Origin of the sequence: Microbacterium sp. WCS2018Hpa-9 (genome assembly GCF_031843745.1) — a bacterium.
Lineage (GTDB): Bacteria > Actinomycetota > Actinomycetes > Actinomycetales > Microbacteriaceae > Microbacterium.
Genome location: NZ_JAVTIY010000004.1, coordinates 338,031 through 395,701 on the forward strand (window position 1 = coordinate 338,031; position 57,671 = coordinate 395,701).

The 57,671-nt window shown below is 69.1% G+C and carries 44 protein-coding genes and 1 pseudogene (2 of these 45 cut by a window edge); 15 read left to right on the top strand and 30 right to left on the bottom strand.

The features are described from left to right. Positions 1-331 carry the final stretch of an acyltransferase family protein gene (locus tag RQG82_RS10945; RefSeq protein ID WP_311259111.1) on the top strand. It extends 695 nt beyond the left edge of the window, so the window shows 331 of its 1,026 coding nt (coding positions 696-1,026); its start codon lies beyond the left edge, outside the window; the stop codon is at positions 329-331. A 40-nt stretch (positions 332-371) separates the two neighbouring features. Here RQG82_RS10945 and RQG82_RS10950 read toward each other — a convergent pair whose 3' ends face one another. The 7 genes from RQG82_RS10950 to RQG82_RS10980 all read right to left on the bottom strand — a co-directional run bounded on the left by RQG82_RS10950 (position 372) and on the right by RQG82_RS10980 (position 10,103). Beyond that, positions 372-1,718, bottom strand: coding sequence for an oligosaccharide flippase family protein (locus tag RQG82_RS10950; protein WP_311259112.1), 1,347 nt, complete (start codon positions 1,716-1,718; stop codon positions 372-374). Beyond that, positions 1,715-2,803 carry a glycosyltransferase gene (locus RQG82_RS10955; RefSeq protein ID WP_311259113.1) on the bottom strand — a complete coding sequence of 363 codons (1,089 nt, stop codon included), beginning with the start codon at positions 2,801-2,803 and terminating at the stop codon, positions 1,715-1,717. The genes RQG82_RS10950 and RQG82_RS10955 overlap by 4 nt, the downstream gene beginning before the upstream one ends. Positions 2,804-2,829: 26 nt before the next feature. Then, on the bottom strand, positions 2,830-6,492 hold the full coding sequence (locus RQG82_RS10960; protein WP_311259114.1) for a PKD domain-containing protein: 3,663 nt from the start codon (positions 6,490-6,492) through the stop codon (positions 2,830-2,832). A gap of 176 nt (positions 6,493-6,668) precedes the next feature. Next, positions 6,669-7,337 carry a hypothetical protein gene (locus RQG82_RS10965; protein WP_311259115.1) on the bottom strand — a complete coding sequence of 223 codons (669 nt, stop codon included), beginning with the start codon at positions 7,335-7,337 and terminating at the stop codon, positions 6,669-6,671. After that, on the bottom strand, positions 7,334-8,329 hold the full coding sequence (locus tag RQG82_RS10970; RefSeq protein ID WP_311259116.1) for a glycosyltransferase family 2 protein: 996 nt from the start codon (positions 8,327-8,329) through the stop codon (positions 7,334-7,336). Before RQG82_RS10970 ends, RQG82_RS10965 begins: the two co-directional genes overlap by 4 nt. A gap of 1 nt (position 8,330) precedes the next feature. Next, positions 8,331-9,059 carry a CDP-alcohol phosphatidyltransferase family protein gene (locus RQG82_RS10975; protein WP_311259117.1) on the bottom strand — a complete coding sequence of 243 codons (729 nt, stop codon included), beginning with the start codon at positions 9,057-9,059 and terminating at the stop codon, positions 8,331-8,333. Between the two features lie 63 nt (positions 9,060-9,122). Next, the gene (locus RQG82_RS10980) at positions 9,123-10,103 is read right to left on the bottom strand and encodes a glycosyltransferase family A protein (RefSeq protein WP_311259118.1); all 981 of its coding nucleotides are present in this window, start codon (positions 10,101-10,103) and stop codon (positions 9,123-9,125) included. Between the two features lie 202 nt (positions 10,104-10,305). Between RQG82_RS10980 and RQG82_RS10985 the strand changes: the two genes are divergently transcribed. Further along, positions 10,306-12,459 (top strand): glycosyltransferase, encoded by a 2,154-nt coding sequence (locus RQG82_RS10985; protein ID WP_311259119.1) that lies wholly within the window; start codon positions 10,306-10,308, stop codon positions 12,457-12,459. A 12-nt stretch (positions 12,460-12,471) separates the two neighbouring features. Here RQG82_RS10985 and RQG82_RS10990 read toward each other — a convergent pair whose 3' ends face one another. Continuing rightward, positions 12,472-13,677: a glycosyltransferase gene (locus RQG82_RS10990; protein WP_396653606.1), complete on the bottom strand. Its 1,206-nt coding sequence runs from the start codon at positions 13,675-13,677 to the stop codon at positions 12,472-12,474. A 135-nt stretch (positions 13,678-13,812) separates the two neighbouring features. On the opposite strand from RQG82_RS10990, the gene RQG82_RS10995 reads away from it, so the two are divergent. Continuing rightward, positions 13,813-14,274 (top strand): adenylyltransferase/cytidyltransferase family protein, encoded by a 462-nt coding sequence (locus RQG82_RS10995; RefSeq protein ID WP_311259121.1) that lies wholly within the window; start codon positions 13,813-13,815, stop codon positions 14,272-14,274. A gap of 30 nt (positions 14,275-14,304) precedes the next feature. Here the strand turns inward: RQG82_RS10995 and RQG82_RS11000 are convergent, their stop codons facing one another. Further along, positions 14,305-14,697 (bottom strand): SIP domain-containing protein, encoded by a 393-nt coding sequence (locus RQG82_RS11000; RefSeq protein ID WP_311259122.1) that lies wholly within the window; start codon positions 14,695-14,697, stop codon positions 14,305-14,307. An 87-nt stretch (positions 14,698-14,784) separates the two neighbouring features. Here RQG82_RS11000 and RQG82_RS11005 point away from each other — a divergent pair, with 87 nt between their 5' ends. From RQG82_RS11005 to RQG82_RS11015, 3 genes are read left to right on the top strand one after another with little or no spacing between them, the layout of a single operon-like run. Continuing rightward, positions 14,785-15,048 carry a glutaredoxin domain-containing protein gene (locus tag RQG82_RS11005; RefSeq protein ID WP_311259123.1) on the top strand — a complete coding sequence of 88 codons (264 nt, stop codon included), beginning with the start codon at positions 14,785-14,787 and terminating at the stop codon, positions 15,046-15,048. A 38-nt stretch (positions 15,049-15,086) separates the two neighbouring features. Beyond that, on the top strand, positions 15,087-16,466 hold the full coding sequence (locus tag RQG82_RS11010; protein WP_311259124.1) for an MFS transporter: 1,380 nt from the start codon (positions 15,087-15,089) through the stop codon (positions 16,464-16,466). A gap of 46 nt (positions 16,467-16,512) precedes the next feature. Then, complete coding sequence (locus RQG82_RS11015; RefSeq protein WP_311259125.1) at positions 16,513-18,267, top strand: aldehyde dehydrogenase family protein; 1,755 nt, start codon at positions 16,513-16,515, stop codon at positions 18,265-18,267. 24 nt (positions 18,268-18,291) lie between these two features. Here the strand turns inward: RQG82_RS11015 and pip are convergent, their stop codons facing one another. Beyond that, complete coding sequence (pip, locus tag RQG82_RS11020; RefSeq protein WP_311259160.1) at positions 18,292-19,254, bottom strand: prolyl aminopeptidase; 963 nt, start codon at positions 19,252-19,254, stop codon at positions 18,292-18,294. Between the two features lie 2 nt (positions 19,255-19,256). Further along, on the bottom strand, positions 19,257-20,138 hold the full coding sequence (locus RQG82_RS11025) for a neutral zinc metallopeptidase (RefSeq protein WP_311259126.1): 882 nt from the start codon (positions 20,136-20,138) through the stop codon (positions 19,257-19,259). A gap of 51 nt (positions 20,139-20,189) precedes the next feature. Here RQG82_RS11025 and RQG82_RS11030 point away from each other — a divergent pair. Continuing rightward, positions 20,190-21,178: pseudogene (locus tag RQG82_RS11030) on the top strand (malate dehydrogenase). A gap of 52 nt (positions 21,179-21,230) precedes the next feature. Next, positions 21,231-21,704: a recombinase family protein gene (locus RQG82_RS11035; RefSeq protein ID WP_311259127.1), complete on the top strand. Its 474-nt coding sequence runs from the start codon at positions 21,231-21,233 to the stop codon at positions 21,702-21,704. Positions 21,705-21,721: 17 nt separating this feature from the next. Here the strand turns inward: RQG82_RS11035 and RQG82_RS11040 are convergent, their stop codons facing one another. Next, on the bottom strand, positions 21,722-22,297 hold the full coding sequence (locus RQG82_RS11040; RefSeq protein ID WP_311259128.1) for a hypothetical protein: 576 nt from the start codon (positions 22,295-22,297) through the stop codon (positions 21,722-21,724). A 160-nt stretch (positions 22,298-22,457) separates the two neighbouring features. Between RQG82_RS11040 and RQG82_RS11045 the strand changes: the two genes are divergently transcribed. Beyond that, complete coding sequence (locus tag RQG82_RS11045) at positions 22,458-23,774, top strand: hypothetical protein (protein ID WP_311259129.1); 1,317 nt, start codon at positions 22,458-22,460, stop codon at positions 23,772-23,774. Continuing rightward, the gene (locus RQG82_RS11050) at positions 23,771-24,280 is read left to right on the top strand and encodes a hypothetical protein (protein WP_311259130.1); all 510 of its coding nucleotides are present in this window, start codon (positions 23,771-23,773) and stop codon (positions 24,278-24,280) included. The genes RQG82_RS11045 and RQG82_RS11050 overlap by 4 nt, the downstream gene beginning before the upstream one ends. Positions 24,281-24,367: 87 nt before the next feature. Here the strand turns inward: RQG82_RS11050 and eccCa are convergent, their stop codons facing one another. The 8 genes from eccCa to RQG82_RS11090 all read right to left on the bottom strand — a co-directional run bounded on the left by eccCa (position 24,368) and on the right by RQG82_RS11090 (position 35,011). Then, on the bottom strand, positions 24,368-28,345 hold the full coding sequence (eccCa, locus tag RQG82_RS11055) for a type VII secretion protein EccCa (protein WP_311259131.1): 3,978 nt from the start codon (positions 28,343-28,345) through the stop codon (positions 24,368-24,370). Further along, positions 28,342-29,583, bottom strand: coding sequence for an RDD family protein (locus tag RQG82_RS11060; protein ID WP_311259132.1), 1,242 nt, complete (start codon positions 29,581-29,583; stop codon positions 28,342-28,344). The genes eccCa and RQG82_RS11060 overlap by 4 nt, the downstream gene beginning before the upstream one ends. Next, complete coding sequence (locus RQG82_RS11065; RefSeq protein ID WP_311259133.1) at positions 29,583-30,956, bottom strand: hypothetical protein; 1,374 nt, start codon at positions 30,954-30,956, stop codon at positions 29,583-29,585. The genes RQG82_RS11060 and RQG82_RS11065 overlap by 1 nt, the downstream gene beginning before the upstream one ends. Before the next feature lie 78 nt (positions 30,957-31,034). Then, entirely contained in the window at positions 31,035-32,498 is a 1,464-nt protein-coding gene (locus RQG82_RS11070; RefSeq protein ID WP_311259134.1) for a hypothetical protein, read from the bottom strand. Continuing rightward, a complete protein-coding gene (locus tag RQG82_RS11075; protein ID WP_311259135.1) occupies positions 32,482-33,831 on the bottom strand; it encodes a S8 family serine peptidase in 1,350 nt (449 codons plus the stop codon). Before RQG82_RS11075 ends, RQG82_RS11070 begins: the two co-directional genes overlap by 17 nt. A gap of 23 nt (positions 33,832-33,854) precedes the next feature. Then, positions 33,855-34,253 (bottom strand): hypothetical protein, encoded by a 399-nt coding sequence (locus tag RQG82_RS11080; protein WP_311259136.1) that lies wholly within the window; start codon positions 34,251-34,253, stop codon positions 33,855-33,857. Positions 34,254-34,373: 120 nt separating this feature from the next. Continuing rightward, positions 34,374-34,655, bottom strand: a complete 282-nt coding sequence (locus tag RQG82_RS11085) for a WXG100 family type VII secretion target (protein ID WP_079113895.1) — start codon at positions 34,653-34,655, stop codon at positions 34,374-34,376. 41 nt (positions 34,656-34,696) lie between these two features. Further along, positions 34,697-35,011: a WXG100 family type VII secretion target gene (locus RQG82_RS11090; RefSeq protein WP_311259137.1), complete on the bottom strand. Its 315-nt coding sequence runs from the start codon at positions 35,009-35,011 to the stop codon at positions 34,697-34,699. 375 nt (positions 35,012-35,386) lie between these two features. Here RQG82_RS11090 and eccD point away from each other — a divergent pair, with 375 nt between their 5' ends. Genes eccD through RQG82_RS11105 form a run of 3 tightly spaced genes read left to right on the top strand, consistent with a single transcriptional unit; the run spans position 35,387 to position 39,456 of the window. Next, positions 35,387-36,721, top strand: a complete 1,335-nt coding sequence (gene eccD, locus RQG82_RS11095; RefSeq protein ID WP_311259138.1) for a type VII secretion integral membrane protein EccD — start codon at positions 35,387-35,389, stop codon at positions 36,719-36,721. Between the two features lie 3 nt (positions 36,722-36,724). Continuing rightward, positions 36,725-38,077: a type VII secretion protein EccB gene (gene eccB, locus RQG82_RS11100; protein ID WP_311259139.1), complete on the top strand. Its 1,353-nt coding sequence runs from the start codon at positions 36,725-36,727 to the stop codon at positions 38,075-38,077. Next, complete coding sequence (locus RQG82_RS11105; protein ID WP_311259140.1) at positions 38,077-39,456, top strand: S8 family serine peptidase; 1,380 nt, start codon at positions 38,077-38,079, stop codon at positions 39,454-39,456. The genes eccB and RQG82_RS11105 overlap by 1 nt, the downstream gene beginning before the upstream one ends. 88 nt (positions 39,457-39,544) lie before the next feature. On the opposite strand, the gene RQG82_RS11110 is transcribed toward RQG82_RS11105, so the two are convergent. The 10 genes from RQG82_RS11110 to RQG82_RS11155 all read right to left on the bottom strand — a co-directional run bounded on the left by RQG82_RS11110 (position 39,545) and on the right by RQG82_RS11155 (position 56,565). Beyond that, entirely contained in the window at positions 39,545-40,396 is an 852-nt protein-coding gene (locus RQG82_RS11110) for a hypothetical protein (protein WP_311259141.1), read from the bottom strand. Beyond that, positions 40,393-41,187, bottom strand: coding sequence for a protein phosphatase 2C domain-containing protein (locus RQG82_RS11115; protein WP_311259142.1), 795 nt, complete (start codon positions 41,185-41,187; stop codon positions 40,393-40,395). The genes RQG82_RS11110 and RQG82_RS11115 overlap by 4 nt, the downstream gene beginning before the upstream one ends. A gap of 32 nt (positions 41,188-41,219) precedes the next feature. After that, a complete protein-coding gene (locus RQG82_RS11120; protein ID WP_311259143.1) occupies positions 41,220-42,995 on the bottom strand; it encodes a DUF5684 domain-containing protein in 1,776 nt (591 codons plus the stop codon). Beyond that, complete coding sequence (locus RQG82_RS11125; RefSeq protein WP_311259144.1) at positions 42,992-45,544, bottom strand: transglutaminase domain-containing protein; 2,553 nt, start codon at positions 45,542-45,544, stop codon at positions 42,992-42,994. Before RQG82_RS11125 ends, RQG82_RS11120 begins: the two co-directional genes overlap by 4 nt. Beyond that, positions 45,541-46,911 (bottom strand): DUF58 domain-containing protein, encoded by a 1,371-nt coding sequence (locus RQG82_RS11130; protein ID WP_311259145.1) that lies wholly within the window; start codon positions 46,909-46,911, stop codon positions 45,541-45,543. The genes RQG82_RS11125 and RQG82_RS11130 overlap by 4 nt, the downstream gene beginning before the upstream one ends. Then, entirely contained in the window at positions 46,908-47,873 is a 966-nt protein-coding gene (locus RQG82_RS11135; RefSeq protein WP_396653607.1) for an AAA family ATPase, read from the bottom strand. The genes RQG82_RS11130 and RQG82_RS11135 overlap by 4 nt, the downstream gene beginning before the upstream one ends. Positions 47,874-47,972: 99 nt before the next feature. After that, positions 47,973-53,954, bottom strand: a complete 5,982-nt coding sequence (locus RQG82_RS11140) for an Ig-like domain-containing protein (protein ID WP_311259147.1) — start codon at positions 53,952-53,954, stop codon at positions 47,973-47,975. Then, positions 53,954-55,084 carry a serine/threonine-protein kinase gene (locus RQG82_RS11145; RefSeq protein ID WP_311259148.1) on the bottom strand — a complete coding sequence of 377 codons (1,131 nt, stop codon included), beginning with the start codon at positions 55,082-55,084 and terminating at the stop codon, positions 53,954-53,956. The genes RQG82_RS11140 and RQG82_RS11145 overlap by 1 nt, the downstream gene beginning before the upstream one ends. Positions 55,085-55,217: 133 nt before the next feature. Beyond that, positions 55,218-55,784 (bottom strand): DNA-3-methyladenine glycosylase I, encoded by a 567-nt coding sequence (locus RQG82_RS11150; protein ID WP_311259149.1) that lies wholly within the window; start codon positions 55,782-55,784, stop codon positions 55,218-55,220. Positions 55,785-55,860: 76 nt separating this feature from the next. Beyond that, positions 55,861-56,565, bottom strand: a complete 705-nt coding sequence (locus RQG82_RS11155) for a GntR family transcriptional regulator (RefSeq protein WP_311259150.1) — start codon at positions 56,563-56,565, stop codon at positions 55,861-55,863. A 111-nt stretch (positions 56,566-56,676) separates the two neighbouring features. Between RQG82_RS11155 and RQG82_RS11160 the strand changes: the two genes are divergently transcribed. Beyond that, positions 56,677-57,444, top strand: coding sequence for a GntR family transcriptional regulator (locus tag RQG82_RS11160; RefSeq protein ID WP_311259151.1), 768 nt, complete (start codon positions 56,677-56,679; stop codon positions 57,442-57,444). Next, positions 57,444-57,671: the beginning of a GntR family transcriptional regulator gene (locus RQG82_RS11165; protein ID WP_311259152.1), read on the top strand. 447 nt of this gene lie beyond the right edge of the window; only the first 228 of its 675 coding nucleotides appear in the window; it begins with the start codon at positions 57,444-57,446; its stop codon lies off the right edge, out of view. Before RQG82_RS11160 ends, RQG82_RS11165 begins: the two co-directional genes overlap by 1 nt.

Genomic DNA, 57,671 nt, shown 5'->3' on the forward strand with positions numbered 1-57,671 from the left:
GTGCTGCGTCGTCGGCGTGTTCGCCGGTGTCGCGGTGAGTCGGGTCCTTGCCCGCATCCCCGGTCCGCGATATCTCGGCACGCGCACTCTGCCGGTGTATCTCACCCACACGACGATCATCCTCATCGTGGTGTGGGTGCTGTCGAAGATCGTTCCGCTTCCCGACCTGGCTGTCCTGGGCGTCGTGCTGCCTCCGGTGCTCGCCGCCGTCGCCATCGCGGCCTCGCTCGGCCTCAGCCGCGCGTTCGCGCGCAACCGGGTGCTGCGCTATGCGTACGAGCAGCCCCGCTGGTTCGCCTCTGCCGCTGACCGCGGAGTCGGCGCCCGCTGAGAGCGGACTCGCCGGCCGCACTGACCGATCGAGCGAGGCGTCAGCGAACCGCGGCGTCGGCTTCGGCTTCGGCTTCGGCCGGAACCTGGGCCTCGAGGCGTCGCCGGCGCACGTCCAGGCGCACGTAGATCAGATTCGGGATGACCTGGCACACAGCCACCGCGAACGAGACGGCAATGAGATTGCCCGCGGCGCCGAGCACCGGGATGAGGAGCCACGACCCACCCAGCGCGATCGGGATCATGATGATCGTCGGCAGAACCTGGAAGCGAAGACCCGCGAGATCGGTCATGTACATTCCGACCGGGTACTTGGCCGACTGAAGCGTCACGAACACGACGAAGGTGATGATCAGCGGCCATGTCAGCTCGAGCGCACCATCGGAGATGGTCGAGGCGAGCCAGGGTGCGATCGCGGCCATCGATCCCGCGATCGCGAGACCTCCGCCGAGGAACCAGAAGGTGGGAACCCACGGGCTCTCGACGCGACCCGCCGCGCGCGCCCGGGCGAATATCGGCCACAGCGCCACGCCTGCTGCAGAGATGGTCTGCAGGGCGATTCCGAAGATCTGATATCCGAGGTTGTATTCCGCCAGTTCGGAGACGCCGCCGAGATGACTGACCATGATGCGCCCTGTCTGCATCGCGATCGGCAGGGCGAGAAGCTGCACGAGCATCGGCCAGGCCATGTTGATCACGGAGACGCCCGGCGCCTTGCGTACGTGCAGCACCTCGCGGGCCAGGGTTCCCAGCTGCGGGGATATCAGTCGCGCAGCGATCGCGAGCGCGATCATCGCGACCACCGTGGAAGCGAGGTAGGCCGCGACCGCGAGGTACTGGTCGGCCTGCACTCCGAAGATGACGCAGGCGCCGATCAGCACGAAGATGAGCGGAGCGGTGATCACCTGCGTCGCGATCTGGGTGGTGTTGCGCCCCAGCCCGATGAGGATGCGGGGCCCGAGCGTCAGCGGGAGGCTGATGCCGAAGAGCGCGAGGCAAGCCCCCGCCACGAGGTTGCCCTCGGGCATGAGCCCCTCTCCGAGGATGACCGGCCACGCGTCGAGAAGCGTGAGCAGGAAGGCGACGGCGACGATGACTGCGGCCGCGATGAGCAGCAGTCGGACGGTGCTGAGCAGCGCACGGCGCATCTTCGGATCACGGCGAGGGTCCTCGGATTCCGCGACGGCGTTGATGACGACTGCGGCCAGGCCGAGGTCTGCGAACGGCAGCAGAGTCGGGAGGCTCGCCAGCAGACCGTACTGCGCGTACGCCTCGATTCCGAATTTCTGGATGATCATCCGGCTCGTGATGAGGCCGACGAGCCCGGTGAGCCCCATGACCCCGACCTTCACGACCGCAGCAGATCCGACGTTGCGCCACATGCTCATGCGTCGACCTCCGCGGTGACGATCCAGCGCTCGGCCTCGGCGCGTCCATCCTTCGTCGGGAGGTCCGCGATCACATCGGCCGGCGCGCGACGGCTTCTCAGCGATGCGATGAGCGCGACACTGAAGGCCTCGACATCGGCCGGTTCCTCGACGACCTCATGTCCGTGCTCGTCGAGCCACGGAGCGAGGCCGGACTCCGACGATGTGACCACGAGACATCCGTTCCCGAGAGCCTCCACGATCGGCAGGCCGACCTGCTCGCGCCACCGGGGCCGAGGCTGAGAGAGCAGGGCCAGCACCTTCGTCGCACGCAGCGACTCGAAGATCAGTGTTCGCGGGGGATCGATCTCGACACGCACGGCAGGATCACGAGCGGCGAGCTCCTTCGCCTCCGTGGTGCCCTCTCCTTTGCCGATGAGAACCAGACGCGCCTCTGGGCACGCCATCTTGACCGACGGCCAGACCCTGAGCAGGTGCGGGAAGCCCTTGCGCTCGGAGAACTCTCCGAGGAAGGTCACCACCGGTTCGCGCACCTGCACATCGTCGGCGCCGTCCTCGGCCACCGGCAGAGCCGGGAAGAGACGCTGAACGGCACGTCCGCCGCCGAGAAGGCGCGCATACAGGTCCTGTGCCTGAGAGGTTCCGAAGGCCACGCGATCGAGCGACGCCCATACCGGCCGCACGAGCAGATGCTGCGCCCGCAGCTTGAGACGGGCTCGAAGCGGGAGCACCCGGATCCCGTCCCGCGGATCCTTGTTCTCGATCGCGTATGTGACCACGGCGAGCTCCGTCCGACGGATACCGGAGCGGAGTCGAGCTCCCCAGATCGCAGCGAGCGATCGTGGAGCCGCTCTCACCAAGAGCGGCTCCGCGACTTCGAGGACTCCGACGTCATGACGCAGGGTGAACCAGAAGGCTCCCAAGACCCCCGCTCTACGGGCTCCGACCCGAGCCGCCAGGGCTGCATCGAAGTCGTAGCGACGCTCAGCGTAGAGGACGGTGGTTGCTGCATCCGACCGCACGATCCGTTCGAAGTGGGCCGTGCGAGCCACGTCATACAGTTGTACGTGCGTGACGGGTCGCATGGCCTGCTTCTCGAGCCCTTCGGTCGTCACTGCGCTGCGGTCGGGTCCTTGACGGTGATCGAATCGAACGATACTCCACCGCCGGTGGGCGTGCTCGGCAGGTAGGTGAATACCGATACCGCGCCGGGCACCTGCAGTGCGGCGAGAGCGTTGGTACCCTCTCGCTGCCATGCTGCCGGCTCGGTCTCGGACTGCTTCCACACCTTCGCCTTGACGGTCGTCGGGTTGGTCCCCGTGACCTCCATGCTCAGCACATACTTCTCGCCCGGCACGATGGTGATCGGCACCTGGAGGGTCGGAGCGATCGCGGTCGCGCCGTCCTGGAGAAGATACAGCTTGACCCCGCCGTCCGCCTGCAGCCGCAGCCGGGCGATGTAGTTCGTCGTGCCGACGCGTCGTCCCGTGACCGCGACGTACTGTCCCTCTACGAGCGAGTCGACGCTGAACACCGCGTCGATCCGGGTGTTCGCGCTGCTGACTCCGTTGAGATCGGCGTACAGGGTGTTCGCTGCGGATGCGGGGAGAGCGATCTTGCCCAGCCCGCCCGTGACAGAGAACCGACTGGCGGTTCCGCGGAGCGTCCACGCCCCGCCGAGATCCGCCGTGCCCCAGGCGTTCGCCACGGTCCGGTCGAAGGTGTCGGAGGCGATGAGTCCGACGACCGCCTTCGCGACCGTGACCTGAGCCGTCTTCTCCGCCGTCGCCCCGTCGTCGTCCGTCACCGTCAGGGTCACCGTGTAGGTGCCGGCCGTCGCATATGTGTGCGTGGCCGTCGCCGTCGACGCGGTTGCGCCGTCACCGAAGTTCCAGGCGTAGCCGGCGATGGTCCCGTCGGGATCCGTCGATGTGCTGCCGTCGACCGCGATGGACAGCGAGTCGATCGCCGGCGCCGCGAACTGCGCCGTCGGCGCCTGATTCGGGATCGGCGCGACGGTCACCTCGGTGGTGGCCTGCGCCGTGGCCCCGTCGTCGTCCGTCACCGTGAGCTTCACGGTGTACGTGCCGGCGGCGGCGTAGGTCTTCGAGACCGCGGCTCCGGTTCCGGACGTGCCGTCGCCGAAGTCCCAGCTGTACGACGCGATCGTGCCGTCGGTGTCCGTGCCCCCGCCGTTGAACGCGACATCGAGACCGTTCACCACGGGTGCGTCGATCGCGGCCGTCGGAGCGACATTCGGAAGCGTGCCGGTCGTGCCCACGGTGTAGTGGGACGAGACCCGCTGTGCGGACAGCACCTCGTTGTACACGGCCACCTCGTCGAGAGAGCCCTCGAACTGCACGCTCGACGGAGCGCCCGGCCATCCGCTCAGGTTGTCGTTGCCGACCCTCCAGTAGCCCTGGTACGACTGCCCGGAAGTCGTGTCCGCCCGCTCGGCCTTCAGGTCGCCGTCGACGTAGAGCTTCATGCCGTCCGCGCCGAGGCTTGCGACCACGTGGTGCCATTCTCCGTCGCGGTAGGACTGCGACGTGTTGACGGTGCGGGTGTCACCCGGGTAGACGCCGAAGTACAGCTGACCCGAGTTGTTCATGTACACCTGTCGGTCGTACGAACCGGAGTTGCCGGTCTGTGCGTTGCCGAAGCCGATGATCTTTCCACCGCTCGTCGACGTCGTGCGGAACCACGCCTCGACCGTGAACGTGTTCGACCCCTGCTCGGCCACTGTGGAGTATCCGTTGCCGTTGTTCTGGTTCGCGAAGCTGCTCGTGTTGAAGGCGATCGCCTTGTCGGTGTCGCCCGAGATCGCGCCGGTCTGGCCGCGCGTCATCCGTCCCACGAGGTTCAGGTTCGATCCCCCGACGAGGTCGGCAGAGACGCCGCTGTCCTCGCCGAGGCGCCACAGGTGCGCGATGTCGTCGCCCGCCACGTTCTGCAGGTACGGCGATGCGGTGCCCGCAGCCACGGTCGCGCCGACCCAATCGGACTTGAACGTGTTGCCGTACGGGTCGCTCACCACGGCTCGCAGCTGGTGTGCGGAGCCGGGGGCGAGACCGGTGATGCTCGCGGTGAGGTTCTGGTACTGCCAGAACGGGGTGTCGAGTGCGAACTCCTTGACGAGCCCTGCCGCGTTCTCCGAGTCGAGGTAGAGACGGTACGTCAGGTCCGTGTCGTCGCGGTCGAAGATCGTCGGAAACGAAGCCCTGAGGACACCGGGGATCGACGAGTTCACCTTCGGGGCCCACCAGGCGCTGAACGTCTGGCCGTTGTCGTGCGCCTGACGCTCCTGCTCCTGCGACGGGCGCGGGCCCTGCTTGTTCGGCGCGTTCGACTTCACCGTGTAGCGGACCAGGCCCTGCTGGGACCCGCCGTTCACGGAGGTGAACTCGCCGCCGTAGACGACGTACTGCTCGTTGCCGTCGACCGACCAGACGGCCTGGTTCTTCCCGGTGTACGTGCCGGAGGGCGTGTACGGGAACCAGTACGTCAGCTGCGGGTGGGCGGTGCCGGGGTGGTCGGGGTAGCCGTACGGGTCGGCGGTGTTGGTGCCGGCGATCTCCTTGCTCCACGCAGTGGAGTGGTAGAACGTCCAGCCGCCCTGGTCGACCTGCGAGAAGCCGCCGGAGTTGCCGCAGTAGTGGCTGTGCGACGCGGTGTATACGAGTTCGCCCACCGAGGCGATGTCGTAGCTGTCGCCGTGGCAGTCCTCGATCCAGTTGAGGTTGCCGTTCGCCCAGTCGATGGAGAACGCACCCTCGATGGTGCCGGCAGAGCCCCAGTGGCCGCCGGTGCCGTACGCGTATTCACTGTCGGAGGTGAGAGAGAAGATCCACGCGTTGCCGCCAGCGTTGCGCACCGCGCTGTTCGCGTTGAGGGTGAGCGCCTTCGAGCCATCCGCGGTGTCGAACATCGCGATGCCGTAGCCCTGCGAGTTGCCGTCACGCCCGTTCGAGGTCGTGTACGCCGTGCCTCCCGCGCCGTTCGCGAAGGCGGCTCGCGTGAAGTTTCCGGCCGCCATGAGCTTGGTGCCTTCGTTGTTCACAGCCAGCGCGAGCACCTGATTGTCGGGGATCGTCGGCTGGCGGACGCCGTCTGCGTCATTGAAGCGGGTCCGGAAGCCGGCGACGATGTTGCCGTTGGTGAGTCGGATCGCGCCGAGGCGCGCACTGCTCTCGCCGTTGACGGCGCTGAAGTATCCACCGACGTAGGCGATGGTGTTCGTCAGGGCGACCGAGGAGGCCGGCCCGTTCAGATCGGGCGTCTTCGACAGCGGCGCGAGCTGGCCCGTGGCCAGGTCGAAGACCGCGATTCGGTTGCGCGTCTGCCCGCTCACCTGCGTGAAGTTGCCGACCACGACGAGCTTGGAGCCGTCGGGTGTGACGGCGACGTCCTTGACGGCCGCGTTGAAGGTGGGCGCGAATGGGAGCAGCTCACCTGTGGCCACGTTGAAGGCCAGGAAGTTGCCGCGCGGCTGCTCGTTGACACCGGGCGCCGCGCCTGCGGGCCGCGCCGTGGTGAACTCGCCGACGGCGAAGCCGGTGTTGCCCGAGACCTCGACGCTCCAGATGACGCCGTTGCCGATCTGAACGGTCGGCAGCGCGTCGGCCGACACGGGCTCCGGCCAGTCCTCTCTGGGAAGCTGATCCTCCCATGAGGCGGCGTTCGCGGCGACTGGGACCACTGCGAGCAGCGTCCCGATGAAGGCCGCGACGACCACAGCTGCCAATGACTTCCAGAACGGCGTGTTCGCACGCATGGACATATCCCCAATTGCCATGAGGCCGCTGAGCGGCCAATCCCCAGTAAGAAGCACACCGTTCCCCAACGGTGTAGCTCCTTGATACTAAGGCCAGGGGGCCCTCTTGTAAAGAACAAATATATCGGCGTATGCGCGAGGCCCCGTCGAGATCTCGGCGGGGCCTCGATCGGATGTCAGGAGACGGCGCCCTCGAAGAGCACGACCGGGAGGTCGACGGAGAGATCGACTTCGACGACCACCTGGCCGCGCGCGGCCTCGGGGACGCTGAAGGCGTACACCCCCTTCGCGGTCTCGCCGGCCGGGATCTGCAGCGGCAGGTCTTCCCGCGGGCGGACGAGGATGTTCGCCGGCGTGCGCTCGGGGCCGTAGTAGACGTTGACGATCATCGTGTCGGTGAGCGCCTCAGAGTCGGACAGGTTCGCGACGTCGACCGTGATCTGGAGTGCGGGTCCTTCGACCTCACCCGGCACCGATGCCTGTCCTGAGATGGCGACGATGGAAGCGAGCGAGACGCGCACCCCTTCCGCGGGCTGGGCAGGCTGATCCAGGCCGACGGGAGCCGCGGTGACGCGAGGCTCCGCTGCCGGAGGAGCGTCCTCACCCTCCTCCTCGGGCGGAGTCGTGGACGACTCGGCAGGCGACGGCGACCCCGAGGGTGCAGGGGAAGCCGATCCGCTCGCCGTGGGGCTCGGGCCGTCCCCCTCGGTCTCGGGTGCTCCGGTGCCCCATCCGTTCGCGATGCCGACGGCGATGATCACGACGATCGCCAGGGCCGCGGCACCGCCGATCCACCACCAACGACGGCTCCTGGGCAGGCCCTGGGAACTCTCTTCGTCCGTCACGATTCTCCCTGCCCGTCATCCACCGCGGTGACGTCGCTGTTCGAACTGTACCGGCGGCCGTCCTGTTCCGGGCTGAGCGGACGCAGGCTGCGCCGATTCGTTACGGACAGCCGGCGCCCGTCTCTCACTCCGCGATATGCCGCGCGCAGCGGTCTCCATGGCGAGAGGAACTGGCGGCGACCGCCGCGGAGGAGAACCTCCCGCGCCGACGCCCAGGCACCTCGCCGCCACCGCTGCACACCCTCGTCGTCCAGGTGCTTGACCGCGAACATCAACCGGTTCCGGATGTTGTAGTAGTAATAGGTCTCGGACTTCGCGCGCTCCATCGGGCCTCGGCCCTGTGTACCGCCCTCATCGTGCACGGCGGAGACCTCACCGACGACCTGCAGCGTTCCGCCCGCGGCGACGACCCGACGCGAGTAGTCGACGTCCTCCCAGTACAGGAAGTAGTCCTCGTCGAAACCCCCAGTCCTGCGCCAGAGCTCGTCGGGGACGAGCAGGCAGGCCCCGGACACCCATTCCCAGCGCTGCTCGCCGGGGCGCGTGCCGCGACGTCGCACGCCCATCGTCTTCCCGTCCGAGAGGTAGACGTCCGCTCCGTCGAACCACACCCTCCCCGACCCGTCGACCACACGGGGGGCGAGCGCGGCCATCCGCGACTCTTCCGCGCGCTCCTGCAGAGTGCGGACGGCATCCGCAGTGATGGTGGCGTCGGGATTGAGCAGCAGGAGGTCCTCGGCACCCAGCTCCAAGGCGCGTGCCGCTCCCAGGTTCATGCCGCCGCCGAAGCCGAGGTTCGCCTCGGTCTCCACCAAGGTCCACCCCGCTTCGTCCGCGAGTGCGCGGACCGTGGCGCGTTCGGCTGCGGACGACATGTTGTCGACGACGACGACGTGCGCCGGTCTCACGTCGTCGACCGTGCGTACGAGGTTCTGCGCCAACAGCGCCGATGAGGCGTAGTTGACGACGACGATCGCCAGGGGCGCGGTCATGTCAGAGGGTCTTCATCTCTCGGAACCAGCGAACGGACGCCAGGGCGAGGAACGCCAGGGCGGCCGCGGCGAGGAGCGCATAGACGACGATGAATCCGGTGGTCCAGCCCCACAGCACGAACACGAGACAGACGACGCCGAAGTCCGTGGGCAGCAGGATCGTCGAGCGCAGAAGCGTGCCTCCGCCGCGGGAGTGCGTGGATGCCGCGCTGCGCGACGCCTTGAGCAGATCGTTCAGCAGCATCCCGAAGAACGTGACGGTGGAGATCGCCGAGAACGCGAGCGGCACCAGCAGCCAAGCGGTGTCGCGCAGCGGGGTGTGCATCCACAGCCCGACGAGCACAGCGAGGTGGAGCACCGAGAGCTTGGCCGCATCGACGAAGTGGTCGAGCCACTCCCCCGCGGCGCTGCCTCCACCGCGCAGGCGGGCGACCTGGCCGTCGGCCGAGTCCCATGCGTACCCGCAGAGGAGCAGCGCCGCGATCAGGAGACCGGACCACCAGGACGGCGGCAGTGCGATGATCAACGCGATCCCGACGAACGTGTGCACCGCGCTGATCGCGGTCACCTGGTTCGGAGTCCACCCGCGTATGTACGCGAAGGCGGCGAAGACGCGGCCGATGCGGCGATTGACGTACACGGAGTACGCGGGCGCACCCCTCGCGTGGCCCTTCTGCGCTGACTTCAGAGTCGCGAACGCCTCGCGATAAGTCACCGTCTGCCCCTGCATCCGCCCCACACTCCCTGTGTCCGCGGGATCTCTCGATCTCCGCATCCGTGCCGACCCCCGGCTTTATCGGATCCCGCCCCCACCGTATAGGTCTCGGGTGCGATTCCACGCACCCGAGAAGCCGCCCCGTCCTCGCGCGCGCTCCCTCGCGCCGGTGGCACCGAGTGCATCAGACCTCGTGACGGCGCCCGCCGCGCCGCGCGCGACTCCGCCGATCCACCGCACCGAGCCCGCGGCGAGCGCCCTCGCCCGGACCACGGCCCTCTCTGCAGGGGAGTCGGCCAGCGCGAGCGCCACCCGCACTCCCGCGTTGGCCATCCCCCGCGCGCGATCGACCGCGTGCGCGCGGGTCCGGCGCTCGACCGGAAGGTGATCGAGCACGGCCGCCTCAGCGCACCACACCATGTGCGCACCGGCGGCGTGGAGCTGCGAGGTGAAGAGCGAGTCCTCTCCGCCGGTGCGACCGAACCGCGGATCGAACCGGATGCCGGACGCCTCGACGAACCGGAGATCGAGGAGCAGGTTGTTCGTGGCCGCTCGGGTGATGCGGTGTCCCGTGATCAGGCCGGACCGGTGAGCCCTCGCGAAGAATCCACCGGCGATGATCCACGGGTCGAGCGATTCCTCCGCGACGGTGCGCACAGGACCCGCCACCACGGTCGCCTCGAAGTCCCTTCGCGCAGCGAGGAGGTGGGCGAGCCAGTGCGCGTCGGCCGGGGTCTCATCATCGTCGATGAAGACGACGATGTCGTGTCCGTTCGCCTCGTCGAGCGCGCGATTGCGCACGGCGACCACTCCACGCTCGGGTTCGACGACGTAGCGCACAGCCATCGCCGACGATCGCGCCGTCTGCTCGGCGCTCGCTGTCGAGTCGTTGTCCACGACGATCACCGCGACCTCGCCGAGCAGTCCGTCGGCCCTGGCGGCGTCGATGACCGTCGGAAGCGCGTCGAGGAGTCGGGCGAGATCGCGTTGCCTCCGAAAGGTCGGGATGCAGAGAGCGAGTGACACCCCGTCCTCGTCGCGTCCGGCGCCGTTCCCCATCCGATTCCCCCATCCGGTGCCGCGCGTAAGCGAAGAAACTCTCGCAGACAACCTGTATGACTTAGTATTCAACAGGTTCGCACGCCTGAGGAGTCGGCGAGCCCAGAGGCACTGACGTAGGGGGAGCGGGATGGATTCGGAAGTTCGTTCGGATGCGCCGCGGCGCCCACGCGTTCTCATCGGCGGTTACGCCTGCGGCCCCGTGTCTGAGCCTGAGGCCCGCGCCGGCTGGGAGCTTGCGCGCGCCGCGACCCGCGACCACGACGTGTGGGTGATCACCCGGCACCGGTTCCGCGACGCCATCGAGACCGCCCTCGCTGACGACCCCGCGCTCGCCGAGCGACTGCATGTGACCTACCTCGACCTGTCGCCGAAGGTCATGAGATTCAAGCGGCACTCATGGGACCTCTACTGGTACTACGCCGCATGGCAGCGCGCTCTGGGGCGCACGGCTCGACGCCTGCACCGGGAGATCCGCTTCGACGTCGCCCACCACGTGTCCTTCGCGAACGACTGGATGCCGTGCGGCTTGACCGCGCTCAACGGCGTTCCGCTGGTCTGGGGTCCGGTCGGCGGTGCGAGCACTCCCCCCGCACTGAAGCTCTCCCGCTGGCTGGGACTGCGCGGGACGGCGACGGAGATCGTGCGCGGTTCCTTCACGGCGGTCGTGCGCCGGTTCGTCGGCGATCGCGTCGCGCGTCGCGCAGCACTGGTGGTCGCCCAGAACCAGCAGGGTGCAGACCACTTCTCTCGGCTGTCCGACGTCGTCGTGGAACCGAACGCGACCCTCGACGGGCTGCCCCCGCGGGCCGACGACATCACACCGCGGCGGGCCGTCTTCGCCGGCCGACTCATCGCCCTCAAGGGCGCGGCGATGGCGATCGATGCGATAGCCCGCACCGATGACTGGACGCTCGACCTCTACGGGGACGGCTACGAAGAGAAGCGGCTCCGCGCCCGCGTGCACCGTCTCGGACTCGACGACCGCGTCCGCTTTCTCGGCCATCGGCCACGCGACGAGGTGCTCGACGCCATCGCTCACGCAGAGGTCTTCCTCTTCCCGTCGATGCGCGACCAGGCGGGGTGGGTCGTCGCAGAGGCCAGCACGATCGGCTGCCCCGTGGTGTGCCTCCCGCTCGGCGGTCCGCCGGCGCTGGCCGGCACGAACGGACACGTCGCGTCGCTCGAAGGCGATGTCGTGGGCAACCTCGCCGCGAAACTCCGCGAGGCGGCCGCCGAGGGCGGCAGCCCGACCGACCGCTGGTCGATCTCGCGCCTTCCCGGTCTCGTCTCGGAGTGGTACCGACGCGCCATCGAGTCTCAGGAGTCCCCGTCGCGGCCCCCTCGTGGCACCCGTCGGATGCGCATCCTCGCGTCGTATCGACTCCCCAAGAGCACGACGAACCCCTACATCACGCAGCTGTTCCGCTCACTGAACGAGCAGGCGGACGTCACCCCCTACAGCCCCCGAGCGGCGCTGTTCGGTCGATACGACGTCGTGCACCTGCACTGGCCCGAACTGCTCGTCGGCGGCCACAACTGGCGCGGCCGGACCGTGCGACGCACGGTGACGTCGCTGCTCCTGCTGCGCTGGCGACTCACCCGCGTGCCCCTCGTCCGCACGGTGCACAACCTCGAGCGACCGACGAACATCAACGCCTTCGACCATCGCGTCCTCGAGCGGATCGATCGCCTGACGACGTTCGATATCCGCCTGAATGAGCAGACTCCCCCTCGCGAGGGCATTCCAGGGACGACGATCGAACACGGTCACTATCGTGACTGGTTCGCCCCGTTCGCCGGCGGCGCGGCCACCCCCGGGCGCATCGGGTACGTCGGCCTGATCCGCCGCTACAAGGGCGTCGAGGACCTCGTCGGCGCCTTCAGGGGCATCGAGGATCCGACCGCGTCCCTGCATGTCGCCGGCAAGCCCTCGACCGACGACCTCGTCGAGGCCCTGCAGGAGGCCGCAGGAGGAGATCGCCGGGTCACGATGGACCCTCGATTCCTCGATGACGAGGAGCTCGTCCACGCGATGACCGATGCGGAGCTCATCGTCCTGCCTTACCGCCACATGCACAACAGCGGAACCGCACTCGCCGCGCTCTCCGTCGACCGACCGGTGCTCGTGCCGGACAACGAGGTCAACCGGGCGCTGGCCGCGGAGGTCGGCTCCGGATGGGTGCTGCTGTTCGACGGCGCCCTCACCGCCGAGACCCTGAGCAACGCGCTCGGGTCTGCCGCGTCGCGCACGACGAGACCCGACCTCTCCGCACGCGAATGGTCTGTCTCCCGAGACAAGCACCTCGCCGCCTTCCGTCGCGCCATCGCTCTCGCGCACGGCTCGACCGACTAGGAGACGCGAGGCTCAGAGCTCGCCGGGCTTCATCGCCTCGGCGTCGATCGCCCGGATGATGCGCAGCGTCGCGGTGTCGGGCTTCGGCTCGCCCGTCGTCGTATCCGCCTTCGCCCGCCGATGCGGCGCGTAGACGACCAGCGAGTGGAAGAGGAAACGAGCGAAGAACGCGACGATGAGCGACAGCCCCGTCGCGAGAACGCTCGAGATGTGCCAGGTCTCGACCATCAGTGCCATCACCGGGATCCGCAGCGCGGCCTCGACGTTGTTGAACGTGAACGACGCGGCGAAGCGACCGCCCAGCCCGCGCGCATCGGTGCGCATATCGGCGAAGACGAACCGCTCCTGCAGGATGAAGTTGCCGATGATGGTGACCTCGGCGCCGATGATCGCCGCCCAGATATAGGGAACGCCTGCCAGCGTCAGCAGCCACATGATGCCGAGGTTGGCGACCGCTCCGATCACACCGATCATCGCGAACAGCGACATCTTGCCGAATCGCAGTCTGGCGAGGTGCGCGACGAAGGTCGCCCCCTGACGCAGGCTCGCCTTGGAGGTTCCGTGGCGGCGCTCGCCGAACTCCATCGGCACTTCGGCGATACGCAGATCGGTGCGAGCGAGGATCTCGAGGAGGATCTTGAAGCCCTGCGGCTTGAGGGCGGAGAGGTCGAGGCGCGTGCGGTCGACCAGGAAGAAGCCGGTCATCGGATCGGTGCTGTGGGCGAGACGGATCGGGAACATCGCGCGCGTCAGCCAGGTGGCCGACCGCGACACTCCGAACCGCACGGCAGTGCCGAGACCGCTCATGTCGCCTCCGCCGATGTAGCGCGAGGCGGCCACGACATCGGCATCGCCGTCGTCGTGCCGGCGCAGCAGAGCAGGAAGCAGTTCGGGCGGATGCTGCAGATCGCCGTCCATGACGATGCAGAGATCGGATGCTGCGGCCTCGAGCCCCACGACGACCGCTCCCCCGAGCCCGCCGGTGTTGTCGGTGCGGTGGATGACCCTGACCGGCAGCGGAGCGTCGGCGGCCACGCGCTCGATCTCGGCGGCCGTGCTGTCGGTGCTGTCGTCGACGAAGAGGATCTCCGCGTCGTACGCGGCGAGCGCGACGGCGGTGCGGGCCACGAGTTCAGCGACGTTCTCACGCTCGTTGAAGGTCGGCACGATGACGGTGACCGATGTCCCCACTGTGCGCCCCCTCCCCTGTGCCAGCATCACTGCGGACTCCATAGTTCCATGTGTTCCTATGCATGGGGAAACGGCGACCTGCTAGAGTGACCTGATGCGGCTGTGGGAGTCGCTGGGCGGATGGGGATCCGCCTCTGGGGAATTTACTGATCTGGGGAGATCATGGGGACGCGCATCGGCTATGCCGTGGGTGCTTTCGACCTGTTTCACGTCGGGCATCTCAACCTTCTTCGTCACGCCAAGCAGCACTGCGACGTTCTCGTCGCCGGTGTCGTCAGCGATGAGATGCTGCGGCAGGTGAAGGGCATCGAGCCCGTCATCCCGACCGCTGAGCGGGCGGAGATCGTCCGTCACATCTCGTTCGTCGACGACGTCTACGTCGAGACCACTCCGTCGAAGATGGATTCGTGGCGCGAGGTGCAGTTCACGCACTTCTTCAAGGGCGACGACTGGCGCGGCACCGATAAGGGCCTGCGGCTCGAACGCGAGTTCTCCGAGGTGGGTGTCGAGGTCGTGTACTTCCCGTACACGGCGCACACGTCGAGTTCGTCGCTTCGCCGTGCGCTCGATGCGATCAGCGCAGGCGCCACCATCGGCGGCGCTCAGGTTCTCGCGGCCCGCTGAATCGCGCCCGCTGACCCCGCGCCCGCGGTGTCAGTTGGCGACGCCGAGCAGGCTGCGCGCCATCCGCGCCACGTGCGGCGGTGTGTGCGCGCCGAGCCACACCGTCCACTGCAGCGCGGGCTCCGCGCACGTCCACTCGACGCACCAGGAGTGCACGGCGTTCGCGAGGCGCTCGCCCTTCGCATGCTGACGGATGCCGTCGCCGCGCAGCAGCCAGCGCACCGACACACCTTCGGGCACGTCGATGTGGCGGAATTGGATGCGCGCCGCCGCCTCGAGAAGGATGACCCCTTCGGCATCCCAGGGCAGTCGCGCTGCGATCGCGGCGATGGCGCCGGCGTCGGTCGAGTCACCGGCGATGAGCACGACCCCCTCGATGTTCTCCCAGTCGGGGTCTTCGAGATGCTCGCAGGCGTTGGTCATGGCACCCACTATAGGTAAGGGTACCCTTAGTAGGCAAGGGTCGATCGTCTCGGCGCCCGCCCAGCCAGACGGCTCTACGCTGGATACATGACTTCTCCTGCAGACTCCGCCCTCACCGTGTTCGGCGCCGACTGGTGCCGCGACTGCATCCGCACCAAGAAGCAGCTCGACTCCCTCGGCGTGGAGTACACCTACGTCGACCTCGTCGTCGACCCGTCGGCAGCCGACATCGCGAAGGAGATCTCGGGCCGCACGAACATCCCCGTCGTGCTCTACCCCGACTCCTCGCACCACGTCGAGCCGTCGAACGCCGACGTCGAGTCGAAGCTCCGGGAGCTCTCGCTCATCTGACCTGAAGCGGGCTCTTCGCGCACCGATACACTGGCGCGATGAGCACCGCGGCTCGGCCCGAATCAGCATCCGTCCGCCTGTCCGTCCGCACGGTCGCCCTCTACGCGATCGGCTCGCTCGGCACAGGCGGGTATGCGACCCTCCCCGGGTTGGTGCTGACGTACTTCCTCACCGACAACCTCGGTGTCGCCGCGCTCACCGCCGGCCTCATCGTCACCGGCGCGAAGGTCTGGGACGTGATCATCGACCCGGTGATCGGCGCGGCTTCCGACCGCCAGTACGCGAGGACGGGCTCGCGTCGAGGTTTCATGGTCGCAGGCGCCCTCACCCTTCCGGTGTTCTTCGCGCTCACCTTCGCGGTCCCCCCGTCATGGGGGCCTGCCGCCGGCGCCGTCTGCGTGCTCCTCGCGTTCCTCGCCACCGCGACGTCCTTCAGCCTGTTCCAGGTGCCGTACGTCGCTCTGCCCGCCGAACTGACCTCGGGTTACGACGAGCGCACCCGACTGCTCGGCTGGCGCGTCGTCGTGCTCACCGCAGCCATCCTGCTCTTCGGCGCCGGCGGCCCCGAGCTGAGGGGCGCCACCGCCGACCCCGTCACGGGATACCTGCTGATGGGCGTGGTCGCAGGCGTGGTCATCGGCGTCGGCATGCTCATCGCGTCGCGGACGGCGGATGCCGCCGCCCGTCGCATGGCCGCGGACGAACGCCCGATGGCGGTCGCTCCGACGGGACTCCGCGAGCAGTATGCCGCCGGCGTGCGCACTCTTCGGCGCAGTCAGCCGTTCCGCGCCCTCCTCGGCACGTTCCTGCTGCAGGCGCTCGCCACCGGGACGATGCTCGCCGGTGCGCAGTACGTCGCCACGTGGGTGCTGCGCTCGGAAGACGCCGTCACACTCGTCTTTCTGGCGCTCGTCGGGCCCGCCCTGCTCGCGACCCCGGGCTGGACGGTCGTCGCCCGCCACCTGGGCAAGGAGCGGGCGTTCGCCCTCGCGAGCATCATCTTCCTGATCGCCGCCGCCTCGCTCGTCGTGGCGGTCTGGACGCCGGGCGCCTGGATGTACGGCTCGATCGCGGTGGCGGGCATCGCCTACGCCGGGCTGCAGTCACTGCCGATGGCGATGCTGCCCGATGTCATCTCGCACGACGAGCGCCGCACCGGAAGAGGCCAGGCCGGCACCTTCACGGGCGTCTGGACGGCAGGAGAGACCGTCGGGTTCGCGCTCGGAGCGAGCGCGGTCTCGCTCACGCTGGCCGCGACGGGATACGTCTCGAGCGTCGCCGGCACGACCGCGCAGCAGCCGGACGCCGCGATCACGGGCATCGTGCTCGCGTTCAGCATCCTGCCCGCCCTGCTGATGGCGGCGAGCCTGCTCACGCTTCACCGCTACCGCCTGCGCCGCGCCGACATCGACACCTGACCGGAGTGCGCGACATAAGCTGGGACCCCGCCCGAAGGAGACGCCGATGACTTCTGCGACAACCCCCGCCGCTTCGACGAAGACCCCGGAGCTCGGAGAGGCCGAACGCGATCGCCTCGACACCGCGATCGACGATCTTCAGGCCGGCACCCGCACGTGGTCTGCCCTGACCCTCGCCCAGCGGGTCACCCTCCTGCAAGCCGTGCGGTCGAGCGTCGCCGCCGCTGCGGAGGACTGGGCCGACACCGCAGCCGCGTCGAAGGGCCTCGACGGCCGGCATCCGCTGCGCGGAGAGGAATGGCTCAGCGGGCCCTACAGCGTGCTCGGCGCCCTCGATGCCTACATCGAGACGCTCTCGCGCCTCGCGAACGGCACCAACCCGCTGGACGGGATCACGATCGACCGGGCTCCCGGCGGACGCACCCGCGTGCACGCCTTTCCCCTTACCGGCATCGACCGGTTCCTGCTCTCGGGCTACACAGGCGAGGTCTGGCTCGAACCCGGTGTCACTCCGAACAGCGCGCGCGCCGCGGCGGGGCTCGCCCAGCGCACCCCGTCGGACTCGGGGGGCGTGGGGCTCGTGCTCGGCGCCGGCAACATCACCTCGATTCCCGTGCTCGACGTGCTCTATGAACTGCTCGCACACAATCGCACGGCGCTGCTCAAGGTCAATCCGACGCAGGACGCGCTCGTGCCCGTCTACAAGAGAGCACTCGCGCCGCTGATAGGTCCTGGACTGCTGCGCATCACGCGAGGCGGACCCGAGGTCGGCGCCTACCTGACCGGCCACCCCGACCTCGTTCACGTGCACATCACGGGGTCGGCCGCGACCTTCGACGCCATCGTGTGGGGCACGGGCGCTGCGGCCACGCGTCGACGCCGCGAGAACCGTCCGCTGCTGAAGAAGCCCATCACCGCCGAGCTCGGCGGGGTGTCGCCCATCATCATCGTTCCCGGTGAATGGACTGACGCCGATCTCACGTATCAGGCCGAGCACGTGGCGACCATGCGCCTGCAGAACAGCGGGCACAACTGCATCGCCGGGCAGGTCGTCATCATGTCGTCCGACTGGGCGCAGGCCGACGACTTCCGCGCCGCTCTGCGCCGCGCCTACGCGAACGCTCCGGAGCGGCCCATCTGGTACCCCGGATCCCCCTCTCGGATGCACCTCGCGACCGATGCGTACCCCGACGCCCTCGTGCTCGGCGATCGACTGCTGGTCGAGGTCTCCGATGGCGACGATGCGACGGCACTGCAGAGCACCGAGTACTTCGCTCCGGTGCTGGGTGTCGTCTCGGTGGCCGGCACCGGCCAGGAGTTCCTCGACGCGGCCGTGGCCTATGCGAACGAGCGACTGCAGGGCACGCTCGGCGCGAACCTGCTGATCGACCCGGCGACCGAGAAGGCTCTCGGAGCGGGATTCGATCGCTCCATCGCCGCCCTTCACTACGGCTCGATCGCGATCAACGGCTGGACCGCCTTCGGCTTCATCACCCCGACCATGACCTGGGGAGCGTTCCCCGGCAGCACGATCGCCGACGTCGGCAGCGGCATCGGCGTCGTCCACAACGCACTCCTGCTCGATCGCGTCGAGCGCTCGGTGATCCGCGGCCCCTTCAGGCCGTTCCCGCGTTCTCTTCCGGTCGTCAACGGCGGCGGACGCCTCACCATCCTGCCCAAGCCCCCGTGGTTCGTCTCGTCCCGGACGGGTGCAGCGGTGAGCGAGGGCCTGACGCGATTCCGTGCGAACGGCGGCACGATCGGACTGCTGAAGACCCTGACCGCGGCACTGCGCGCCTGACGCGCGCTCGGTCGCGGCGCGGGATCAGCGGGCGAAGCGGTCGGTCGCGGCGCGCAGCGCCTGCTGGATGCCGGGCTCGGCCGCCGAGTGCCCGGCATCGTCGACGACGACGAACTCGGCCTCCGGCCAGGCGGTGTGCAGGTCCCACGCGGTCATCATCGGCGTGCACACGTCGTGGCGCCCCTGCACGATGACGGTCGGGATGTGACGGATGCCGTCGACACCGGCGATCAGCTGCCCCTCGGTCCACCATCCGCGGTTCACGAAGAAGTGGTTCTCGATGCGGGCGAAGGCGGTGGCCGTCTGCGGGTCGGACATCGCCTCGATCTGCGCGGCATCCGGCCGCAGCGTGACCGTCGAGGCCTCCCACCGCGACCAGGCGACCGCCGCCGGTTCGTGCACGGCCGGGTCGGGGTCGAACAGACGCCTGTGATACGCCTCGATCATGTGCGAGCGCTCGAGCACCGGGATGGGAGCGATGAACTCCTCCCAGAGGTCGGGGAACAGAGCGGCGGCGCCGCCCTCGTAGAACCACTCCAGCTCTGCGCGGCGGAGCGTGAAGATGCCCCTCAGGATCAGCTCGCTGACCGCATCCGGATGCGCCTGTGCATAGGCCAGCGCGAGCGCGCTCCCCCAGGATCCGCCGAACACCTGCCACCGGTCGATGCCGAGGTTGCGACGAAGCAGCTCGAGGTCGGCGATCAGGTGCGCGGTGGTGACGAAGCGGAGGTCGGCATCGGGCGCGCTCGCGTGCGGGGTGCTTCGCCCGCACCCGCGCTGATCGAGCAGCACGATCCGGTAGGCCTCCGGGTCGAAGAATCGGCGCTGCCAGGGCGACGTGCCGCTGCCGGGGCCACCGTGCAGGAACACCACGGGCTTTCCCTCGGGGTTGCCGCTGACCTCCCAGTAGACACGGTGCCCGTCGCCCACGAGCATCTCGCCGGTCTCGTACGGTTCGAGGGGCGGATACAGCGCGTCGAGGTTCATGGTCACAGGTCTCCTGCAGCCGCGGTGAGCGGCTCGGCGCACACATCGAGACCGTTCTGGTAGCCGTTCGCGAACCAGTACTTGCGCTGCTCGCTCGTGCCGTGCGTGAAGCTCTCGGGGTTCACCGAACCGGACGACTGCTCCTGGATGTTGTCGTCGCCGACCGTGTTCGCGGCGTTCAGCGCGTCTGTGATCTCCGCCTCGGTCGGCTCCAGCAGGTACGGGACTCCGTCGGGGTCTTTCTCCTTCGTCATCTGCCCGATCCAGGCACCCGCGTAGCAGTCGGCCTGCAGTTCGATGCGCACGCCGTTGCTGTCGGGGCCGGTGCCGTTGTTCGGATACTGATCCATCACGCCGGTGATGTACTGGATGTGGTGCCCCCACTCGTGACCCACGATGTAGAGCTGAGCGAGATCGCCGGCGGATGCCCCGAACTGCTGCTGCATGAGGTCGAAGAACGTGGGATCGATGAAGACCGTCTCATCGGGCGGGCAGTAGAACGGACCGACGGCGTTCGACGCGGTGCCGCACGAGGTCGAGGTGGCTCCGTCGACGATGATCAGCTGCGGCGGGCGGTACCCCTCTACGTGGTCCTCCCAGTAGCCGTCGAGCGCGAGCTGCGAGGCTGCCACTCGGCAGTCGACGTTCTCGTTGGCGTCCTCGCCGGTGAGGCAGTTCTCGATCACGCTGCCGCCTTCGGGCTCGGTTCCGCCACCCGTCGCACCGCCGCCCAGCAGGCCGGTCAGATCGATGCCCAGCAGTGGTCCGGCGATCAGGGCGATGATGCCGAGCAGGCCGACACCGCCCGCTCCGGCGACGACGGCGCCGCGACCACGACGGCGGGCGGTGTTGCCGGAGACATCGGCATCGGGGTTGAAGGTCATGCCACCAGGGTACTCTGCACGGCGGCCTCTTCACGGTCGTAGGCTCGAGTCATGACCACCACCATCACGCTCACGGGTGCGGGCGGACAGATCGGCTACGCACTGCTGTTCCGAATCGCCGCCGGGGACCTGCTCGGCCCCGATGAGAAGGTGCGACTGCGGCTGCTGGAGATCCCGCAGGGGCTGGGTGCCGCCGAGGGAGCGGCACTCGAGCTGCAGGACGGCGCGTTCGGTCTGCTCGAGCACGTCGAGGTGACGGACGACCCCGCCGTCGGCTTCGACGGGTGCGACCTCGCGCTGCTCGTCGGCGCGCGTCCGCGCGGCCCCGGAATGGAGCGCGGAGACCTGCTCGCGGCCAACGCGGGAATCTTCGGCCCCCAGGGCGCCGCGATCGCGGCCACGCCTCGTCCGGGGTGCGCGTCACGGTGGTGGGCAACCCGGCGAACACGAATGCGCTGATCGCCGCGGCCTCGGCAGACGGCATCCCTGCAGAGAGATTCACCGCGCTCACCCGACTCGACGAGAACCGTGCCAGGGCACAGCTGGCGCAGACGCTCGCGGTGCCGGTCGACACGATTCGTCGTGTGCCCATCTGGGGCAACCACTCGGCGACGCAGTTCCCCGACGTGTCGTATGCGACCGTGGGGGGTAAGCCGGTCGCGGACGCCCTCGAAGCCATCGTCGGCGATGTGCCCACGTGGCTCGATGAGACGTTCATCCCTCGTGTCGCGAAGCGAGGGGCGGAGATCATCCAGGTGCGCGGCTCGTCTTCCGTGGCCTCCGCCGCGAACGCCACGATCGAGCACGTGCGCGACTGGGTGCACGGCACCGACGACTGGACCTCGGCCGGAGTCGTCTCGCACGGCGAGTACGGCGTTCCGACCGGTCTGATCTCGTCGTTCCCGGTGCGGTCGGTCGACGGAGAGTGGCAGATCGTCGAAGGGCTCGAAGTCAGCGATTGGGCGCGTGCGCGCATCGACGCCTCCGTGGCCGAGCTCGTCGAGGAACGAGAAGCGGTACGGGCGCTCGGGATGCTCTGAAAGGTCACCGCGCGGGCTCCGAGCAGGGCAGAATGGATGCCGGAGGTGCGCGATGAGCGAGACGATCGATCCCATGAAGGCGACGGCATCCGTCGACGAGGCGCTGACGAGTCCGCTGCATCTGCCGCACGCGGCCGCGGAATGCCCCAAGTGCTTCACCGAACTGCAGCAGAATCGCGACTTCTGGCTCGCGCGCCCCGACGGGTCACGCCTGGTCGGACTCGTGGTCTCTCGCGAGGGCATGCCCTCGGTGGTCGAGCAGCGCGATGACCTCACCCGGTTCGGGGTGCCGATCGAAGGGTTCCGTCACCCCGCTCCCGACATCCTCGAGAGCTGGAGCGATCGACTGTCGCGCCTCATCGGCACATTGAAGACCGGCGACGTCCTCGTCGTGGCGAACATCAACGCTCTGGGTCGAGACGCCGAAGAGGGCGCCAGCACAGCCAAGGAACTGCGTCGCCACGGCATCATCGTCAAGGTGCTGAGCCACGACGCACGTCACCTCGCCGACGCGACCGCTCGCTGACCGGAGACCTCTCCGAGCTACTGCGAGTCGCCGACGCTGCAGGTGACGGTTCCCGAATCGGACGACTCTTCGGCGACGATGTCGCCGTCGCGGATGATCTGACACCGGACGGTGCCGACCTCGTCGGCAGTCACGGTCATCTCTGTCGCTGCCTGCCGAGTGCCGAACATCGCCTGCCACTCGCCGGCGGTCGAGGTGGCCGAGCGCTCCTGCACGTCGTCCGCATACGCGATCGTGAAGGCGCTGTCACTCGATGCGCGCAGCTCGACCTGGGATACGGCTCCGAACGACGCACCGGACAGCGCGAGGGTGAATCCGATGCCGGCGACCACGATCGCGGCTGCTCCGAGGACGATGCCGACGAGCGAGCCCGCCCTCTTCTGCGGACGCCGGAGCGCCAGGACGCCGAGCACGGCCGCGACCACGCCGGCGACCAGCGCGAGCACAAGCAGCGCGAACACGAACACCGCGGCCATCGGCAGTCGGATCACGGCGAGCACGGCCAGTACACCGGCCACGATGCCCCAGATGAGCGGGGCGTTGCCGCCCGACCCCTGACGTGCGCCGACCGCCGGCTCGTTCGTGGATTGCATGCGTACCCCCCGCGGTGTCGTCAATCAGAGCTTCGGGATCCAGCGTACCCACTCCTGCGCTCTCCGCCGATCGTCCCGTTGTCATTGCCGCGGAAGGCGCAGCTACCTAAGCTGGAAGAGATGTGCCGGACGGCACCACACACGAGACCGGGGGGACGCTGTGGCGTCATACGACGAACTTTCAGGAATCATCGGGCCGCTGAAGCGCGCCGCGATCGACGCATATATGGCCGACGAGGGGTTCTCGCCCGATCTCGGCAACGACGGCCTCTACTCCTACTGGGGCTGGCTGCCCAACAGCTATCACCGACCCGATGCGAACGGCGAGGGCGGCGGAGACATCATCGGGTTCGGCAGCTCGATCTCGTTCGACGGCATCCGCAGCCGCGTCGACAGCGCGGTGTCGCCCTGGCTCGACCCCACTCTCCCCGACGGCTCTGGGGCCTCCGGGCCGCTGACGACGACGCGCTCGGCCGCCTCGACGCTGGGAGCCTCGGGCACCGGCGGCGGCTTCGAGGACGACGGCGTCATCGAGCGCAGCAGCAGCACCATCAACCTCACGGTGCTCACGAACATCTCTGGCGCGTTCACCACGCCGTTCCTGGCCAAGTACCACGACGAGTTCCTCAACGTCGCCCACCGCATCGGCGTCGCGACCGCGATGCTCGAGATGAACTACTCGGTGCAGTCTCAGATCTGGACGGCGGCGGGCAATGACGTCGCGTCGATCTGCGACAGCGCGAAGGACTCTCTCGCGTCCTACGCCGAGACGACCGCTCAGGAGATGCTGAAGTACGGACTGACCGTGGTGACGGTCGCGGCCGGCGCCGTCGCCTCCATCGCGACGGCGGGTGCCGCAGCGCCTCTCGTCGCCGGCATGGTCACGCTCGCCGGAACCGCGACGATCGCGATCCAGGCGATCGACGCGTCAGCGACCCTCAGCGGCAGCAGCTACTCCGAGCTGATGGAGTCGTTCGAGGCCGCTCTCGAGGCGGTCAATGCCGCGATCTCGACTCAGGAGACTGAGCTACGGACCATGATGAACGGCGCCAGCGTCCAGATCTACGAGAACTCCGCGTCGTTCGATCTCGATCTCGTCGAATTCGGCGACCCGGAGGGCACCTCCGAGATGATCGACATCCAGCAGTATCGCGCCGACACGGTCTCGCAGAACATGCAGAACGTGATCGACTCGCTCACCGCCGCGCAGACCTCCCTCGGCAGTCCTCCTGCGTCGAACCCGACGCCGCGCAACGGCGCGATCGGCGCCGGCGCGAGCGGCACGCACACGGCCGCGAGCTCGCTGCACCAGCTCACAGCCGACTGCCTCGCCAGCACGATCCAGGAGTACACCCTGGGCCGCGAGCTGTTCAACGCGACGATCGCCGCGTATTTCGCCAACGATCAGGCGACGAAGTCCGACCTCGACCGGATATCGAACAGCGAATCGCTCAGCGACCTGATGGGTGGATCATGACCGACACGAATGCAAGCACCGACACCGGCGTCCTGAAGAGCCGCCACCTCGGACCCATCGAGCTGGTCGGCGGCGTGGGCGGTGCGGTGATGGAGACCACCATCACGATCGCCGAACGGCCGATCGAGGTGCGGATCGAGATCGACCACCCGACCCGGTTCTCGGAGTCGGTCGTCGCGAGCATCGACTTCGCCTTCGACGGCTTCGCACGCACCGACGAGCTGTCACGCCAGGTGATCGGCGAGGCGCTGCGACGGTCGGCCAGCTCCGCCCCGGCGAAGCTGCTCGAACGCTGGGGGCTGCACACCGGCACGGAGGATCCCGACCCTGAGGCCTTCCTCCGCCGTCTCCACCCCGTGCGCACGACGATCATGCCCGACGGCGGCCGTGAGAACCTCGAGCGCGTGATCATGATCTACGCGTTCGACGATCCCGGCGTCGCCGGGCTCCTCACGGTGCGCTTCCGTCAGGGAACCTGGCCGGAGGTCGACCCCGGCCTGCGATGACCGCGCGCACACCTCGCGTGTCATGAAGAAGCCCGCCGCGGATCCCCGCGGCGGGCTTCTTCATGCTCGGGAGCCGTGCATCATTGATCACTGATACGTCGGCGGCACCCACATCAGCTGCGCGGAGACAACTCCGCGGTCGCGGCTCACGATCTGCGCGCGGCCGGGGATCGACGGGATCGCCTTGACCTTTCCGATCAGCTGCCCCTCTTCGGGGCTTCCGGAGAGCAGGATGCCGGTCGCGCCGAGGTCCGTCATCCTCTGGATGATCGGGTCGTACGCCGCCCTGCTCGCGCCACCCGTGCGTCGGGTGAGGATCACGTGCAGCCCGAGGTCGGTCGCCTGCGCGAGCAGTGGAGCGAGCACTGCGGCCGGGTTGCCCTGGGATGTCGACACGAGGTCGTAGTCGTCGATCAGCACGAAGCCCTCCGCGCCCTTCCACCAGGAACGGGACCGAAGCTGCTCAGAGGTCACGTCGGGACCGGGAATGCGCGTCTGGAAGAACTGCGCGAGCTCGGCCAGACCGCCCTCGGCCATCTCGTGCGCGGTGAGGTAAGCGCCCAGGTACTCCTTCGGGATCTCGCCGAGCAGCGCGCGTCGGTAGTCGACCACGAAGATCTTCGCCTCCGTCGGACTGTACAGACGCATGATCTCGTGCACGACGCCCCGCAGCATCGACGACTTGCCCGAATCGGCATCGCCGTAGAGGTAGAGCAGGGGCTCGGCGACGGGGTCGATCGAGAAGGGTGCGAGGTCGGCTTCGTCGATGCCGAGCAGGATCTCGCGCGGCTCGGAGCCGTCGGCGGATGCCGCCGCGGCGACCGCCCGCAGATCTGCATGCCCGATGCGCGAGGGAAGCAGCCGCAGCTTGGGGCCGGCGGGCCCGTGCCACGCGTCGGCGACCCGTTTCACCAGGCCGTCGATGCCCGACGCGAGCGACGACCCGTCGGCGACACCGTCGATGCGCGGCAGCGCGGTCAGCATCTGGAGGCCGTTCTCGTTGAGGCCTCGCCCGGGCGTCGAAGTGACGTTCTCAGCCGCCTTGCGGTTCACCTCGGAGTCGGTCGGGTCGCCGAGTCGGAGCTCGATGCGGGTTCCGATGAGGTCCTTGATGTTCGCGCGGACCTCCATCCATCGCGACGCTGTGATCACCACGTGCACGCCATAGGTGAGGCCGCGTGCCGCGATCGCCTGGATCTGGGGTTCGAGCATCTCGAACTCGGTGCGCAGCGTGCCCCAGCCGTCGACGACGAGGAAGATGTCTCCATAGCCGTCGTCCACGAGACCCTGGGCGCGTCGCTGTCGGAACGTGTCGATGGAGTCGATGCCGTTCTGGCGGAAGTACACCTCGCGGGCGTTGAGGAGGCTCGTGACCTCGGCGACGGTGCGGCGGACGACGTCTGGTTCGGATCGGGTCGCGACTCCGCTGACGTGCGTGAAGCCCTGGAGTCCGGTGAAGCTGCCACCGCCGAAGTCGATGACGAAGAACTGCACCTCCTGCGGAGTGTGCGTCAGTGCGAGCGCCGCCAGCGCCGTGCGCGCAAGCGTGCTCTTGCCGCTCAGCGGAGCCCCGACGATCGCCATGTGGCCCGCGGCGCCGCCGAGCGAGACGGCCAGCGTCTCGCGGCGCTGCTCGAGCGGCACGTCGACGATGCCCAGAGGGATCGTCAGGGCGCCGGCTCCACGCCAGCGCGGCGAGATGAGGCCGAGCGCCGGGTCCTCGACGAGGTCGCCGAACAGCTGATCGAGCGTCGCCGGCGTCTCGAGCGGCGGAAGCCACACCTGATGGGCGGCCGGACCGCGTCCGCTCATGAGCTCGACGGCGATCTCGAACGTGTTGCGCTTCTCTTCCGGTTCGGCGTCGACGACGACCTCGGGCTCATCGACCGGAGTCTCGGCCCGCCAGACGGGCGCGGCGGTGAACAGCTCGACAGCGGTCGATCCCGTCGACGGAGCCGCGCCGGACTCCGCCCGCCGACGACGGCGCGGCGGCGGGCCCGAGACATACGCCGCGCGGAACTGCGTCATCGTCTCGGTGTCGGACTTCAGGATGCCGGCACCGGGCTGGGTGGGCAGGTGGTAGGCGTCTGGCACTCCGAGCACCGTGCGGGACTCGGCCGCGGAGAACGTGCGCAGGCCGATCCGATACGACAGGTGAGTGTCGAGACCGCGGAGCTTGCCCTCTTCGAGCCGCTGCGACGAGAGCAGCAGATGCACCTGCAGCGAACGACCGAGGCGGCCGATGTTGACGAAGGTGTCGGCGAACTCCGGCTTGGCCGAGAGCAGCTCTGAGAACTCGTCGGCGACGATCAGGAGGGCGGGCAGCGGAGCGAGGTCCGTGCGGCCACCCCGACGTGCCTTCTCGTAGTCTGCGACGTTCGCGAACGGCCCCGTCGCGCGCAGCAGCTCCTGCCGGCGCACCATCTCGCCCTGCAGCGCGTCCTGCATACGGTCGACGAGCGAGATCTCCTCGCCGAGGTTGGTGATGATCGCCGAGACGTGGGGCATCTCGGCCATGCCGGCGAACGTCGCGCCACCCTTGAAGTCGACGAGGACGAAGTTGAGCTGCTCGGGCGAGTGCGTCATCGCGAGGGCGAGGACCAGGGTGCGCAGCACCTCGGACTTGCCCGATCCGGTCGCACCGATGATGAGACCGTGCGGTCCCATACCCTGCTGCGCGGACTCCTTGATGTCGAGGATCAGAGGGCTGCCGTCCTCGGTCTGGCCGATGGGCACGCGCAGGCGATCTCGTTCGAGCCGCGGCTTCCATGCGGTGTCGAGATCGAGGTCCCGCACATCGGGGAGCCCGAGCAGCTCGACGAGCTCGGCTTGACCTGTCGTGCTCTTCTTCCCCGACACCGTGGTGCCGCCGGAGTAGAGCGAGATGAGACGTCGAGCCGTCGCCTCCGCTTCGACGATGCTGATCGCGTCGGCGTGGAAGCGACTGCCGATGAAGTGCATGCTGAGCAGCTCGGCCTGTGCGCCCTCGGCGCCGGGTTCGAAGGCGATCCGCAGAGCGTTCGGGTCGTCGAGGTCGCCCCAGTGCGCGGGGAGGTCGATGACCGTGACGCCCTGCACTCCGTCGCCGCTGACGAGCACGTCGTTGATCGACGAGCTCACGCCGTCGGTGAGGATCACGATATGGGGAGCCTTCGATGCGGTCGAGCCGTCACGGCCGAATCGAGCACGCTCGCGCACCTCCGCCGGCAGCATGTCCTCGAGTTCGGACAGCTGCGAGCCGATCATGCGCGCGGCCCCCAAGCCGTCGCGCACCGTGCGCGAGTGAGTGTGCGGCATCCATTTCGCCCACTCCCACTGCGCAAGCACAGACGGATCTGCCGCGATGACGATCTGCACGGCCTCGGGGTCGTGCATCGTCGCGACGTGCAGCAGCATCGCCCTTGCCAGCGCGCGCGACTCGTCTTCATCGCCGGTGATCTCGAGACGGGCGTAGTCGCGCAACGTGACGCCGAGCGGCAGATCCTTCTGGATCTCGTGCGTGAGCATGAATCGGTGCGCCGCCGAGGCGGCCACGGGGTCGAGCTGAGCGAGAGGCGGGAGCTCGGGGGCTTCGAGAGTGACGCAGAGCGGCTGATCGCTCGTGCCGACGCGCACGGACAGGAAATCGGGGTCGTTGGATCCGCGCTCCCAGACCCGGGTGCGCTCCTCGGCGATGTACGGCAGCGCCGACGGCGCCGGAAGCTGCCAGTTCGCCGATCGCCGCTGCTGGCGAGCGGCCACGCGCACCGTCTGACGCAGCTCGGTGAGGTACGCGAGGTACTCGCGACGTGCGCCGAGGGTCGCCGCCTGACGCTGCGACCGCTGGCGCCAGCCGTTGACCGCCACGAAACCGAGCGACGAGAGCAGGAACATGCCACCGGTGAGCAGACCTGTGGCCGACTGGTTCGACATCGTCACCATGACGATCGCGCCGACACTGCCGAGCATAGGCAACAGCGACCCGAGCACACCCATTCCGCCGTCGTTCGGCTGCAGCTCAGGCGGCGCCTGCACCGGGAGCTTGCCTGAGGGGACACGGGGCGGTGCGAGACGGGGTCCTGTCATGCTCTCTCTCCGGCGCTGCTGTCTGAGCCCAGCAGAAGGTTGATCGTGAAGCTGCGGTTGCCGATGCGGACGCGGTCCGCGTCGTCCAACAGCATCCGTCCCCCGGCGACGAGTTCGGTGGTCTGACCGTCATCCGAGCGGATATCCGACCCGTTCGTCGAATCGAAATCGGTCACCCATGTGCGCCCTCGAGAGTGCTCGATGCGCAGGTGCGTCTTGGAGACGGAGGAATCGGGATCGGTCACGATGACCAGGCGGTCGTCATGCGCGCTCGCGACGGGGGCGCGACCGAGGTTCGCGGCGAGGGGCAGGCCGAGCTGCACCCGCTGTCCTGTGTCGAAGATGAGCAGCAGCGCCCCGGTCTCGGGCGACGCCGCACCTTCGCCCTCGGGCTGCTGCACGGCCGTCGGCGCGACGGTGAACAGAGGCTTGTCGGCGGCAGCGACGGCGGCCGCCTCGGCACGGTGCGAGGCAGCACGGGCGTCCGTCGGCTCGGAGTCCTCGTCGACGAGCGGGGCGCGCTCGCTCAGCGCGACCACCTGGGGTGGCGCCAAGGGCGTTGCTTCGACCGTGGAGACGGGTGCGGGCTGAGCCTTTGCTTCCGCCCTCGTCGGAACAGCCACCACGACCGTGTTCGCCGCCTTGTCGGCCCAGCTCTGTCGACGACCGCTGCGATCCCATCCGCTCGATGCGACGACGATCCAGCCGCCCACAGCCACCAAGAAGCCCGCTCCCGTGATCGCGCCGCGCACGAACTGTCGGCCGATGCCGGGAGAGAACGGGCGATCGCCGCGCGAGGATCGCAGCCGCAGCACCATGTTGCCGAGCGTCATCCCGGTGCGGGCTTCGAGCACCCAGAAGAACAGCGCGAGCTCGGCGACCGTGATTCCGGCCAGCAGCGGACTGCGGGTGGTGATCAGGACGACCGCCGCCACCAGGACGACTGCGGCGACATCGACCGTGAATGCGGCTATGCGCTGACCGACGGTCGCCGGAGTGCCGACGAACGCGGCGCCGAGCCCGTCGGAAGGGCGCCGCGTCTGCGCGCGGGTCGACACGAGGGGCGTGGGTGCTGGGGGCTTCGGCGCGTTCTGCAGTGGGGCGCCGTCGACGCCGGGAGGCGCCGCGATCAGGGACGGCGGCAGCGCAGGGATCTCCCCTGGTCGCTCGGGCCCCGGGGTGATCGGGGGCACCTCGCCGCCCGCTCGCCGGGGCTGTGATTCGCCGTACCCGCTCATCAGGCCATCATTCCACGCAGGAGGGACAGGGCATCGGCATACAGGAGCGCCGCCGGAAGGGCGAGCGCCACAGCGAGCCACTCGAACGCATCCGCGACCCTCGACCACACCAAGGAGCTCGCGCCGCGGGAGATCGGAATCATAACGGCGGCGGTGATCAGCCCGATCACGAACAGACCGACGGCACCGATCACCTGGAAGTCGCCTCCGAACGCGGACGAAGCCTGCACGCCGGCGACGAGGAACACCGCGGTGCCTGCCGCGCGCGGCAGCCACCGGAGGATCCGCGAGGTCGTGTGACGCGGCGTGAGCAGCAGCGCGAGCCCGAGGCACGCGATCAGCGCGATCCCACCGGAGACCACGAACGGATCGCTCGGCCACGCACGCAGGAAGGCGAGCGGAGCCATGAGAGCCGCGACGATGCTGAGGACGACGGTGCCGGCGATCAGCCGGGCAGAGGAGTCGTCGACGACGGCGATGACCCGCGCGGGGTTCAGGATGCCGACCGAGTCGGGGATCGCTCCCCTGACCGTCCATCTGGCCGTCATGAAGTGCTTGTAGTCGATGAAGTATCCCTCGGGGAGATTCACCAGGCTGCTCGGCAGAGCACGCAGAGCCAGCGGCACCATGCCCAGCGACACCGCTGCCGCTTCGGCCGGCCCCCATCGCAGCAGGAGCGCGAGCCCCCATATCGCGGCGAGCGAGACGAGCAGGATGGTGGCGGTTCCCGCGGCAGCCCTCATCGGCCTCGCGCGAGCGGAGACCGCGATGACCGCAGTGGTCACTCCGGCGGCCAGGAATCCGGATGCCGCGGACAGATGCGCGCTCGCCACGAGCTGCGCCGGAATCAGGAGCACGCCGGCCGCGAAGGACAGCAGAACCGGAGCGAGCACCCCGAGTATGCCGCGGACCCCTGCGCCGGAATCACCTCTCGACCACGCCACCGCCCCGCAGATCGATCCGACGACGAGGATGAGGGCGGTCAGCAGTCGGAGCAACGGATCCGTCGACCCCTGCGCGAAGGTGGCGACGAGCAGAAGGCCGCTGACCGCCAGCATCCACCAGCGCGCGCCGTGATCGACGCGGGGCGCACCGGACAGCGTGTCGTGCGAGCGGGAACGTGCGGAGGCGCGCGGCGCGAGCGCCTCCCGGTCGATCAGCGCATACAAACCGCCGTCGACGAGGTCTTCGCACTCGGTGTCCCCCGGGACCTCGAATCCTCCGGGACCGATCGCCACGAACCGGCCCTCGGCCGACAGGCCGCTGAGCACGAGGGCATCGTCGAGAGTCTCGTCGAGCGGAAGCGAGACGTCGATCCGACGATCCTCGCTCTGGAGGACTATTCGGCGCCGCTCTACGGTATCGACTGCCACACCTGCACCTTATCGGCCGTGCACGGCCTAAGCCGTGGACTCTCCTGCTGTCCGCTCACCCTCCTCCGCAGAGCCGGGTCAGTCGGCGTGGTCCTCGCGGGAGCCCGCCTGCGCACCTCGGGCGCGCGGTCCCCGCTCCTCATCATCCTCGAGCTTCGGGGCGATGGGACCGCCGAGGCCGGGCCGCTTGGTCGTCTCTTCGTCGTCAGAGCCCGCGCCTCCCATGCCCATGCGCCCGGTACCGCCGGTGGTACCGCTACCGGTGCCGCCGCCGGCCGCGACGCCCGCGCGTCCTCCAGAACCCGCCGCACCGCTCGCGCCCGCACCCGTTCGCCCACCGGTGCCCGCGGGGTTGCCCACCCCAGCGGCGCCGCCGAGCGTGGAATTGCCGAGAAGTCCGCCCGGCTTGAGCCCGGCTCCTGCCGCGCCGCCGAGTCCCGAACCACCGAGTCCCGAACCGCCGAGAGCGCCCATGCTGCCGAACCCGGAGATCTTCGCGCCCGCCGCGATCGCCGCCGCACCCGCGCCGCCGCCGACCACACCACCGATTCCGCCGCCGCCGCCGCCGGGGAAGGCTCCCCCGGGGAGACTCCCGATGCCGGTACCACCGCCGCCGCCGCCGGTGATTCCACCGCCACCGCCCGGGGTGCCGGGAATCACGCCGCCGCCGGGGGAGTCGATCGTCGGGTCGCCGCCGCCGTTGCCGCCACCATCACCGCCACCCGGGAACTCGATCGTCGGGTCTTCACCGCCGCCGTTTCCACCGCCGCCGCCATCACCGTCTCCGCCGCCGCCGTTTCCACCGCCGCCGCCACCACCGTCTCCACCGCCGCCGTTGCCGTCGGGGTTCGTCGGTTCGTTGGGCCCCGTGGGCTGGAATCCGCCGCCGCCACCGCCACCGCCGCCACCGCCGCCCGGGCTCGTTCCCGACGGCGAGTTGTCCACACCGGGAGAGCGGAGGTCGGGAGCGGTGATCTCACTACCCGGCTGCTCAGGGGGCTTGGGCGGCTCGGGCATCGCGACGCGCGGGTCGAAGGAAGCGAGCGTGGCCGCCGACTTGTTCATCGACTCCGCCGTCGGCGCAAGCCCCTGCCTGATGCCTTCAACCACCTTGGCCGCCTGCTCTTCACGCTGATTGCCGAGCAGACTGCCGATCGCATCGATCGCCTTGTCGGCGGCGATCGGGCCGAGAACAGGATGGACGACCACCGAGCCGATCTTCGCGGCGTTGGCCCAGAACGGGTCGACCTTCGCCGACGGCAGTTCGGCCGCCGCGGCGTTGCGCCGATAGGTGTTCGCGTTCTCGATCGTGTCGGTGAGCTGTCCGACGAACGTGTCGATTATGCGGAAGTTCTTCTGCAGCGTCGCGAGAGACTTGCGCGCCTCCTGCGCCATCTCGCCCTCCCACCCGGTGGACTCGATGACAGCCGCGAGCGCTCGGTCGAGCGAGGACAGCGCGGTGCGCAGGGAATCGGCCCGCGGGATCCGCCAGTCCTCGAGTGAACGGATCCTGTCGAGTTCTGCTTCATTCTTGCCGACCATGGTCGCCCCCTTGTTCAGTCTTCTGTCGTTGCGACGCCCGCGTGAGCACGACCGCGAGCACGATGCCGCCGATGATCAGCACCGCGAGGATCACGCCTCCGCCGATGAGGAACGGCGTCAGCGCCGACGCTTCCCCCGGTGCCGCGCCATCATCCGGCTCCGCACTGGGAGCCGGGGTGCTCGCGTCGAGGAGGGTGCGCTCCTTGTCGACCGCTCGCTGGCTCGGCACGGTGTCCTCGTTGTCCGGGTCGAAGAACGGATTCTCATCGGGATACTTCGTCGGATCCACTGACAGCATCCCCGTGAGCGATGCGGCGCCGTACCCCGTGGCGTTGTTCCACTCCGGATCGTGCTCGCCCTTGGTGCCGGTGTTGTGGATGAGGCTCTGGAGCAGCTGGTTGCCGGTCGCCTCCGGGTACTTCTGTTTCACCACCGCGAGGAATCCCGCCACGACCGGCGTCGCCAGTGATGTTCCGGAGCGCAGCTGCTGGGCGTCCCAGGACTCCGGCGTCCCCTGCGCGATGATGCCGAGCCCGGGTCCTGAGATCTTCACATCGTCGCTGAGATTCGGAGACGGCTCCGAGAGCGCGGGGTTGTAGGACGACTTCTGGATCTGCCCATCCGCTCCGAACGCCTGCACGGCCACCGCGCCGTTGTAGGAAGACGGCCAATCGCCTACGCCACCGACGTTGGGGAGCGAACCCAGGACGATCACGCCGGCCGCATGGGCTTTCGCCACCGCATTGGACGAATCGATGAGTCCTCCGAGAGACACGGAGATGATGTCCGCACCGTCGTCGACGGCGTCGGAGATCGCCTTCGCAAGGCCCGACGGATAGCGGTCCATGGAGTCCGGCCCTGCATCGATCAGATCCCCGTTCTTCTGCAGGCACGTCGACTCGATGTCGGTGCCCTCGCCGACCCCTGTGGTGATCATGGAGTTGTAGTACCGCACAGTCGCTCCGGGCGCGACGCCCTTGATGGGCGTCCCGCCTACTGCCTCACCCGTGCCCAAGATCATAGACACGACATTCGTGCCGTGGCTGGCGGCCGTGTAATCCGTCGAGACGGCGGAATAGGGCTGGGCCGAGGAGTCGTAGCAGTAGGAGTCCTCGGCGACCTGCAGGTCGGCGCCGCGCAGACCCGGTGCGTCGGGGTTCACCTGCGTGTCGACCACCGCGATCGTCACGCCCGAGCCGTCGAAACCTGCGTCGATCGCCTCCTGGACCCGCCCGCGGTCGAAGTACCAGAGTCCGTCGCTCGAGGTCGCCGCAGAGGCACCGGCGGGCAGCACGAGCACCGCGCACAGCGCCATCCCTCCGATCGCGGTCACGATCGATCGACGACGGGGGCTCATCAGTAGTCGGCCTCATCGGGCTCGTCCGCGCCCGAAGTACCGCCGGTTGCGGGGGTCGTGCCCGCCGGGACGGGAGCGGGAGTCGTGCTCTGGGCCGCCGCCGAGTCGAGCAGTGCCAGCACGATCTTGGTGTCGTCGGCGAGGGATGCATCCTGCTCAGCGAGCTCGGTGACGGCGAAGCGGATCGCGTCGCTGACGTCGTTAAGCGCGTTGACAGAATTCTGGGTGGCTGTGCCCATGCCCGACGCCACCCGACTCACGGCCTCCCGGAAGTCCGCCAGGGCAGGGGTCACCCCGCCCTCGGAGTGGCGGACCTCCGCCGCATCCGGGAACTGCTGAGCGTCCCGCGCGATGCGCTTCAGCTCAGCCAGAATCTGATCAATGTCGATTGCGATCATCGACGCCCCCCTCATTCACATACGGTGCCATCCCTGACATCTGCTGCGCCCTCCGACGAACGGCGAAGCGCACAGCAGATGGCGCGGATCCGACGTGAGACGTCGGATCCGCGCCAGGGATCAGGCTCCGAACCGCCCGGCGGCCGACTTGTCGGTCTGGACGTACTGGCCCGAGATCTCCTCGGTCTTGCCCGCGATCTGCGTGAGAAGCTGCTGCATCTCACTCAGCGAACGGTTCCACTTGGCCTGAGCCTGGTCGTAGGCCTGCTGCGCGGAACCATCCCACGCCGCACGCAGCTTGCCGACCTCGGACTCGAGACGGTCGAGCTCTGAACGAATACCCTGCGACCCGCTGCGGATCTGCGCTGCCAGAGCGTTGACCTGCTCCGGGCGAACTGACATCGACTGCATCATGTTCTCCTTGAAATCTCTGTGGTCTGTGCTCAGGAACCCATCATCGAGCCGAGGCCCGAGATGGTCTGCTGGTGAGCTTCTTCGGTTGCAGCCTGGTCACGCTCGGTGCCGGCGAGGGCATCTTCGAGCGTCACGAGGACCTCGTTGAGCTGACGAGCCTGCTCGTCCCAGCGGGACATCAGCGTCGAGAAGGACACGGCAGCCGCGCCCGTCCAGAAACCACGCAGCTGCTCGATCTCGCCGCGGACCTTCTTGGTCTGCTGGTCGATCCCGGACTTGGTCTCCCGCACCGCCTGGGCTCCGCGGCGCAGAGCCCCTTCTTCTGCGGAGATGACATCAGCCATAACTCACTCCCTCCGGTCCTTGCGGACACACGTGCGGGGAGCGCATCCCTGTATTGGGACGACTTCGAAACAACCCCCCACGATTCGTTTCAGGTGAAAGGCTAGATCAGATCGTCCGGATACGCCAGGACACGAGCAGTATCCGCACGGCATTTGTGCGTTCGATCGAGAAATCGGCGGCGATGCTCACACCGATCAGCGCCGACCACCAGGGATGCTCAGGGCTCGGGGACGGGCAGAACCTAGCTCGTCCGCTCGAAGGGCGCCGAGCCTCACGGCTGTGCGTTGTCGCATGCCTCAACTAGGGTGAAAGGCGGAATGCGCAGCCACGGGTCTTCTCCCGGCCGGCGGCAACCATGGAGGGGGCATCGTTCCATGACTCAGAGCAGCGCCACGGCAGGCACCGTGCTGCGACTTTCCGTCGTCAGCGACGACCGGCGGCTCGACGTCGGCGTGCCGTCGCAGGTCCCGCTCGTCGAGATCATCCCCGGCTTCGCCCGGAGCCTCGGCGTGCTCGACCCGACCCTGACCCACGGCGGGTACTCGCTCCAGCGGGCGGACGGCACACCACTCGACCCCGCCCGCGGCGCGGCGGCGCAGGGAGTGAACGACGGCGAGCTGCTGACGCTCGTCCGCGGCGGCCTGGTGAAGGAGCCGCGCGTCTACGACGACGTCGTCGAAGCGGTGATCGACGCGACGGCCGAGCAGCACGGGGCATGGACGCCCGCCGACAGCTCGCGTACCGCTCTCTTCGTCAGCCTCACCTTCCTCGCACTCTGCGCTCTCCTGCTCGTCGCCACCCCGCCCACCTCGCTTCTTCCCGCGATCATCGCGGGCGCGGGCGCCGTCGTGCTGAGCGTCGCCGCCGCCGTGCTCATGCGCCTCCACCAGCCCGAGGCAGGGCACGCGCTCGGCCTCACCGCGGCCGCCTACGGTGGGCTCGCCGGGTACCTCGCCGTGCCGGCGCAGAGCATCTGGGGCTGGCCGCTTGCGGCGATAGGCCTCGGACTCGTCATCGTCGGCGGCCTGGGACTCGCCGTCACGCAGGAGAAGCCCGAGATCCATCTCGTGCCCATCGCGCTCGGCGCATCGATCGGCATCACCGCCACGAGCGCCGCGATCTTCGGTGACGCGCTCGCTCCGTATGCGATCATGCTCGCGACGACCGCGCTGCTGGCGAACGGCATCCCCTGGCTCGCACTCACTTCCACCCGCATTCGAGTGATCTCGCCGCAGAGCGACGCCGACATGTTCGCGGCGCCCGAGCCCATCGACGCCGACGAGGTCAAGCGCCGCGCGGCCGCAGGCACGCGCACGCTCATCGCGATCCGCGCCGCGCTCGGCCTCGCTGCCCTCATAGCGACGCCGCTGGTCGCTGGCAGCGGCGTCTTCGGCGCTCTGCTGTGCGCGCTCGCATTCGTGGGGATGATGTTCCAGTCGCGGCAGATCCACGCCCGACTCGGGGTGCTCGTGCTGATGGCGATCGGCGCGATCGGGCTCGCAGTCACCGGCGTCACGGTGGCGCTCGCCCTCCCCGACGTCCGCACCTGGATGCTCCTCATCCTCGTCGTCGCCACCGTGATCCTGGTCGGTCTCACGCTGCTGACGCCGAAGGCACGTCTGCGACTCACGAGGATCGGTGACACCGTCGAGGTCATCGCGCTCGCGCTGCTGCTGCCACTCGGCGTCATCACGGCAGGGCTCGTCTGAACGATGGCAACCAAGAAAGATCTGATCGAGGCCCAGGGCTTCAGCAGGCGACGGCTCCTCTCGGCGTTCACAGGTGGAGCTCCCGGCGGCAAGGAACTCGACCCGGCAAAGCCGCTGCGCGCGGTCGTCGCCGGCATCGCGCTCACTGTCGGCGTCATCCTCGTCGGGGTGTTCTGGGGGATCATGCAGCCGGGACTCCCCGGTGACTGGCAGAACAACCGTCTGATCGTCGCCACAGACACCGGAGCCCGCTACGTCTCCGTCGAGGGAACGCTGTACCCGGTCATCAACACGGCCAGCGCGCGGCTGCTGATCCCTGCCGGCGAGTTCAAGGTGGTGCGCACGGATCAGGCCGCACTCGACGGCATCCCGGTCGGCCCCTCGATCGGCATCCTCGGCGCGCCCGACGACCTGCCGGCCCCGAGCGCCCTGATCAACTCCTCGTGGACGGCCTGCATCGACGACACCGCTGGCGCGTCGGTATCGCTGTCGAGCAAGCCGATCGCCGAGATCTCGACCGGGACCGGCGCCGTCGTCCAGCGCGGCGACGAGCTGTTCGTGATCGCCGACGGCCTCCGCTACGCCGTTCCGGCGGAAGACGCCAACGCCGTGCTCCGCGCCGTCGGACTCGGCACCAGCGAGATCCTCGAGGTCGACGGGCGCTGGCTCAATCTCTTCGAATCGGGCGAGGATCTCGAGCCGATCAGCCTCAACGCGATGGGAGCCTCGGTTCCCGGAACCGATCTGACGGCGGGGACGATCATCCACACGCAGGGCAGCCCGGCGGAGGAGCGCTATGTGGCCCTCGCGACCGGCGAGATCGCCCGCATCAGCCCGCTCGCCTACCAGCTCTACCTTCTCGGCAGCGGGCAGGAGGCCGGCGCCGAGCAGGAGGTGTCGCCTGCCGAGGTCGCAGATGTGAAGACGCTGCCGCACATCGGCGGTGAGGACTGGCCGACCCTGCCGTTGACGACGCTCGCGGCCGGCGAGACGCCGTGCGCGATGGTCACCGACGATGCTCGCACCGTGCTCGGAGCGACCACGACCGAGCTGCCGGAAGAGCGCTCCGGCGGCGATGTCTCAGTCGGCGGCGGCGCCCTCGTCGAAGTGAGCGGAGCATCTGACGATGCGGCCGGCTTGGCCGTGCTCATCGACGAATCCGGCACCGCGTTCGCGATCCCCGGCGCCGCCGCCGAGCAGAGCGCTGAGGATGCGGCGACCGGACCCATCGCTCAGCTCGGATACTCCCCCGACGACGTCGGGCGTGTGTCCGACGCGTGGATCGAGTTCTTCGCGGCCGGCCCTGCGCTGACCTCCGAAGCCGCCAGAGAGTCGCCCGGCTCAGGGACGAAGTGATGCGTCGTCGCAGAGCCGCCCTTCCGGCCCTCCTGGTGGGCGCGATCGCACTCGGCGCCGTTCTGACGAGCGCGCCGGCATCGGCAGCGGCGCCTTACGCGCTGAGGACCTCAACCGCGGCGTCGCTCGCGGCACACACGGCCGTGCCTGCGGCAACCGCCGGCGATGCCTGCACTCCGGGCACTGTGGTGTTCGCCCCCGAGGCCCCGCCCGCGCTCGCTCTGCTCGGTGCTGAGGACGCCAATCGCGTCGCCACCGGCAGAGGGATCGTCGTCGCGATCGTCGACTCCGGCATCGATGCGGGAAATCCGCATCTCGCCGGAGTCGTGATCGGCGGTGTGGACCTCGTCGGCGACGGCGAGCGCAGCGACGGCCTGAGCGACACCAGCGGGCACGGCACCGCGATCGCCGGGCAGATCGCGGCGCAGCCGGTCGCCAACTCCGGTGTGGTCGGGCTCGCACCGGATGCACGGCTGCTGTCGGTGAGGGCGTTCCGCAGCAGCGAGCCACAGGACGTCGACAAAGGATTCGGTCCCACCTCGCAGCGCATCGCCGACGGCATCCACTGGGCGGCCGACAATGGCGCCGACATCATCAACGTGTCGGTATCGCAGACAACGGACTCCCCCGACCTCCGCGCTGCCGTGGAGCACGCGGCAGCGGTCGGCGCACTGGTCGTGGCGAGCGCCGGCAACCGCGCATCAGACCCCACTGCCGAGGACGGCGCCCGCTATCCCGCCGCCTACGAACAGGCGCTCGGTGTGAGCGCCGCCGACGACACGGGGCGGGCCACCGACAGCTCGATCCATGGCCCTCAGGTCGGCGTGACCGCGCCGGGCGGCAACGTGCTGACGTCGTCGGCGGGCGGCGGCGACTGCGTGTACGCCGGCGATGCTCCGGCATCGAGTTTCGCGACCGGATATGCCAGTGCGGCAGCGGCGCTCGTCGCAGAGGCGCATCCGGAAGACCCCCCGGCCGGATGGGCGTACCGACTCACCGCCACCGCGCTTCGAGATGACGCAGACAATCGCGACGACATCAACGGGTGGGGATTCATCCAGCCGTTCGCCGCCATCGAGCTGCTCCCGGACGAGACGACCCGAGGGCCGGTGAGCCCCTACTTCGACACCACCGAGAGCGCGGCACGCCCACCGGCCGCTGCCGTCGACCCCGACCACGGCTCCTCCGCCTTCCTGCTCACGCGGGAGGCTGCGCTCGTCACCACCATCGGCGGAGCGACCCTGCTCGGCGTGCTCGGCATCCTCATCGTGCTGCGTCGCCGCAGAGAGCAGCCGGCCGCGGATCCGGTGGAGGTCGAACGCGAGGGCGGACTGCTCACCACCCCCGGACCCGGCAGCGGTGACGACAGGTTGGACTGACTCCGAGCGACGCTGACGTCGCCGATGGCGTCATGAGTCGAAGACGACGGAGACAGCGCCGGACGCAGACAGTCCGCGCCACCCACGCTCAGGCGAAGACGACGAAGCCCAGCGCCACCAATCCGGCGACCGAGACGACACAGGCTGCTGCGAACGCGACGAGGGTGGCCATGCTCCAGCGCAGTCCCTGCTTCGCGACGGAAGGGAGCTCCGGATCCACCGCGCGAGTGGGTGCGGCGGCGCCGATCACCACGGGCGGGGCGGAAGGACCGAGGGGCGCGGGGCGCGGTCGGTAGATCTCCGGCGCCGGAGCATCGATCGGCGCTTCGAACGAGACGGGTTCGGCACCCGGTTCGGCATCGGGTTCGGCAGCAGGGGTGGGATCGGCCGAGGCATCGCCCTGTTCGTCGGACCGTTCCGATCGTTTCCGTCGTACACGCCGCGGCGTGCGGGAGACGAGCACGGTCGGCTCCTCGACCAGCTCCTGCTCCTGCTCCTGCTCCTGCTCCTGCTGCCCGTCGCGAACATCGGACGGGACATCGGACGAGACATCGGACCTCGAAGAGCTCCGGTCGACGACGACGGTCGCCTCCTCGAGATCATCGGCCGGTTCCTCGACCGCGACCGGACGGCGGTCGACGACGACAGCCGCCTTCTCGAGAGCATCAGCCGGTTCCTCGGGCGGCACATCGGACCTCGACGCGCTCCGATCGACGACGACGGTCGCCTCATCTACAGCGCCAGGCGCTTCTGAATCGTCCGTCACGGCGGAATCATCGGCCGCCGCGGAGTCATCGGCATCCGCTGCACCGTCCGAGACAGCCTCCACCGTCTCCGATTCGGTCGGCGCTGCCGGCGAATCGGCGACCGCCCCACTCCGGCGCCGATCACGACGCGTCAGCATGACGGTCTCTTCGACCTCGGGCTCGTCGTCGGTCATCTGACGCGAACCGGGATCGTCGTGCCCTCGAGGCTCGAATCGGTGAGAGACACGGAGGCGGCTTCGCTACCGTCCGTGCTGTCGTCCGCACGCGTGCGCGCGCCTCCCGAGACCACGTCGATCACGACGACCGACACATTGTCGCGGCCACCCGCCTTGAGCGCCCGGCTCACGAGAGCCGCAGCTGCTGTCTCGGGTCTTCCGTTCATCGTCAGGGTGGCTCGGATCGCTTCGTCGCTCACCTCGCCGCTGAGTCCGTCGGAGCAGAGCAGCAGTCGCTCGCCGTCGACCACCGGCAGCAGCCAGCTGTCGGCCGTGCTGTCGGGCGCGCCGATCGCCCTGGTGATGACGTTGCGCTGCGAGAACGACGAGAGATCCTCTGCGCGGAGCTCACCGGCATCCACCAGCTCCTGCCCCAGCGAATGATCGATCGTCAGCTGGCTGAGCTCGTTGCCGTGGTGCCGGTAGACGCGGGAGTCGCCGACGTTGAAGACGAGCCAGTGCGGTGCGCCTTCGTGATCGACGAGTGCGACACCCGTCACGGTCGTGCCCGCCCCGCGCTTGTGCTCGGCAGAGATGTCGTCGACGACAGCCGAGGCTCGGCTCAGCGCATCGCCGATGTCGGCGACCTCGACCGCCAGACCGCGGAGCGGCTCGAATGCGTCGACCACCGCAGCGCTCGCTCGGTCGCCCGCCTCATGCCCGCCCATGCCGTCTGCGACGAGGAAGACTGGGGATGCCACGAGCACGGAGTCCTCGTTCGCGGTGCGCTTGAGCCCGGTGTCTGTCAAGGACGCGACGTTCAGTACGACTGACGAGACCGTCACGAGTCGCGCTCCGCGATCACGTGCATTCCCACTTCGCCGAGGATGAACCGGCCGTTGCCGGTGACGCTCTCGCCCGGATCGAGCAGCGTCTCGGTGCCGTTCTCTTCGACCACCACGACGCCGTTCGTGGCGTGCAGATCGGTGAGGCGCCACTCGTCGTCGTGCACGACGAGGCGGGCGTGCGTCTTCGACAGCGTGCGGGTGGTGTCGGAGATCGCGAGCCGCTGCTCACCCGGCTCGCCGATCGGGTTGCGTCCGATCACGACGCTCGCGCCCGACAACGAGAACTTGCGTCCGTCGTCGAGCACCAGCGAGCGACGCACGCCGCGCCTGCGGGCGACGACGACCGTGGCGTCGAGGTCGTCGACGACGTCGTCGGTCGGACGCGGGGTGACGACCGTCTTGTCGACATCTGCCGCGAGACCGTCCAGGGGCATCGCGGGCGACTCGGGGGCAGGCGCGGCAGGCACATCAGCGGTGGGCGCGGGCGTAGGCGAAGCCGCGGCGACCGGAACGGCTGCGGCCGCCGGGACGTCTGCGGCCGCCGAGGGGACCGGACGAATCGTCGGCATCTGCGGATGCTCGGCCGAGAGCCCGCCGTCGCGGAACGACGGCGGCACGGGCCGGACCGCGCGATGCGGTTCTGCGGCGGGCGACGCGGACGGCGCGTGCTCTGCCGGGGTCTCGTACGGGGACGACGGCGTGGATGCGGGTGCAGGAGGCGCAGGCGGCTGCACCGCGATGTCATGAGCAGCCGGTTGCGGAGGTGCAGACGGCTGCGGCGCGACGGGTGCCACGGGGTCGCCGCCCATCGCTGCCATGATCCCGGTCGTCGGGTGCGCATCGACAGGAGGCTCAGACGCGGGAGTAGGAGCAGGCGACTGCGGTGCAGACGCGGGAGCAGGAGCCGGCGGCTGCGGCGCGGCAGGAGGCTGCGGCGCGAAGGCCGGAGCGGGAGGCTGCGGCGGCGCGAACGACGCAGCGGGCGCGCCGGCGACCGGGGGCTGCCCGGCGACGGGCACGGGCGGGGCTCCAGGAACGGGAGGCGCTCCAGGAATGGGAGGCGCTCCAGGAGCGGGCGCCGCCCCGGGAACGGGCGGGGGCCCGACGGGCGACTGCGGCTTCTGCGGCGGCGCGCCCCACGCAGAGGGAGCACCGCCGTCGGAACCCGAGGGAGCGCCGGACGCACCAGCGCCGGCGTGCGCGTCAGACGGCGCGTTCGCACGGGTCGGTGCTGCGTAGTCGGGGAACACGAGCGCAGGGCCATCCGGCTGACTCGGGGTGTGCGGAGCGAGAGACGGGATCGTGTACCCCGACGCATCCCTGGCGGGTGCGGCAGCGGGGTGCGCGTTGCGGCGAGGACCCGGCTGCAGCGCGGCCAGTCGTTCCCCCTCGGGGTGCGGCGGGGCACCCCAGGCGAGGACGGTCGCCCAGACAGGAGGCAACAGGATGGCGAGCACCGTCATGCCGGCGCCCCGACCGAACCTCCGATTGATGCGGTGGGTCGCGACGACCTTGAGGTAGATGCCGTACAGCTGCACGATCGGGATGAAGTAGAAGACCACCGACCACGCGGGCACTCCGCCTCGAGCCAGGATCTCGGCCTCGTTGAGGACGGGCACCCAGCCCTTCCAGCCCTCTCCGTCGATGCGCGGGAACAGACGCGACAGCGCCAAGGCGTACCAGACGTAGACGGCGAGGCCGACGAGCACGCCGACACCGCCGACGATGGCGAGCATCGTCACGTAGCCGCTATCCACGGGCGCGATCATGAGTTCCCCTTCTTCCGGTCGCCGAACGACCCGGTCAATCCGAGCGTAGCGAGAGCGGGCCTGGCTCCGGTGTAACCCCGACCGCCCGCGGCCCGCATGCGTCCGATGAACGACGTCGGCCGCACACGCCTGGCGACGCGGTGCCACCACTTGCCGGATGCTGCCAGCTCCGCCCGCTCGGCATCCACGATCGCCCAGGCGGCGCTCGCATCGTCGTTCGTCGGAGGATGCTCGGCGAAGACAGCGCGATCGACGAGCGCCGCCAGGCGGTCGGCGGCCTCGCGGTCGGTCGACAGAGCCCGCTGGGTTCGAGTGCCCTCGGCATCCATCGACACGTCATGATCGGCGTACACGTCGACCAGCTCCTCCCAGGCTCCGGCCAGCCGCACCTCGGGATCTTCGGCCGTGCGTCGGGTCCTTGCACGCTGTCTCTTGGCGAACAGCAGCACCAGGAACGGCAGAGCCAGCAGCGCGAGAGCGAGCAGGCTGAGCCCCACAGCTCTGAGGATGGGCAGCAGGAAGGCGAGGACCTCTGACTGCGGCGCCTCGAGCGGGGGCGCGTCGTTGTTCGAGTCGCTCTGCGCCTGAGGCGGGTCGAGGGCCTCCGACCGCGGCTGCTCGGGCACCGTCGGATGCTCCGGCAGCTGCTCGCCCTCGGTGATGGAGCTCGGCAGCATCGCATACTGCGGTGTGGTGTCGACCGGCATCCACTCGCCGCCGGAACTGCGCACCTCGACCCAGGCGCTCATGTTGGCGCCCGTGCATGTGTCGGTGCAGGCCGGAATGCCCGGAACCTCTTCTGCCGCCGCGAGCCGTGCGCCGATCACCACCCGGGACTCGAGTCCCCAGTGCTCGGCGAGCAGCGCAGCTGCCACGGAGAACTGCTCGTCGTCGCCGACGGCGGATACGAGCAGCTCGGGTGCGGCATCAGACCCGGCCCTGCGCTCCTGCTCGACCATGTCGGTGAACAGCTCCTCGATGCGGGCGGCAGAATGCCCCGCATAGCTCGGCGCGAACGCGTATCCCTCGGACTCCTTGAGCGACGCGATCCATCCCGCTGCCGCATCGTCGTCGATCAGCGCGTGGCTGAGGTAGCCGCGCGAACGCAGGCGATCGATGATCTCGAGGTATCCGGCTCCCGTGCGGGGCTGCTCCTGCATCTCGGCCCACTCGGTGAGCGCGGGATACAGGTCGGTGTCGAGGTTCGAGGCGGCGCCCTGCAGCGCGGCGACCTCGCCGGGGGCACCAGGGGCGTCCACGAGCACGGTGTAGCGGTCGCCGGGGACGAGTCCCTCTCCGCCGCCGGGTGCCTCTGCCACGGTGATCGCGGTGTCGCCGCCGGAGTTCACATGAAAGCCGTCGGCGAGCGCATCGGCGCGTGACCCGGAGAAGTCGGGCGCCTCGGCGAGACCCGCAGGCGACGGCACCCAGATGCCGCGGTACGCATCGCCGACCGTGATGCCGAGCGACACACGGCCGGCACCCGGCATCGCGGTGCGGGGCAACCTGCTGAACCGGTCGTCGGGTGCGATGTGGAAGCCCTCGCCGTCGTACGAGTCGAGGGTCACGAGCCGCAGGCGCTCGATCGCACCGGGGTCGCCCTCCACCTGCACCACGGTGTCGTCGAGAGTGCCGCCGGCGAACCACGAGCGGTAGGCGCTGAGCGGGCTCGCCTGCTGCTGCACGACGATCATGGGCTCGACCTCGTCGCGCAGCACCGAGCGGTCGCTCCATCCGGCCGCCGCGGGGGCGACCGCGAATCCGGCGATCAGGGCGACCACGGCGAGCCCTGCCGACAGCAGATGACGACGGATCGTCAGCCACACCGGGGTCGCCCGACGCGAGATGTTCGCCGCGGCGACGGTGCGCAGCGCCTGCGCGCGCTGCAGCCGCGAACGACCGACCAGCCAGACGAGAGCGGTCACGAAGAGCGCGACGCCGATCAGCCATTCCCGAGGCGCGGGAAGAGCCACGCCCAGCACCGAGACGGGAGCCGTCGTGCCGCTCACTCCGAAGGCGATGCCGAACACGCTCATCGCGGTGACGACGGGAACCGCGATCGTGGCCCGACGGCCGCCCTCGAGCACGAGCAGGGTCGCGATGAACGTGCCGAACAGCATCACGACGAGGAACGGGATCAGCACGGCCTGATACTCGCCGAGCGGCGGGTTCAGCGTCAGCATCTGCTTCCACCCGAGCACGACCCCGAGCACCGCGTCGCGGAGTCCGCCGAGGAAGGCGGGAAGAGACGAGAGCGCCGACGGGATCGCGAGCGGAACCGAGACGACCAGATAGGCGCCGGCCGCAGCGAGGGATCCGATCAGCATGCCCCACCGGAGCACCCGCGTCAGCACGGCGACGGCCATGCCGAGCAGTCCGCCGATCAGACCGACCGCCAGAGCGCGTGGGGATTCATAGACCGGCCATGCAGCCGCCGTCGCGAGACCGACACCGACCAGCACGTATCCGAGTGCCCAGAGCGTCAGGGCCGAGAGGGCGAACGACCGTCGCGACCCCGCCACGCCGCGCCGGAGGCCGGCGGCGCTCATTTCAGCGCTCCACGAGCGAGCATCTGCGGAAGATCGCCCAGCGCGCCCAGGGTCATCACGGCGAGCTCGCGTGCCGTGCGCATCGTGGGCTGCTCGCCCAGCTGGCTGCGCACCGCGACCGCCTCGACCGCCGCAGGCAGCTTGACCGCGGCGTGCCGCAGCCGTTCGAGCGGCATGCGCGAGCCCGTCATCAGGAATCCGATCGACAGGTCGGGATAGGACTGCGCGGTGAGCGCGGCGACGGCCTCGAGGCGCATCACGCGGTCGGCAGGGTCGATGGTCGATGTCGCGTCGAGCAGCGCCTTGGGCGTCACGGTGGGAAGCGTGCGGATCGACAGCACCTCGGCGCGGCTGTGCTCGGGGATCTCGTTGCTCACCGAGAAGAGCACATCGCGGCCGTCACGCACGCCCTGGAGTGCGAGGGATGCGGCGGCGCTGACTGTGTTCTCGAACTCGTCATCGCTCTCGTAGGACTCGGTGTCGAGGTCGAGGATGATCGCGATGCGGGCATGGCGCGACTCCTCGTACTGGCGCACCATGAGCTTTCCGGTCTTCGCGGTCGACTTCCAGTGCACGTGCCGCTGCGAATCACCCACCACGTATTCGCGCACCGCGTGGAACGACAGGTCGGCATCGACCAGCGTCGAGCTCGGCGTGCCCTCGAGGTCGCGGATCAGGCCCGCACTCGTGCTGGGCAGCGGGACCGTGATCGGATGCACATGGATGCGCTGGACGTCGGGCCACCGCAACTCACGTCGGAGGATGCCGATCGGGTCGCCTCGGGTGATCGTCATGGGTCCGACGTCGATGACTCCGCGGCGGTGCGCGGCGATCGTGAGCTGCTCACGGTGGTGGGCCGCGGGGCGCAGCAGCGGAACGTGCGCTTCGACGAGCCCCTCCCCCACAGGGACATCGACGATGCCCGGCAGCGAGAGACGCTCGCTGTTGTTGCGCACATCGAGCGTCGCGCCGATCTCTGCCCCCGCGACCACACGATCGCGATCGAGTGTCAGCTCGATGCGGTAGTCATGGGTGCCGAGGATGAAGGGGACGCACGCGATCAACAGCACCAGCGCGATCGCCGCGACCGCCCACGCCTCGACCCATCCGAAGAGCAGTCCCGCGGCGATGCAGAGAACGAGCGCCACGACCACCAGCATCCCGGCCGACGTGACCGTCTCACGCACCCACGCGACGGCCGTGCGGGCTGCGCGACGCGTGGTGCGAGCGGCACGACGGACACCGAAGACGGCGCCGCGGACGGGCCCTCGGCGCGTGCGGTCGTAGCGCGTGACCGTCGACGTGCGCGTCGACGTGCTGGTGCCCGCCGTCGTGCGCGTCAGACGGGACTCGGTGCTGAAGCTCACGCAGTGCCGTTCTCGCGCGGCGGCTCGACGTCGAGCAGGATCTGCCCCACCACGGCGACCGCGGTGACGCCGTCGAACTCGGCCTCAGGTTCGAGCACGAGGCGGTGGGCGAGTGCCACGACCGCGAGCTCCCTGACGTCGTCGGGGGTCACGAACGTGCGGCCGCTCTTCGCCGCCCACGTCATCACGAGACGCGAGAGCGCGATCGCGCCTCGCACGCTGGCGCCGAGGCGCACCTCGGAGGCGCGACGCGTCGCATCGACGATGCGCATGATGTAGTCGGAGACCAGCGGGTTCACGTACACCCCGCGCGTCATCTCGGCCATCGTGAGGATGGTGTCGGTGCCGACGATGCCGTCGAGCACGTGCTTCGGCTGCGCGGCGCCCTGCAGGATGCGCATGGTCGCCGCCTCGTCGGGGTAGCCGATCGACGTCTTGATCATGAAGCGGTCGAGCTGAGCCTCGGGCAGGCGGTAGGTGCCGCCCTGCTCGATCGGGTTCTGCGTCGCCATGACGAGGAAGGGCGAAGGCACCGGACGCGTGACGCCGTCGACCGTGACCGTGCCCTCTTCCATGACCTCCAGCAGCGCCGACTGGGTCTTCGGGCTCGCACGGTTGATCTCGTCTGCGAGCACGATGTTCGCGAAGACGGGGCCGGCGTGGAACTCGAACGCCCCCTCCTTCTGGTCGTAGACCGTGATGCCTGTCACATCACCCGGAAGAAGGTCGGGGGTGAACTGGATGCGCGTGCTCGTGCCCGTGACGGTCTGGGCGATGGCTCGGGCGAGGGCCGTCTTGCCAGTGCCGGGGAAGTCCTCGAGCAGCACGTGCCCGCCGCTGACAGCGGCGGCGAGCGCGAGCTCGATCACATGACGCTTGCCGAGGATTGCCTGTTCGACGTTGGCGGCGAGGATCGAGAACGTCTCGGCGAACCAGGCGGCCTGTTCGGGAGCGATGGTCACGGGAGCAACGGAGGGAGCAGGCATAGGGCAACCGTATTCGTCTCGGGCGCCTGCGAGGCGCAGGGCGATGGGGAGTGGGGAGTGGTCATCTGGGCAGGTTCATCCCACGGGATCAGGCGGATCAGGCGTATCGACAGGATCCGGGTCGACAGGCGGCGGCTGCGTGCACAGCTGCGCGCGGTGGGTGATCGACTTGAGCGGAGTGAAGGCTCCCGTCCAGGTGATCTTCACCTCGACCATGGCGACACCATCGACGGTCCTCGGTGTGAAGGTTCGCTCATACGAACCGCGCGCCGCGGGGCTGACGTCGAACGCGTCATCCGGGTTCGCCGGTGCACACTTCTGGAACTGCACGATCACCGTGGTCGGCACGGTCCTCGCCGTGATCTCCACGGGATCGGAGCAGAACTGGCTCAACACCGAGTGGCAGGAGCGCGCGCTGACCGGCAGCGGCGACGCGTCGGAGTTCAGCTGGAAGTCCTCCCGCCACTGCCCGTACATGTTGTACTGCGGGACGAAGCCGTCCTTCGCTCCGATGCTGGGCGCCGATTCCAAGCCGTAGGAATAGCGGCCGTCCTGGAACGACGGCTGAGTCGCGACCGTGTAGCTCGTGTTGCCCTTGGGCCCCTCGACGGAAGTGAAGGTGAAGACCTGGGCGGTGTTCGACTCGGCGACGCCGAACCCGTTCGAGGCGCACGCCTTCACGTTGTAGGTCGAGTACTCGGCGAGGCCGGTGAGCGAGGGCGACGACGACTGCGCCTCCGCGCCCGAGACCCGCAGCCGCCCGTTGCCGTCGGCGCTGCAGCTCGCATCGCCCGAGCGCCAAGCGAGATAGACCACGTCGACACCGAGAGCGCTGCCGTTGGGCTGCGCAGCGACGCCCGAGACGTCGATCGAGGTGTTCGACGTCGCGGTCGCCCGCGTGCCAGAGGGGTCGAAGTAGACGGTTCCCGCGGCCGTGACCGACGTGCGGAACGCGCCGCCCTCATTGCCGCCGTCGCCCGTGGGCGGTTGGAACTGACTGATCGGGACGATGGTGATGTTCTGCGGGCCGGGAGACAGCTGGATCTCCGCCGACGTCGTCGCACCGGTGCGGTTGATGACCTGGCCGGTCTCCTCGACACGGAAGGCGAGCGAGTCGTCCGACGCGGCGATCGCGAGTTCGACGATGCCGCGTCCGCGTTCGGTGCTGCCCGGGCGATAGACGGGTGTGGCGGTCGCGTTCGACACCTCGGGGGCGGCATACGCCCAGCTGGTGTGCGGTGACGTGGCCGCTGAGGTTCCGACCGCGTTGACGGCCGCTGCGGTGAAGACATGCGGCGCCCCGTTGACGAGCCCGTTCACGGTGCAGCGGTAGAGGCCTCCCGCCGGGCTGCATGACGCGTTCGCCGGGGATCCGTCCTGCAGGATCGTCACGCCGGTGACGCCGGGGTGCGCGCGCCCTGCCTCGCCCAGCGGCACGTCGAGCACCACGGTCGAGCGGCTGAATCCGACTGTCGTGACGCTGGCGGGCGCCTGGGGGAAGCCCTGCAGGTCGAGAGTGAGGGTTCCGGTGCCGGTGCGCCCCTGCGCATCCGACACGACGAACGGGATGATGCACTGGCCGCCGGGCGCCTGCCCTCCGCCGGGCCAGGTCGCAGTGATCGACGTGCTCCCCGAGGTCGAGACCGATGCGACATCGCACCGTGAGCCTCCGCCGAGCGACATGAGTCGGAGGCCCGATCCTGGCTTGCCCGCGAACGGGTCGTACTCCCCCGCGACGTCGACGACATCGATCGTGCAGCTCGGGTTCGTGACGATGCACTGCGTCGTGAAGGTCGCGCCCCGCGGCGCATCGGGCGGAGCCGCGCCGACGACCAGGCGGACGGATGCCGACGGCTCGCCGTACTGCGGCACCGTGACGCTCACGTTCTCGGTGTTGCCCGGTCTGGCGTCCGCTCGCGCTTCGATGGTCAGCTGAGGGCCGTTGCGCGTGACGATGAAGGCCGACCCGGAATACACGATCCGGTACTCGAGCGATCCTGCGTCGCCCTCGCGGCCACCCTCCCAGGCGGCCATGTTCGAGTACATGTCGACCGTCTCGGTGGTTCCAGGAGCGATCGTGTGCGAGATCGACGACAGCAGCAGCTGAGGCTCCGCAGGACGGATGCTGATCGGCACGTCGATGAACGACCAGCGCTCCTGGCCCTGCAGCCGCACCTGAACGAGGCAGGTGTCCGACCATGGCGCTTCCCGGCCGGCCCGGTAGGTCACGTCACCCGAGCTCTCGGCGGAGCACGACGCGGCCGCGCGCTGCGCGCTGAACTGCCCGGAGCCCACCTCTACGGCATCCGAGGCGATCAGGTCGACGTAGTCGGCCGCATCGAACGAGACCGACGCATCCTCGTCGACCACGACGGGGGTCGTGCCGGGCTTCAGCTGCACCTGCATGTCGTCGAAGGCGGGAATGCGCAGGAACCCGTAGGCGACCACGTCTCTGCCTCCCGACCCCTTGCCCTTGAGCTGGAACGGCACCAGCGCGCCGTCCTCCGGCGCAGCGCCCACGATGCGGTCTCCCTGCACCGTGAATCCGGGCTGGTCGCCCCACAGACTCAGCGTGAGCGAGGAGGCATCGCCCGACGGCCAGCTCACGCGGTCGGTCACGACGTCGATGCCGCGCTCCGGGAGGTCTTCCCTGTCGCGCGCCGTGAGCACGGTGTCGGCGACGCTCGGCTGGTCGTCCACGGCGCCGTCGGTCACGGTGACGACGATGAGCCCCTGCGACGTGCTCGACGTGCGCGTGGACTTGACGGTGTAGAAGTAGGAGTTCGTGCCGGCGGTGTCTCCCGCACGGAGCACGACACGGCCGTCTTCGAGCGACGTGTCGGAGTCGATCAGCGCGTTCAGGCGGTCGTACAGCGGGTTGCCCTTGACCGGAGGCGCGTTGGGCACGAGTTCGGTGATCTCGAGCTCGCTCTGCGCCGGGTCGAGGTCGTTCAGACGCGGGTCGAGGACGATCGGGGTGGTCGACCCCGCCTCGACTCGCACGTAGTCGCTGAAGGTCACGGGAGCCGCGTCATCGATGTCGGCGTCGAGCACGCCGACGCGGACCACGCCTGTTCCCTGCTCGCCCTGAGGGTCGCGCACCGTGTAGCGGAACGTCACCTGACCGCCGTCGACACCGGCCGCGGGCGCCCGGTAGACGATCGCGTCGCCGTCGGCCGAGATCGTCGCCGTGCCGGCGCCCTTCTGCGGCTGGTCGATGCCCGCGAGGACCACGCGGTCGCCGTCGCTGTCCATGCCGGTCGCCGGCACGGGCAGCGACACCGTCTGACCGCTGAGGACCCGACCCGTCATTGTCGAGGGCGTCGGCGCGCGGTTCGTGCCCGGGGGAACGACCGTGACCGTCACGACGCCGTTGTCGGAGAGAGCCGGATTGCGCTCGAGCGACACCGAGTACGTGAGGCGGTAGGTGCCCGGCGTCGTGGGCGCGAGGTAACGCAGCGCGTTGCGGTCGGCGAAGACGAGCTCGCCGGACTCGCCAGACCCGGTCACCTCTGGGAGCACGACCAGGGGTTCACCACGGGGGGCCACGTCGTTCGCCGCGACGTTGATGCGCGTGAGCGAACCGGCACGGACGGTGATCGCATCGGGGAACACGATCGGGCGGGTGACGGTCGACGGCGGGGTGAGGAAGACCGTGACCGTGCCCTGCACCGCGGCGCCGGATCCGTCGGCGACGGTCACGGTGGCCTTGCCGATCACGCCGGGCTCGCCATCCTCCGTCGTGCCGTTCACACGGATGCTCTCGTTGCCGACCACGCGCACGCCGAGCTGCGGCGTCGAGCTCACGGCATCCGCCAGCATCAGCACACGCCCGCTGGTGTTCTGCACGGCACGGAGCACATCGACGGTCGTGTCCTCGCCCTCGCGCACGAACGCGGTGAGAGGTGCCATCGCGAGGCCCGCGGATCCGTCGACGGCCGTGATGCGGATGACCGCCGACTGCTCGGCCTGGGTCGAGACGTCCTGGGCGGTGTAGGTCACGACGTACTGACCGGGTTCGGCCACCGTCATCTCGACGGTGCCGGATGCCGCGTTCGGGTTGACCTCGAGTCCCTGAGCGGTCGCGGCGGTCTGCACGGCGTCGACCAGACGATACGAGCCGGATCCTCCGGACAGATGGTCGGAGATGCGCACCGATTGCAGCTCTCCGACGCGGGCTGTCAGCGCCACGGGAGAGGCGACCATGGCCGGACTGCCGGTGACCTGGACGTCGAGGGTCTTCTCGGCGGTCGCACCGTGCACGTCTTCGACGACGACGGTGACCGAGATCACCGCGTCGGCGGCGTTGGGGTCGGTGTGGCGGATGGCGACCCGTCCGTCTGCCATCGGCACGACCATGACGGGAGACGAGGAGTCGGTCTCGTAGGCGTCGCTGAGGATGAACGGATCGCCCTCGGGGTCGACCCAGCCCGACAACGCCGAGACGACGGTGCTGCCACCGGGAAGAAGCTGCGGTGTCGGCCACTCCTGCTGGCACGCGTCGACTCCGCACCACACGGGTGCCGAGTTGGCTTCCTTGTCGACGACGGTCAGCGTCACGGTCGCCGGCGACGACACGGCGGCGCCGTCGGTGACGGCATAGGTGAAGCTGGCCTGCCCCGACCCCGCCTTGACGTTGACGACGAGCGACTGCCCGTTGGCGACGAGAGTCAGATCTCCGAACGCGGGGTCGCCGAGTCCGCCCGAGACCGAGTCAGGGTCGATCGACAGCACGTCCTTCTTGTTCGGATCGTGGTCGTTGAGCAGCACCGGCAGGATCACCTGCTCACCTGCGCGAACGCCGAACGCGTCGTCGACGGCGACGGGCGGCATCTGCTCGGCCACGTCCTCGACGATGATCGTGCCCTCCTGCTGCTCGGTGTCGTCTTCGATCGCCCACTGCTCGAGCGGGATGAGCACGCCATCGGGGGCGGTCCAGATGAGTCCGGTGCCGATCTCGCTCAGCACCGCGCGATCGCCGTTCTCCTGGAACACCGGTTCGATCGTCGAGGAGTCGAGGGCCTCGTCAGGAACGCGCAGCGGAACGGTCTCACCGTCGGCCCACAGGGTTCCCGCACCGGTGTCGAGCCAGGCCGCGTAGATCTCGCCCGCCACGACGACCGGCGTGGCCGGGACGCCCGATGCCTCCGCGACGCGCTCGGGCTCACCCGAGGCGAGGTCGACCGACACGAGGCCATCGGAGTCGGCGATCAGCACGGCTTCGCCGGATTCGGCACCCTCCTGCAGGCGCGCGTCTTCGATGACATCGAGCTCGATCGGCTCGTCGCGCCCCTGGAGCCACAGCTCGCCGGTGCCCGTCTGGAGCATGGCCCAGCGGTCTCCCACGACCGTGACAGTCAGGCCCTCGGCGGCATCCGGACCTGCGGAGACGGACTCGGGATCGCCGAGGAACCGGTGTTCGTCGATGTCGAACCGCCGGATCGCGCCCTCGTCCGAGGAATAGAGCACCAGCAGTCCTTCGGGCGACAGTCCGATCGCATCCGCCGTGTATGTCGGAGGATCCTCGCCCTCCTCGACCTCGACGCCCGCGAACGGGTCGACGAGAGCGGTGGCCGCTCCGGCGTCGAGCGTGGTCACCGACACCTGACCGGTATCGGTGCGATACGCCACGTAGGCCCCGGCGGAGAGGATCTCCCTCGTGCCCGCCGGCGTCGGCTCGGACGCGATCGGCGTGCCCTCCTCCGACGAGTCCGAGAGCAGATCGGCGGGGCTTGCAGGGTCGACGTCCCAGCGCTGCCTGTTGCCCTGCGCATAGACGACGGCCGCGGAGCCGTTCTGCCAGACCGCTTCCGGGTCGTCGACGTTGCGCACGGTGTCGATCTCGGCGAGCTCGGTGTTCACGCGTGCATACTGGCCGCTGTCGCGCATGACCCAGACCGACGACTCGAGCCGGGGCACCTCCTGCGACTGGTAGCCCTGCGCGGTGATCGCGAGGGTGAGCACCACTGCCAGCGCGGCGATGCCGGAGATCGCCGTGATCAGGCGTCCCCGTGATCGGGGGTTCGCCTCCGCGCGGGCGCGATCACCGATCGCCATCACAGAACTCCCGTGAGGTGGAGGGCGACGATGCCGACGGCTGCGAGCACTGCGGCTCCGATCAGCGCGCCGATCACACCGGCGACGAGGGGCGAACGGGTCTTCGCACGCGCGGCGGGCAAGTCGTCGCGGTCACGCGGCATCGCCTGCTGTCGTGCGGCACGCTCTGCACGTCGCGAGTCGGGCGCGACCGTCGTGATCACGGGACCACGGGCCGTGGAGTCCGAGAAGCTGACGGGAGCCGCGGCGGCCCACTCGGCGGATGCCGCCTCGAACGCCGTCGGGTGCAGGCCCAGCTCGTACTGCGCCCAGCGGAGTCGTTCGGCGAAGTCGGCCATGCTCGCGAACCGCTTGGCCGGATCGCGATGCATAGCGGTGGCGAAGATGTCGTCGATGATCGGGGGGATGCCGTCGACGGGCACCGCCGTGTAGCGCGCTTTGATGATCCGCTCGGTGAGCTGATCGCGTGAATTCGAGCCGCGGTCTGCCCTCTCGAACGGGCTTCGTCCGGCGAGCAGCGTGTAGAGGGTGGCGCCGAGGCTCCAGATCTCGCTCGGCACCGACCCGGAGACTCGCTCCTGCAGCACTTCGGGAGAGCTCCACGGCACCGACATCGCGATCGTCTCTCCGTCGCCCTCGTCGATCACGGCGGCCGCGATGCCGAAGTCAGCGAGCACGGGAGCCCCGAGGGAGTTGATGAGCACGTTCGACGGCTTGATGTCGCGATGCAGGAGCCCTGCCCGGTGCACCGTCTCGAGCGCACCGGCGATGCGCACGCCGGTGTCGAGCACGTCGGCGAGCGCCAACGGCGCCTTCTTGTAGCGAGCGCTCATGGTGTCGGGGCAGTACTCCATGGCGAAGTACGGGCGACCGTCGGCAGAGATAGACGCCTGATAGATCGTCACGATCGAGGGGTGTGCGCTGAGCCTCGCGGAGATGTCGGCCTCGACGTTGAAGGTGCGCAGCACCTCGCGGTTCACCGCATCCGCCAGCAGCACCTTCACAGCGGCGACGCGACGCGGCATGTCCTGTTCGTACAGGAAGACGTCGGCGAACCCACCGGAACCCAGCGGGCGCACATAGCTGTACCCCGCCAGCGTCGGCGGTGTCGATGCCATGCGCGTGGCCACCCATGCTCCTCACGGTCGGATGGGAGACCGCGCTCTGCATTCGCCCTGCGCGCCGCGCTGGACGATCCCCCCGATCAACGAGTATATCGAGGGCATGGATGATCTCGAAGGCGGGCTTCGTCGACCTCGCGGCTCAGGCGCGCCAGCACCCCACCACATGATCGTCGACCATGCCTGCCGACTGCATCAGGGCGTACATCGTGGTCGGACCGACGAATCTGAAGCCGCGACGACGCAGCTCTTTGCTCATCGCCGTCGACTCCGGCGTCACAGCCGGAACGTCTGCGAAGGACGCGGGTCGGATGCCGGGCGCGGGCGCGAACGACCACATCAGCTCGTCGAGCTCACCCTCCGCCATCGAGCGCACGATGCGGGCGTTGCCGATCGTGGCCTCGATCTTCGCCCGGTTGCGGATGATCCCCGCATCCGCCATGAGCCGCTCCACGTCGGATTCGTCGAACTCGGCGACCAGCTCGGGCGCGAATCCGGCGAAGACCTCGCGAAAGCGGGGGCGCTTCCGGAGGATGGTGATCCACGAGAGACCCGCTTGGAAACCCTCGAGCGCCATCTTCTCGAACAACGCCCGGTCGCCGTGCAGGGGCGTGCCCCATTCTTCGTCGTGATACCGGCGGTACTCCGCGTCGTCGCCGACCCAACCGCATCGTTCGCGTCGGTCGGGGCCGGCGATCAGTGACGTCATGCGTCCACGCTAGCCGTCCCCGCCGACACCGAGACGGATCGCTGCACCGGCATCCGGATGCTGTCAGAAGCTGGATCTATGCCTGCGGCTGCATCTGCATCTGCATCTGCATCCGCATCTGCGACTGTGGCTGGGCGGCGGTCTGCGCGGTTCCGGATCCGAGGGCGTCGATGAAGGATGCCGAGAACGCCTCGAGTGCGTCGCGGGCCGCGACGGGATCCTGACGCTCGATCGCGTCGAGAGCCGCCGACAGGAGGCTGCGGCGTGGGGCGCGATCCGCGTCGAGGTCCACGCCGTGACGGAGGGCGGTCTGCGAGTCGACGAACAGCCGGAGGGGGTCGATGTGATCCCGGACGATGCGCGCGCCGAGGCGGCCGAGCTCGCGCGAGATGAGGTGTTCCGAGAGCTCGAGGTAGCCGAGCAGTTCGCAGTCGCCGTCTGCGAGTCGAGAAGCCTGCGAGTGGATCCGCGCGGGCGGGCCGGTGCACGTCTTCTCGACGATGAGGCGACCGACGACATGAGCGCGCTCGACCATGTCGACGCGCGACCATTCTGCGACGCGGGTCCCCGCACTGGGCGACACCTGCACGAATCGCATGTCGACGAGCCTCTGCAGGGCCTCCCGCACCGGGGTACGAGAGACAGCCCAGGCGTGGGCGAGCAGGTCGAGGCGCAGCCGCTGCCCCGGCGGAAGACGGCCGCTCACGATCTCGGCGAGCAGTCGCTCGTAGGCGAGACCGCTGAGAAGCTGCGGCCTCAGCTGTTCCTCGAGTGACCCCATGGGCATGATCTGATCGCTCTCATCAACTAACATATTGGATGATTAGAGGATCGCACATGTAAGCGGTCAACACAAATCACCTGATATTTCGATGCGCACTAGCATTGAGCCATGCCTGTGCCCACGACGCCGGCGCAGATGCCTCGCAAGCTGCTGCGCGATCAGATCTTCGACACGCTTCTGGACGCCATCGTGGCCGGCGACCTGGCGGCGGGAGAGCCGATCTCCGACAAGCAGCTCGAGAGCTGGCTGGGAGCCTCGCGCACGCCGATCAGAGAAGCGGTCAACCGGCTGGCCGGCATGGGCCTGATCGAGGTGCTTCCCCAGCGCGGCACCCGCATCGCACCTCTCGATTCGACGCGGTTCGCAGAGGAGATGGAGATGCTCGGGGTCGTGTACTCCGCGACGGTGCGCGAGGCTGTGCCGCTTCTCACGAACGCCGATCGGACGCAGATCTCCGAACTGCACCTGAAGGTGAGCCGCACCACGAACGCGCTCGAACGGGCTCGCATCGTGGATGCGCTGATGAGCGTGTTCGTCGATCGCTATCGCAACACCCTCATCCAGCGCATCCGGGAGAAGTCCGTGCCGCACGTCACGCGGATGATCACCGCTCGACCGGGCGCACTCGACGCGACAGACACCTCGGCCGCGCTCGACTCGCTTGCTGCCGCCTCGGCATCCGGAAACGCGGATGCCGCCGCCGAAGCCGCGCGGGCGTACTTCACTGCGGGGGTCGCGAGCGTCTGGGCTCGCGATGCGGTGGAATCTGCCCCGGCGGCGGCGTCCGCCTCCGACGCTGCGACTGCTGCCGATGCCGCCGATGCCGCCGGCGGTGCTTCTTCGACTGCTGCCGGACTCGAGGACGAGGTCGCCTGATGCCGACGAAGAGCGCACCTCAGCCGCGGCGCCTGCTGCGCGACGAGGTCTACGACACGATTCTCGGGGCGATCCTCGACGGCACACTGGAGCCGGGCGAGGTGCTTCATGATGAGGAGCTCATGACCTGGCTCGGGTCGTCGAGAACGCCGATCCGCGAAGCGCTCAACAGGCTCGCCGAGGAGGATGTGGTCGAGCTGGTGCCGCATCGTCACACGCGGGTGTCG

Coding starts and splice junctions, on each gene's coding strand:
- RQG82_RS11010 (WP_311259124.1), top strand. CDS start 15,087: ATGAGCACCGCGGCTCGGCCCGAATCAGCATCCGTCCGCCTGTCCGTC.
- RQG82_RS11155 (WP_311259150.1), bottom strand. CDS start 56,565: ATGGGGTCACTCGAGGAACAGCTGAGGCCGCAGCTTCTCAGCGGTCTC.
- RQG82_RS10980 (WP_311259118.1), bottom strand. CDS start 10,103: ATGGGGAACGGCGCCGGACGCGACGAGGACGGGGTGTCACTCGCTCTC.
- RQG82_RS11060 (WP_311259132.1), bottom strand. CDS start 29,583: ATGAGCGGGTACGGCGAATCACAGCCCCGGCGAGCGGGCGGCGAGGTG.
- RQG82_RS10950 (WP_311259112.1), bottom strand. CDS start 1,718: ATGAGCATGTGGCGCAACGTCGGATCTGCTGCGGTCGTGAAGGTCGGG.
- RQG82_RS11120 (WP_311259143.1), bottom strand. CDS start 42,995: ATGATCGCGCCCGTGGATAGCGGCTACGTGACGATGCTCGCCATCGTC.
- RQG82_RS10990 (WP_396653606.1), bottom strand. CDS start 13,677: ATGCTGGCACAGGGGAGGGGGCGCACAGTGGGGACATCGGTCACCGTC.
- RQG82_RS11085 (WP_079113895.1), bottom strand. CDS start 34,655: ATGTCAGTTCGCCCGGAGCAGGTCAACGCTCTGGCAGCGCAGATCCGC.
- RQG82_RS11150 (WP_311259149.1), bottom strand. CDS start 55,784: ATGACGTCACTGATCGCCGGCCCCGACCGACGCGAACGATGCGGTTGG.
- RQG82_RS11110 (WP_311259141.1), bottom strand. CDS start 40,396: ATGACCGACGACGAGCCCGAGGTCGAAGAGACCGTCATGCTGACGCGT.
- RQG82_RS11005 (WP_311259123.1), top strand. CDS start 14,785: ATGACTTCTCCTGCAGACTCCGCCCTCACCGTGTTCGGCGCCGACTGG.
- eccCa (WP_311259131.1), bottom strand. CDS start 28,345: ATGACAGGACCCCGTCTCGCACCGCCCCGTGTCCCCTCAGGCAAGCTC.
- RQG82_RS11160 (WP_311259151.1), top strand. CDS start 56,677: ATGCCTGTGCCCACGACGCCGGCGCAGATGCCTCGCAAGCTGCTGCGC.
- RQG82_RS10970 (WP_311259116.1), bottom strand. CDS start 8,329: ATGACCGCGCCCCTGGCGATCGTCGTCGTCAACTACGCCTCATCGGCG.
- eccB (WP_311259139.1), top strand. CDS start 36,725: ATGGCAACCAAGAAAGATCTGATCGAGGCCCAGGGCTTCAGCAGGCGA.
- pip (WP_311259160.1), bottom strand. CDS start 19,254: ATGAACCTCGACGCGCTGTATCCGCCCCTCGAACCGTACGAGACCGGC.
- RQG82_RS11125 (WP_311259144.1), bottom strand. CDS start 45,544: ATGAGCGCCGCCGGCCTCCGGCGCGGCGTGGCGGGGTCGCGACGGTCG.
- RQG82_RS11140 (WP_311259147.1), bottom strand. CDS start 53,954: ATGGCGATCGGTGATCGCGCCCGCGCGGAGGCGAACCCCCGATCACGG.
- RQG82_RS10975 (WP_311259117.1), bottom strand. CDS start 9,059: ATGCAGGGGCAGACGGTGACTTATCGCGAGGCGTTCGCGACTCTGAAG.
- RQG82_RS11015 (WP_311259125.1), top strand. CDS start 16,513: ATGACTTCTGCGACAACCCCCGCCGCTTCGACGAAGACCCCGGAGCTC.
- RQG82_RS10955 (WP_311259113.1), bottom strand. CDS start 2,803: ATGCGACCCGTCACGCACGTACAACTGTATGACGTGGCTCGCACGGCC.
- RQG82_RS11090 (WP_311259137.1), bottom strand. CDS start 35,011: ATGGCTGATGTCATCTCCGCAGAAGAAGGGGCTCTGCGCCGCGGAGCC.
- RQG82_RS11040 (WP_311259128.1), bottom strand. CDS start 22,297: ATGCAATCCACGAACGAGCCGGCGGTCGGCGCACGTCAGGGGTCGGGC.
- RQG82_RS11080 (WP_311259136.1), bottom strand. CDS start 34,253: ATGATCGCAATCGACATTGATCAGATTCTGGCTGAGCTGAAGCGCATC.
- RQG82_RS11105 (WP_311259140.1), top strand. CDS start 38,077: ATGCGTCGTCGCAGAGCCGCCCTTCCGGCCCTCCTGGTGGGCGCGATC.
- RQG82_RS11035 (WP_311259127.1), top strand. CDS start 21,231: ATGAGCGAGACGATCGATCCCATGAAGGCGACGGCATCCGTCGACGAG.
- eccD (WP_311259138.1), top strand. CDS start 35,387: ATGACTCAGAGCAGCGCCACGGCAGGCACCGTGCTGCGACTTTCCGTC.
- RQG82_RS11000 (WP_311259122.1), bottom strand. CDS start 14,697: ATGACCAACGCCTGCGAGCATCTCGAAGACCCCGACTGGGAGAACATC.
- RQG82_RS10995 (WP_311259121.1), top strand. CDS start 13,813: ATGGGGACGCGCATCGGCTATGCCGTGGGTGCTTTCGACCTGTTTCAC.
- RQG82_RS11070 (WP_311259134.1), bottom strand. CDS start 32,498: ATGGTCGGCAAGAATGAAGCAGAACTCGACAGGATCCGTTCACTCGAG.
- RQG82_RS11050 (WP_311259130.1), top strand. CDS start 23,771: ATGACCGACACGAATGCAAGCACCGACACCGGCGTCCTGAAGAGCCGC.
- RQG82_RS11025 (WP_311259126.1), bottom strand. CDS start 20,138: ATGACCTTCAACCCCGATGCCGATGTCTCCGGCAACACCGCCCGCCGT.
- RQG82_RS10960 (WP_311259114.1), bottom strand. CDS start 6,492: ATGCGTGCGAACACGCCGTTCTGGAAGTCATTGGCAGCTGTGGTCGTC.